Source organism: Caballeronia sp. RCC_10 (assembly GCF_041360715.1).
GTDB lineage: Bacteria > Pseudomonadota > Gammaproteobacteria > Burkholderiales > Burkholderiaceae > Caballeronia > Caballeronia grimmiae.
Window position 1 is genome coordinate 461,373 of sequence record NZ_JBFUPT010000002.1, and the last position, 54,930, is coordinate 516,302.

A 54,930-nucleotide genomic window follows, 5' to 3' on the forward strand; every position below is an offset into this window, starting at 1 on the left:
GTTGTCGGCGCTGGATCTGTCGATCGAACAAGGCAGCTTCGTCACGATCGTCGGACGCAGCGGATGCGGGAAGTCGACGCTGCTGCGGCTCATCGCCGGCCTCGAAACGCCGAGCGGCGGCGCCCTGACGATGCGCGCGAGCAACGGCGAGGCGCTCGACACGCGCATCATGTTTCAGGACGCGCGACTGTTGCCGTGGAAGACCGTGCTGCAAAACGTGATGCTGGGCCTCAAGCGCGGCGCACGCGATCAGGCTCGCGCGGTGCTTGCTGAAGTCGGGCTGCTTGAACGCGAGAACGACTGGCCGTCGCAACTGTCGGGCGGACAGAGACAGCGCGTGGCGCTGGCGCGTGCGCTGGTGCATCGGCCGCAACTGCTGCTGCTCGATGAGCCGCTCGGCGCGCTGGATGCGCTCACGCGCATCGAAATGCATGCGTTGATCGAACGGCTGTGGCGCGAACATCGCTTTACGGCGCTGCTCGTGACGCATGACGTGCATGAGGCGGTCGTGCTCGGCGACCGCATTCTGTTGATCGAGGAAGGGCGTATCGCGCTGGATCAGCCGGTGCCACTGGCCCGGCCACGCAAGCAGGCATCGGCGGAAGCATCGGCACTCGAGGAGCGCGTGTTGCGCCGGATTCTGAGGCAGGGTTAAGGAAAAAAGCGGGCCTTCGTTGAAGGCCCGCAACGCATTCACGCCGCGATGGCTTTGGCCTGCTTCGCGGCGAAATCCCATACGAGCGACTCTTTCGTGTCGATAGGCGCGGGCAGCAAGCCGTTGCGATGGAACGTGTCCGCGATGGTCTGCTGCTCACCGAAGTTCTGCGCCGTCACCGCGCGCACGATATAGCTGCGGCGTGCATTCGCGCGTTCGATGGTCGAGGCATCGAGGCCCCACACCGGCGCGAGCGTATTCGCGGCATCCTGCTGATGCGCGAGCAGCCACTCGCCGGCCGTCTTCAATTGGTCGAACACGGTCTGCACGATTTGCGGATGCGCAGCGGCATACGAACGCGATGCGAGGTAGTAACGCTGATACGAAGCGAGCCCTGCGCCATCGACGAGCACGCGCGCATCGCTCGTCTTCTCCACCGAAGCAACATACGGGTCCCACGTGATCCACGCATCGACGCTGTCGCGCTCGAATGCGGCGCGTCCGTCGGCTGGCGTGAGATAGGCGGTCTTGATGTCGGCGGGTTCGAGCTTTGCGCGTGCGAGTGCAGCGAACAAAAGATAATGGCTGCCGGCGGCCTTGGTCACGGCAATGCGCTTGCCCTTCAGATCCGTGAGCGAATGGACAGCCCCGTCCTTCTTGACGATGATGGCCTGCGCGTGAGGCGACGGCGCTTCCTGCGCGACATAGACGAAGCTCGCATGCGCGGCTTGCGCGAAGATCGGCACGGTGTCGGCGACATCGGCGCTGAAATCGACGGCGTTCACGTTGAGCGCCTCGGTCAGCGGCAGGCCGCTTGCGAATTCGTTCCACGATACACGCACGTTCAGCGGCGCGAGCGCCTTTTCGAGGGAGCCGCGCGTCTTGAGCAGCGTGATGAGCGTCGATGACTTCTGATAGCCGATGCGCAGCACTTGCGGCGATGCCTGCGCGAACGCGAAGGAATGCGCGGCGCCGAGCGTGGAAGCGAGCGCGAGGCGGGTGAAGGTGCGTCGGGTCATCGGCGCCATTGCGGGTCCTTGTGTCATGAGCGAGGTCGCGGGATCGTCATCGTAGCAATGCGACGTTCCCGCGCTAACTGACGGATTCAGCTATCGATCCCGCGCACGGCGATAAGCGTGCAGACAACCCGTGGCATACGTTTAGTGCTGCGGTGCGCCGTCCCACGCGGGCAGTGTTGCACCGTGATAGACGGTCAGGATCGCCGACGCCACGTTCGCTTGCTGATAGCTCTGCACCAGCGTCTTGACCCAGGGCGCTTGCGCATCCTTCGCATTCACCGCGATGAAGTTGCGATACGGATTGCCGTTCACGCTCTCCTGCGCGATGCGTTCCTGCGGGATCTTGATGCCCGCCTTGATCGCCCAGTCGGTGTTGACGACGGCGGCGTCGAGATCGCCGATCGCACGTCCGACGATGCCCGCGTCCAGTTCCTTGATCTGAACATGTTTCGGATTGCTTGCGATGTCACGCGCCGTCGGCAGCTGGCCGACGCCTTCACGCAGCTTGATGATGCCATTCGCTTGCAGCAGCAACAGCGCGCGGCCTTCGTTGCTCGGATCGTTCGGCACGCCGATAGCGGCATTTTGCGGCAAGTCCGCTACCGATTTCACCTTGCGCGAATAGAGACCGATTGGCTGCACATAGGTGAAGCCGACCGGCACGATGTCGTAATGGCGCGCGTTGATCTGCGCATCGAGATAGGGCTTGTGCTGAAAAGAGTTGGCATCGAGGTCATGTTGGGCGAGGGCCTCGTTGGGCTGGGTGTAGTCGGAGAACGTCGTCACCTTCACCTTGATGCCCTGCTTCGCGGCATTTGCAGCGACTGCGCGCCACACGTCTTCGTCTTCGCCCGACATGATGCCTACGCGGATTGTCTTGTCCGCGGCGAGCGCCGGTTGTGCGCTTGCGATGCCCAATGCAATCAATGCGGAAAACAGGGCGGTTTTGATGGGCGCTTTTAGCTTCATGGTTTGCGGTTTCCGCGACTTGGTATGGAAGTCGTGATGCTAATTAGCGCGGGCGCAAGGGGCAAATAATATCGGGCGATATGGTTATACGTGCGGCTGTTGGTTTCGCGCCGGTCGATTGGCGCGGCCTCGGTGACTTCAAACCACGAAGAATCCACACGTTCCATCATGCTCCAGTTGCGCGACCAGCCCGTACTCCCATTCGAGATACGCCTGCATCGCTTCCCGCGCGTTATCCACGCCCTCATACGGACGCCGATACCTGTCGATACGCGGCGACACCATCCCGCTCTCGCCGCCTTCAGTCGGCAATCCCGCGCGCACCCACGCCGAAGTTCCGCCCTCCAGCACATGCACTGGCTTGCCGGTCAACGCAGCAACATCGGCGGCGGCATAAGGTGCGAGCGCATTCGTGCCGCATGTCACCACGTAACGCTTCGCATCGGGCAAATCATCGTATTCCGGGGTAAGACGCGATCGCAAAACCCAACGCGCACCGATGATATGCGCCTTCACAAAACTCGCGCCCGGCGCGACATCGAGCAACACGGCGCCACTGTCCGCATCAGCAAGCAGCGCCGACAGTTCGGCGGGCGCAAGCGAAGGAACGCTCGGCGGCTGAGGCCGATCATGCCGCCACGGTCCCGCCTCGTTTAGTGATCCTGACGATACGTCGTCGACCACATACGTTTCGATGTTCATCTGCGCAAGCCACGACGCCGTCATGTTCGCACGCACGCCGTCGTCGTCCAGAAGCACGACGCGTGCGCCACGCACCGGCGCGAACATCTCCGTTTCCTGCACGAGCTGGCCGCCCGGCGCGTTCTGGAATCCCGGCGCATGCCCCGCCTCATACTCTTCCGGCGTACGCACATCGAACCGAAAGACCGTACGCGCCGTATCCTCGGCCCATCGTGAAGCCTCTTCGAGCGACGTGCGCCGCACGCCCGCACGATCGGCAAGCGCGTGCGCCGCCTTCCGCGATGCGTCGAGCGACGACGCATCGCGCCCCGCATCGGCATGGAAACGCCGTTCGCTGCCGTGTTCCAGCGCCTGCCCCGCAAGCGTCCAGCCGATCGTGCCGTTGCGCAGCGCGGCCACGGGGTTCGGCAAGCCCGCATTGACGAGCGATTGCGCACCGATGATGCTGCGCGTGCGCCCCGCGCAATTGGCCACGATGCGCGTCGCCGCATCCGGCGCGAGTGCCCGCGCACGCAGCACCAGTTCCGCACCCGGCACGCTGATGCTGCCCGGAATGTTCATCGTGCGATATTCGTCGAAGCGGCGCGCATCGAGCACCACGACGTCATCGCCATTTTTCTGCAACTCGTGCAGCGTCGGAGCGGACAGCATCGGTGTATGACGCCGCGCTTCGACGAATTCCCCGAACGCCTTGCTCGGCACATTCACGTCGCGAAACACCTCGCCGCCTGCACGAATCCAGCCGGCGAGGCCGTCTTCCAGCAGCGCGACGTGCGTATAGCCCAGCTCCGCGAACTTCTGCGCGGCGCGCAATGCTAGCCCTTCGCCGTCATCGAGCAATACGATAGGGACAGTGCGGCGAGGCAGGCGCGTGTATGCATCGAGTTCGATGCGCGCCAGCGGAAAATTTGCCGCGAACAGCGGATGAGATTGCGCGTGCGGGTCTTCCTCGCGCACGTCGAGCAGCGCGATCTCGCGCTTCTCATGGAGCGCGTCGCGCACGTCCTGATACGTCCACACCGCGAATTGAGCTTGGCTCATGCGTGTCAACTCTGCGCGACAGCCACGCGATGCTCGACCGCGTGATATGCATCCGACGATGCATGCGCGCCGAACGCCAGCGCGAACGTCGACGCTTGCCGCCCGACGGTGCGAAGCTGCTCGACCACTTTCGGGTCCGAGCACGTATCGGCGGTTTCGAAGCGCGTTTCGAGCGTATTGACGGCGGCGCCGAACGGCGTCGGCCAGCCGCGCAGCGCGTGCACGATCGAGCGCAGCGACGTGAGCACCGTGCCCGCGGCCTGCCATCCGTAAGCCGTCACGATGCTGCCGACCGCGCGGCCATCGAGATACGGGCGATCATCGAGCCGCAGTTCTTCGAGGGTATCGAGCGCGTTCTTGACCAGGCCCGAGATGCCGCCGTGATAGCCGGGCGTCGCGATGATCAACGCATCGGCGGCGCGCACCGCTTCGATCAGTTCGTGTTGTTCATCGGTCAGTTCGCGTGTTTCGGGCGCGTAGTGCGGCAGGCTGTGCAGGAACGCGCCGCCGAACAATTGCACGCGCGCGCCGGTTTCCTGCGCGCCTTTCAATGCGAAAGCCAGCGCGCGTTCAGTCGATGACGCCGGGCGCGTGGTGCCGCCAATGCCGACGACGAGCGGCCTGCGCGGTGATTGAATCTGGGTCAAGATCAGGCTCCCTTGGGATGATATCGGCAATGTTGCAAGCCCCGAGCCAGCCATCATAACGAGCGCGCAGGCGCACCGGAACGCATGAATTCCGCTAAGGATATACATGGGTGTGGCAGCGTACGCTCGGGCGCGCGGCGATAGCGCCAATCGTGAATTGCATATCGCAAACCATTCGTTCGATGCCTGTTCTGCGGACGTATTTGCGCGCGGTATGCTCGAACCCGCCATTTACATCCATCACGAGAGGCTTATGACACACCGTCCCGCACCGACCGATATTGCCATTCATCCGCTGATCGCCGGACGATGGAGCCCGCGCGCCTACGCCGATCGTCCCGTCGCGCACGCGCAGGTCGTCGCGTTGCTGGAGGCGGCGCGCTGGGCCCCGTCCGCGTATAACGTGCAGCCGTGGCGCTTTCTCGTGTTCGAGAAATCGCAGGATCGAGAGGCGTTCGATCGCGCGTATGCTCTGCTCGTGCCGTTCAATCAGAAGTGGAACGAGCACGCGCAAGTGTTGATCGCCGTCCTCGCCGATACCCTCACCGCCAAAGGCACGGTCAATCCGGGCGCGAGCTACGACGCCGGCGCCGCAGCGATGGCGCTGCTGCTTCAGGCCCACGCGCAAGACCTCGCCGCGCACGCGATGGGCGGTTTCGACGCCAACGGCCTCACCGAGACTTTCGCGATTCCCGAGCGTTACGCCGCATTGAGCATGATTTCGGTGGCGCATCACGGCGACGCGCAGGCATTGCCCGCCGAACTGGCCGAACGCGAACTTGCGCCTCGTGCGCGATTGCCGCTCGGCGAGATTGCACGGTTCGGCGCGTGGGGCGATCCCGCATAACGAGGCGATTCAAGATTTCCGGCGTCAGACCGTTATCCCGTTGTCGGCAGGCCGCAAAGGACGGAAGCGCATAAGCACGTTGAGGACGCGGCAGCCACGATCTCCCATCAGACAACGAAGACGCCTCATGAAACTGCTTTTCAGATCGATGCTGCTCGCGCTGCCCGCCGTGCTCGCCGCTTGCGGCGGCGGCGGTGACGACAAAACCTGTGTCTCCGATCTCAGCAACCTGCAAAAGACCTGCGTCTCGCACACAGTTCCCGAGGGCATCTGGTACGGCGCGGCAAACAACGATCTGTCCGTGGCGGCGCAGACCATCGTGCTCGAAACGGGGCAGTACTTCACCGTGTTCACGCGGCAAGGCTCGTTCTCCTGGATGATCGAAGGCACGATGACAGCGTCGAACGGCGCCTTCTCCGATCAGGCGACGGTCGGCGCGATATCGAACGTGATACGCGCCGGCTCGCTGTCGGGCAACTTCTCGACTAAGAGCACGCTCGCAGCGTCCACGAGCCTTTACGTGTTGCCCGATACGTCCGCTACCGCCTTCAACGGCAACTACAGCACGGCCTACGATACGCCGCTCGCGATCAGCGACGTGGCCCGCACGTGGACCAGCGCATCGGGCGTATCGCCGGTAGCGACGATCACCGTCGCCGCCGACGGCACCGCCAATGGCACAGCCGCCGACGCGCGCGGCACATGCGCGTTCGCTGGCAGCTTCAAGCCGCGCGCAACGGGCAAGCATCTGCTCGACGGCACGCTCAAGTTCTCGGGCCCGGCGTGTTATCTCGACAACGTATCGGTCGCCGTGGAAGCGACGGTCGTCAATGGCTTGCTCACTGTCGTCGGCGTCACGCCGCAACGCGATGCCGCGTTCTATCTTTCCGCGCAGTAAGCAACGCCCGCTTTTCGCGTGACTGCATATCCGTAGCATCCTTTCTTCGTTGGGAAGCAAGGATGCCGCTTGTACAGTGAATCCTCTTGGCGCATATCGCCTGGACGGGCACTGTATGACGTTATCTCGCTGGCTCAAGCGTTTCCTTTCGCTGACTGCGCTCGTTGCGGCATTCGTTTGGCCCATGAGCCATGCGCAGGCCGAAGGCGCCGTGAAGATCGTCGATCAATACGGCATCGGTTCTTTGCTGCTGAAAGTGGCGAAGGATCAGAAGTTGATCGAGAAGCAGGGCGCACGCGCGGGCCTTGCCATCGACGTGCAATGGACCACGCTCTCGGGCGGCGCTGCCGTGAACGAAGCGCTGCTGTCCGGCGCGGCGGATATCGCGACGCTCGGCATCGGTCCGCTCATGACCATCTGGGATCGCACGCGCGGGCATCAGGACTTTCGCGCACTATCGGCGCAAAGCGCGGTGCCGGTGTATCTCGTATCGAACGATCCGCGCATCCGCAGCATCAAGGATATCGGTGAGAAAGACCGCATTGCCGTGGTGTCGGTCGCGGTATCGCAGCAAGGCCGCCTCTTGCAGATGGCGGCGGCGCAGGCGTTCGGCGATGTCCACTACGCGCGGCTCGATCGCTTCGAAGTGAACATGCCGCATGCGGACGCTACCACCGCGATGCTCTCGGGAAACTCCGTCATCGACCTGCATTTCTCGAACGCGCCGTATCAGTATCAGGAACTCGACGATCCGAAGATCCACAAGGTGCTGAGTTCCACCGACATACTCGGCGGACTCGCGACGAGCAGTGTCGCCGTCACATCGGACAAGTGGCGTCGCGACAATCCCAAAACCTATGCCGCCGTGCGCGAGGCGCTCGCCGACGCAGCGAAGCTCATCGAAGCCGACAAGACGCAAGCGGCGGCCATCTACATTCGTCAGGACGGCTCGAAGCTCTCGCCCGCATTCGTCGAACGCATTCTCAACGACAAGGAAGTCAGCTTCGCCACGACGCCGAATAATACGCTGCCGCTGGGCGCATTTCTCTACAAGGTCGGCGTGATCCGGCACGAACCGAAGTCGTGGCGGGATTACTTCTTCGCCGACGATCCCGCCGCGCAGGGCAGTTGATGCCGGGCGCCTTTCCATCATTCGAAAGGAGACACATTCGTGAATGCAGCCGTTATCGTCAATGAGCATGAAGCCGGTGTGAAAGTCAGTCCCCTTTCCGCGCACATCGGTGCGGAAATCAGCGGGGTCGATCTCAGGAAGGCCTTGTCGCGCGCGCAGGTCGAGGCGATACGCGCCGCGCTATTGAAGTGGCGTGTCGTATTCTTTCGCGAGCAGTTCCTGAGCCACGAACAGCATGTCGCGTTCTCTGTACAGTTCGGAGAGCTGACCATCGGGCATCCGGTGTTCGGTCATGTCGAAGGACATCCGGAGATTTACTCCATCTCCAAGTTTCGCAAGGCGACGCGATTCGAAGGGCAGGCGTTGCTGCGTCCCTGGACCGGATGGCATACGGATGTGACGGCGGCCGTCAATCCGCCGTTTGCGTCGATACTGCGCGGCGTGACCATTCCGCCCTATGGCGGCGATACGCAGTGGACCAATCTCGTCGTTGCCTATGAAAGGCTGTCGGCCCCGTTGCGCGCATTCGTCGATGGCTTGCGTGGCCTGCATCGCTTTGCGCCGCCGCAAGGCGCGAGCGGCACCGAAGCGTTCTCGAAGGCCGTCGACGATCGCACGCTGGTGAGCGAGCATCCGCTCGTGCGCGTGCATCCCGAGACGGGCGAGCGGGCGCTGTATGTGAGTCCGAGTTTCCTGAAGCAGATCGTCGGGCTCTCGCCGCGTGAAAGCCAGGTCTTGCTCGAACTCTTGTGGGAGCACGTGACGCGACCGGAGTTCACGGTGCGCTTCAAGTGGGATGCGGGCAGCATCGCGTTCTGGGACAACCGCGCGACCGCGCATCTCGCGCCGTCCGATATCTTCGATCTCGACTTCGATCGCCAGCTTTATCGCACGACGCTCGTCGGTGATGTGCCGGTCGGGCCGGATGGCAAGGCGTCCGTCGCGATAGAAGGATCGCCGGTCGGCGCCGCCGCTGCGGTGGCGACGAACTAGACGCGTTGCTCTTGCGCCTGTGTTCATCGCCTGACATCAGGCCAGCGCGATGACCGCGATCTCGACGAGCAACTCAGGCGCCGCGAGTTTGGCCTGCACGGTCGCGCGGGTCGGCGCGTGGCCTTGCGGCACCCATGCTTCCCACACTTCGTTCATGCCGGCGAAGTCGCGGTCGATATCCGCGAGCCACACTTGCGCGGAAACGAGGCGCGTCTTGTCGATGCCGGCTTTCTCCAGAAACGCGTCGATCTTGTCCAGCACTTTTGCGGTTTGAAGTTTCACATCGGGCGTGTGATCGGCGGAAGTCTGGCCGCCGATGAACACGAGGCCCGCCGCCTTGACGACACGGCTCATGCGCTGGTTCGTTTCGATACGTTGGATGTCGGTCATGCATGCTCTCCGTTAAAGAGTAGTTGAGTTAGTGAGTCGCCAGATGACGCGCACTTGCCGCCGATGCGGTTTCGTGCCGATCGAAGCGATCGACCGCGAAGGCATCGAGCGAAATGGATGGCGTGCCGTCGAGCATCAGTTCGGAAACGAGTTGTCCGCAGCCCGGTCCCAATTGGAAGCCGCTGCCGCAGTAGCCAAACGAGTAATAGAGATTCGATGCCTTGCGGCTCGCGGATATCACCGGAAGTTCGTCTTCCGTGAACGCCTCGACGCCGGCCCATGCGCGGTTCACGCCGAGATGACGCAGATGCGGGAACAAGTCCGTGACCGTCTGCGCGCTGCGCACGAGGCGCATGAAATCCACTTCGCCATGCCGGTTCGCCAGTTCCGCAATCCCGATCAGCTTGCCGCCGATCACCACCGTCCCGTTGTCGAACTGCTTGAACGATAGCGGCCTGCCCGTTGCGCCGAGCGTCGCGCGGCAGAACGGCGCCACGCGATGCGTGACCATCAGCATCAGCCCTTCCGGATGCACCGGCACCGGTTCGCCGACTTGCTTCGCCAGCTCGCCCGACCACGCGCCCGCCGTGACGAGCAGCTTCTCCGCGCTGAAGGCGTCCTGCGGCGTGTGAGCGAACCAGCGCGTGCCCCGTTGTTCGATGCGGCGCACCGGCGTGCCTTCGAGAAAGCGCACGCCGAGCCGTTGCGCCGCGAGCCGGAACGCCGTCGTCGTGCGAAAGGGCAGCGCATAGCCGTCGCGCTCGACCCATATGCCGCCCGTCACGTGCCGCGCAAGCGCCGGTTCGAGTTCCAGCACGTTCTCGCGGTCGATCACCTTTTCATGCGTGAAACCGTGCGATTCCAGTAGCGCGACACGCTTGCGGCAGTCTTCGAGTTCATCGTCGGTTTCGGCGATCTTCAGTTGTCCGGATGGAACGAATCCACCGTCCTCGCCGATGCGTTCCGTCATGTCATGCCATATCTCACGCGACATCAGCGCAAGCGGTATTTCCGGCAGCGGACGCCCGAGCGTGCGTACGCCGCCTGCATTCACGCCTGACGAATGCCGCGCGACGTAGTCCGCTTCGAGCACGATGACCTTCGCGCCGCGCCGCGCCATATGGAACGCGCTGCTCGTGCCGTGCAGCCCGCCGCCGATCACGAGCACATCCGCTTCCTGTACCGCGCGTGCGTCATTCACCGGCGAGTTCTCCGAGCGTGAGCGGCTTGATCGGCGGACGAATGCGGTAATAGCCGACATCGGCGGGAGAGACGCGCCGCGCATCCGCGATGACTTCCGTCACCGTGAGACCGCACATGCGGCCCTGGCACGGCCCCATCCCGCAGCGCCCGAACGATTTCGCCTGATTGGGCCCGACGCACCCCAGTTCGACGAACTTGCGCAACTCGCCAGCGGTGACTTCCTCGCAGCGGCACACGATGGTTTCGTTGCGCGGAATGCGGTTGATGTCGCGCGGACGATACAGGCTGTCGAGAAACGGCCGGATGCGCAGCACGCCCGCCAGCGCACGCCGGATCGCGATGGCTTCCGCATCGCGCTTCGCGTGGCCGACCGCGCCGAGTTGCGCGGCCACGGCCAGGCCCGCAAGCGTGCCTTGCAAGGCGGCCGCGTGCGCGCCGCCGATACCCGCGCCATCGCCCGCGACGAAGATGCCGGGCACGTCCAGCTCGCCCCATTCATCGACCTTGGGCGTGAAGCACAACTGGGCATCGTCCCATCGGTGCGATGCGCGCAATGCCTGCGTGAACTGCGTATTCGGCACGACGCCCTGATGCAGCAGGATCACATCGGCTTCGATGCGATGCGCGGCACCCTGCGTCGTGAAGCTCAGTGCGGCGGCGCGCTCCACGTTGTCCGTGCCGATGCGCGCTTCCACGCGCAAATCGTCGGCGGCCTCGAAGATCGGCACGCCGGCTTCGCGCAAGGTGCGGATCAGTTGCAGCCCTTTCGACAGGAACGGCCACGCACGCAGCGCCGACAGCATGTGACGCTTCGCGCGCCAGCGATCCTCATGGCGCGTCGTATCGACGAGTGCGCGGATCGGCACGCCGGCACGCACGTATTGCCAGCCGAGCAGATAGAGCAGCGGCCCGCAGCCCGCGAGCACGGGCGGCGCGGCGGGCACTTCGCCCGCGCTTTTCAGGAGGATTTGCGCCGCGCCCGCCGTCAGCACGCCGGGCAGCGTCCAGCCGGGAATCGGGAACGGACGTTCCAGCGCGCCGCTCGCGAGAATCACGCGCTGCGCGTCGAAGCTGCCGATCTTGCCGTCCTTCAGATAGTTGACGCCGCGATCGCGCGTGACTTGCCACACGGTCGCGTTGGTCACGTGGCGCGCGCCGGAAGCCGCGAAGGCCTGCGCGATGGATGCGCCCGCCGCGTAGTCGGGGCCGAGTATCTGCTTGCGCTGCGCGTCGGCCTTCACGATGCCGCGATAAATCTGCCCGCCGACGGCGTCCTGTTCATCGAGCAACACGGTTCTCAGACCTGCGCGCGCCGCGACGGTCGCCGCGCTCATGCCAGCGGGGCCCGCGCCGATCACGACGACATCGACGGCTTCGGATGCGAAATCAGCGGCCATGCGCGTTCTCCAGTGGGGCATCGGTCAGATCCATCGGCGGGAGATCGCGTGCGCCTTCCTGCGAGCGAATCCGCATGCCGGCCTTCACTTCCACCATGCAGCTCTGGCGGCTCGGCACGCCGTCGATCTCGACGAGGCATTCGAAGCACGCGCCCATCATGCAGTACGGCGCACGCGGTGCGCCCGAGACCGGCGTCGCACGAAACCGCGACACGCCCCCCGCCAGCAACGCGGCCGCCACCGAGCGCCCGCCCGGCACGGACAAACGCTGATCGTTGAACCAGATGTCGATAGGCGCGCCTTCGGCGTTCAGCGGCTTGAACAACGTCATATGTGAAGTCATGTCGGGATCAGTGTGCAAGTGTCAGCTGCTCCGCGCTTTCGAAACGGCGCGCGGAGAACGTGGGCAGTTCGTCGGGCATCGGCGCGCCCATGACCCACGGCGCGATGCGCATCGCGTGCGCGGCGGCGAGCGTCACGCCGCTATGGCACGTGACGACGAACGCGCCGGGATGCGCTTCGGATTCGTTGTAGATCGGGAAGCCATCGGGGCTGTAGACGCGCAGCGCGGCCCACATGCGGACCAGCCGCACGTTCTGCAGCATCGGAAAGGCGCGCACGCCGCGACGCGCGATGTCCGCGAGCACGTGCGTCGTCGTGAAATCGTCGAAGCCGACTTCCTCCATCGAATCGCCGAACTGCAAGCTGCCTTCGTCGGTCTGCCGCACGTTGAGCGTCGGGTAATGGAGGAACGGCGCGACGCGTTCGCTGACCAGCACTTGCCCGCGATTCGGCGCGACCGGCGCATTCATTCCGACGAACGGCGCGAGCGTGCGATTGCCGAGGCCCGCCGCGAGCACCACGCGCGCCGCGCGATACGTGCCGCGCTTGCCGTGCACGACGAAGCCGTTCGCCTGCGGCTCGATGCGCTCCGCCCGTTCGCCCGACACGAGCTTCACGCCGCGCGCCTGCATCGCGGCATGCAGCGCACGCAGGAGCTTGAGCGGGTTCACGTGGCCGTCCATCGGCGTATAGCTTGCGCCGAGCACAGCGGGGCCGACTTGCGGAATGCGCGCGCGCACATCGGCGGCATCGAGCATGTCGTAGGGATAGTCGCCAAGTTCGGCCTTCAGCGTCGAGAGGCGCTTCTCGCGTTCGGCGAGTTCGTCGTCGCTGAAGCAGAAATGGAAGCCGCCCGGCTGCTTCAACGCCACGTCGATGCCACTCTCCTGCAACAGCGCCTCGGCGAGCGCCGGCCAGCGCGTGGCCGAACTGCGCGACCAGCGCGCGTAAGGCGAAAGCCCGTAGCCCTTGCCCTGAATCCAGACGAGGCCGAAGTTGCCGCGCGAGGCGCGAAAGCCGCCGTCGTCCTCGTCGAGCACGGTCACGCGTGCGCCTTCGCGGGCAAGCCCGTAGGCGACGGCCGAACCGACGAGGCCGCCGCCGAGAACCAGTACGTCGGCGCTGGCGGTGCTTGTGTGTGTCATCGCGCTTCTCCGATCAGAATGCGGTCGAGTCCGACCATGCGGTCGAGCAGAACCATCAGGAGCACCGTGCCGACGATCAGCACCGCCGATACCGAGGCGACCAGCGGATCGATGGTCTGCGCGATCTGGTTGTACATGGCGACGGGCAGCGTGGTGGTGCCAGGCGTCGCAACGAAGATGGTCATCGTCAGTTCATCGAAACTCTGGATGAAGGACAGCACCCAGCCGCCCGCCACGCCGGTGCGGATCATCGGCAGGACCACGCGGCGAAACGCGGTGAAGCGGCTCGCGCCACAGGACAGCGCGGCGCGTTCGGCATCGCGATCCAGCCCGACCGCCGACGACAACGCGAGCCGCAGCGCATACGGCAGTACGATGATCACGTGCGCGCAGACCAGCGACCAGAACGATCCCGACAGGTGCAGCAGCGACAGAAACCGCAGAAACGCGATGCCGAGCACGACGGCGGGAATCATCATCGGCGAGAGAAAGAAGCTCGTCAGCGCGGCGCGGCCCGGAAAGCGATAGCGTGCGATGGCGAGCGCGGCGGGCACCGCGAGCAGCACGCCGATGGTCGCCGCCGCGAACGCGAGACGCACCGAGAGCCAGAACGCCGCGACGATGTCGCCGTTCTCGATGATCGCGCGGAACCAGCGCAGCGACGCGCCTTCGAAGGGCATCGAAATAAAGCCCTTGTCGGTGAACGCGACGAGCATCACGACCGCGAGCGGCGCAATGATGAATGAGAGGAAGAAAGCGTTATAGACGAGGCCGAGTATGCCGTTCTGTTTCATGGGAGTCCTCTCGCGCTCAGTCGAAGATGTGCTTGAAGCGGCGTTCCGCGAGACGGCTGCAGCCCATCACGATCGCCACGTTAGCGATCAGCAGCAGCACCGCGATGCTCGCGCCGAGCGGCCAGTTGAGCGTGCCGAGGAACTCGTCGTACGCGGCGGTGGCGACCACTTTCAGGCGTCGTCCGCCGATCAGAGCAGGCGTCGCGAAAGCCGATGCCGACAGCGCGAACACGATGATCGATCCCGACAGCACGCCCGGCATGATTTGCGGCAGCACCACGCGGCGAAACACCGCGAAAGACGAGCCGCCGAGCGAGCGGCCGGCCCATTCGACCTGACTGTCGAGCTTCTGCATGTTCGCCCACACGGACATCACCATGAACGGCACCAGCACATGTGTCAGCGCGATGATCATGCCGGTCATCGTGAAGACGAGGCGGATCGGTTCGTCCGTGATGTGCAGCGCCTGTAGCACGTTGTTGAGCACGCCGTTGTTGCCGAGCAGAATCTGCCAGCCGAGCGTGCGCACGACGACGGAGATCAACAGCGGGCCGAGCACGATGAGCAGGCACAGCGACTGCCACGGCCGCTTCATGCGCGCAAGCACGATGGTCTCCGGCACGCCGAGCACGATCGACAGCAACGTGACGGCGAATGCTAGGCCGGCGGTGCGCAGGAAGATCGTCCCGTAGTACGGGTCGCTAACGACTTCCCAATAATTCGACAGCGTGAAGGCGTTCTGGACGCCGGCGGTATCGCTGAAGACGCGAAACGAGAGCATCAGCGTGAGCAGCAGGGGCACCAGCAACAGGCCGATGAAGAGCAGCAGCGCGGGACCGGACAACAGCCAGGGCGCGGCGCCCGGACGGGCGTCGTCAAGCGTGGCCATGAGCGCCTCCGGCCGTGTCCTGCGTGAGCACGCGCAGGTCGTCGTCGGTCCAGTCGAGACCGACTTCATCGCCTTCCTCGGGCGGCGGCGCGCCGTGATTCGGCTGCGCGACTCGCAGCTTGCCGAGGTGCGTCTCCACTTCGAGCAGCCATTGATTGCCGACGAACACTCGCGTCGCGATGCGTCCGCGCACTCGGGCATCGCCATTGGCGAGATGCAGTTTTTCGGGGCGGATGTAGACGTTCACCGCGCCATCCACATGACGGCCTTCGTGCGGAACGTGCAGCGTCGCGCCCGCGACCGATACTTCCGCGCAACGCGGATTGCGCCGCAGCACTTCGCCGGCGAACGCATTGGTGCGGCCGAGAAACGTCGATGCGAACGGCGTCGCGGGGCGTTCGTAGGCGTCGTAGGGCGTGCTCAGTTGCGCGATGGTGCCGCGATGCATCACCGCGATGCGATCGCTCATGGTCATCGCTTCGACCTGATCGTGCGTGACGAGGATCGTCGTGATGCCGAGGCGCTTCTGAATACCGCGCAACTCGATGTGCATTTCTTCGCGCAGCTTCGCGTCGAGGTTCGACATCGGTTCGTCGAGCAGCAGCAGTTCCGGTTCCATCGCAATCGCGCGGGCAATGGCCACGCGCTGCCGCTGCCCGCCCGACAGTTCCTTCGGATAGCGATGCCCGAGGCCATTGAGGCGCACGAGCGCGAGCGCCTCGGCCACGCGGGCTTCACGCTCCTTGCGCTTGACCTTGCGCATTTCGAGTCCGAAGCCGACGTTGCCCGCCACCGTCATGTGCGGAAAGAGCGCATAGCTTTGAAACACGACGCCGATGCCGCGCTTCTCCGGACGCTCGTGCGTGATGTCGCGGCCATCGAGCAAAATGCGGCCCGTGGTCGGCGTTACGAACCCCGCCACCATTTGCAACGTCGTCGTCTTGCCGCAGCCCGAAGGGCCGAGCAGCGACAACAGTTCGCCGCGTTCGACAGAAAGATCGAGCTGCTCGATCGCGGTGAAATCGCCGTAGCGTTTCGAAATGCCCTGCAAAGTCAGGAAGGCCATGCGCCTTGCTCCTTCATCGAGTCACGTGCACGAGGCGGGCGGGGAATCAGCGTTCGACCGAACGATTCCAGCGCTCCGTCCATTCCGTGCGATGCTGGTTGATGCTCGTCCAGTCCATCGCCGTCAGCTTGGCGATCTGCTCGGGGCCGTAAGGCACGCGCGCCGCGATCTCCGGCGTGAGCTTGACCGTCTTGTTGACCGGACCGAGGCCGATGGCTTGAGCCTGCATCGTCTGCACTTCCGGGGTCAGCAGGTATTGCACGAATTGCTGCGACAGTTGCGGCTGCGCGTTCTCGGCGAGCGTGCATGCGGCCACCTGCAACGCGACCGCGCCTTCCTTCGGGTAGATGAACTTGAGCGGAAAGCCCGTGTTTTGCAGGGCGACCGCGCGGCCGCTGCCATACGGCGCGACGATCACGTCGCCGGACTGCATGTGGCCGTCCATTTCGCCGGGCGTCGGCGCCCACGAAAGCACGTTCGGCGCGACTTGCTTCGTCATCGCGCTGAAGCCGGGATCGATGTTCTTTTCGCCGCCGCCGTTCATGCGCGCGAGCATCACGAGGGTATGCAGGCCATACGTATTCGTGATCGGCGGCACGCCCAGCTTGCCCTTGATGCGTGCGTCCGACAGCACCTTCCACGAATCGGGCGGCGGCAGGCCCGCCTTCTTGAACGCTTCCTCGTTGTAGCCGATGCCCGTCGCCACCATGCCGACGCCGACCGCCGTCGGACCGAGCTTCGCAAGCGGATAGAGGTCGTTCATCACGGGCGCGTCTTCGACCTTCGCGCACAGGCCGAGCTGCATCGCCTGATACATGGGGCCGTCGTCCATCACCGCGACGTTGATCTGCTGATGCCCTTTCTGCGCCTGGAGCTTCGCGAGCGTATCGCTCGAATTGCCCGCGACGTAGACGATCTTCACGTTATGCGCCTTCTCGAACGGCGGTATCACCTTCTGCCGATACAGCTGCTCGTTCGAGCCGCCGACGTTCGCCACGTAGAGCGTGGTTTCGGCGTGTGCGAGAAGCGGGGCAGCCAGCGAAAGCGCCGCGATGGCGGTGCGGGCAGGGGCGCAAAGACGGCGATGCAGCGCTCTTTTCATGACGACGATCTCCAGAACCGGTATGTGTGGGGGACTTTGCAGCCTGTCGTTGAGATGCAGTGTCGCGCCGGCGTGTCATATCGTCCAATACGAATAAAATACTTATCCATGCAGGAATGATATGGACCATGGTTGTTCCGATGAGGGGAAACGCGCATGAATCTGAAGCACATCGAGGCCTTCCGCGCGGTGATGGTCTCGGGATCGATGACCGCCGCAGCCAAGGCGCTCTTCACGTCGCAGCCGAACGTGAGCCGGCTGATTTCGCAGCTGGAACGCGACACGGGCCTGCAGCTTTTTCAGCGCAGCGGCGTGCGTCTGATACCGACGAGCGAAGGCACGGCTTTCTTTCGCGAAGTCGAGCGCGCGTTCGTGGGCCTGCAAGGGCTCGCCAATGCCGCCGCGCAAATACGCAATCTGGGCAGCGGGCGTCTGCGCATTGCGGCGATGCCATCGGCGGGCATGACGCTCGTGCCGCACGCGATCAAACGATTCGTCGCGCAGTTTCCGGAAGTCACGGTGTCGCTGCACGTGAATACGTCGGGCACCGTCAATCACTGGACTGCTTCGCAGTTCTGCGATCTTGGCGTCGCGGTCTATGTCAGCGAGGCGTCCGATTGCGAGGTCGAGCAGTTATCGAGTGTCGCAGCCGTCTGTGTGATGCCGGCGTCGCATCGGCTCGCGGCGAAGCGCAGCATCAAGCCGGAAGATCTCGAAGGGGAATCGTTCATCTCGCTGTGTCATGGCGACGGCACGCGCGCATTGATGGACGAGGTATTCCAGCGCGCCGGCGTCGAACGCGTGCTCGCGATCGAAGCGCAATACACCGCCATCAGCTGCGAAATGGTCAGGCACGGCATGGGCGTGACCCTCGCGCATCCGATCGTCGCGCGGGACTTTGCGGGACCAGAGATTGTCATTCGTCCGTTTCTTCCAGCCACGCTTTTCCCGACATATCTGTTGTTTCCGCCGCATCGGCCGCGCGAGCGGCTTACTTCGGCGTTCGTCGAAATCCTGCGCCAGTTGCATTACGAGTTGCTCGCAGAAGTGGCGCCGCCTCGGCGCGGCGCGCGGGCATCGCGTTGAACCTGGCGCGTGATGTTTCGTGGGCGAATGTGATGCCCGCCATCGGCAACATCGAATACGCAGAGTCATCGATTCTGCGCAGATAGCGCGTCCGGGCATTGATCTGGATCAACGCTCGTGAGCGTCATCGCGGGGACACTGGAAGCGTAAGTTACGGCGCATGCCGTTCGCTTGTCATGGTCCTGCGAGGGCTCGCCATCATGGACATCACGTTCTCCACCGCCGCGCCCGTCTATCACGGCGACGAGCCCGCGCTCGTGTTCGGCGCCATCGCGGGCGGCGAGCGGGTTCAATGCACGATATCGGCGGAAGCCCTGAGGGACCATTTCGGGGCGGCGTCGTCGCGGGAAGACGACTTGCGGCGAGCGTTCGATAACCACCGCGCCGCGATCGAAGGGGCCGCCGAACAACTGCTGACGAGCGTCGGACGCAAGCCGGTGATGCTTCGCAGCGGCTATTTCCGGTTCAGCGAGAATCTTCCGGCGAGCGTTCATACACATCGACAGATGGATTCATCGGATCACGACGCGTCGTCGCCACGCGAAACCGCGTTGCCGGAACAGACGCCTTCCGCGGACCAGCCGCGCGCCGAACGCGATACGCACGGAGCCGGATGATGCATGCGATGCGCTTCGACGGCAGTTCGCCGACGCTTTGCGCCGTCGAGCTGGATGACCCCGTCGCCGGTCCGGGGCAACTGCTGATCGACGTCGCGGCGTGCGGCGTCTGCAGGACCGATCTCCATGTCGTCGATGGCGAACTCGCGCATTCGAAGCGGCCCGTGATACCGGGACACGAAGTCGTCGGGCGCGTGGCCGCCATCGGCGCGGGCGTGGAAGGCTTCGCAACAGGCGAACGCGTCGGCGTGCCGTGGCTCGGCCACACATGCGGACGATGCCGCTATTGCACGAGCGATCGCGAGAACCTGTGCGATGCGCCCGGCTTCACCGGCTATACGCTCGATGGCGGCTATGCCACGCGCATGACCGCCGATAGCCGGTTTTGCCTGCATCTTCCGTCGCGCTACCCCGACTTCGACGCCGCGCCGCTGCTGTGTGCCGGACTCATCGGCTACAGGACGCTGAAGATGGCGGGAGACGCTAAGCGCATCGGCATTTATGGGTTTGGCGCGGCGGCGCACATCGTCGCGCAGGTCGCGCGGCACGAGGGGCGCACGGTCTATGCGTTCACGCGTCCCGGCGACGAGGCGGCGCAGGCGCTGGCCTTGGAGCTGGGCGCGAGTTGGGCCGGCAGCAGCGGCGAACCAGCGCCCGACGAACTCGATGCGGCGCTGATCTTCGCGCCCGCCGGTGCGCTCGTGCCGGTCGCGCTCGGAGCGGTCGCGAAGGGCGGTGTCGTCGTGTGCGGCGGCATTCATATGAGCGACATTCCCGCGTTCCCGTATGCGCTGTTATGGGGCGAGCGGCGGATCGTGTCCGTGGCGAATCTCACGCGCGCGGACGGCGCAGAGTTCATGGCGCGTGCAGAAGGCATCGCGCTTCGTCTGCGGACACGCGTCTACGCGCTCGACGATGCGAACGATGCGCTCTCCGATCTGCGCGCGGGCCGCGTCTCCGGTGCGGCGGTGTTGCGCATGGACGGTTGATGCTTCGCATCTCATCCGCGATTGACGCCTGTCAAGGCCGGACATTGCGCGAGGCGTATCGTGATTAGCGAAGCCGGCATCGTTTCGATCAACTGATGATTTCTCACTACCGGAGCCCATCATGCAAGCACGCGATGTAATGACCTCGACCGTCCTTTCCGTCACGCCCGGCACGACGGTTCTTGAGTTGGCGCAATTGCTGGTCAAGCACCGCATCAGCGGCGCGCCGGTCGTCGATGAAGATCGGCATGTGATCGGCATGGTCAGTGAAGGCGACCTGCTTCATCGCAGCGAGACGGACACCGAGAAGCGGCAAGGCAGGCGTTCGTGGTGGCTGGATCTGATCGGCTCAGGTGGCGCGGCGGACTATGTGAAGTCACATGCGCGCACGGTCGGCGAAATCATGAGCCGCGATGTGGCGTGCGTGCAGGAGGATACGTCGCTTGCCGAGATTGCCTCGGTGCTGGAAACGCGGCATATCAAGCGGGTGCCGGTGCTGCGGGATCACAGGCTCGTCGGCATCGTGAGCCGCTCGAATCTCGTGCAGGCGCTGGCGTCGGCGCCGGTGGCGAAGGCCGCGCCGGGTACTTCAGCAACCGACAAGGACATTCGCGCGATGCTGATGGGCGAGGTCGCGGGGCGTGGATGGGCGTTTCCCGGGCGCAATATCGTCGTGCACGATGGCGTCGTGCACGTGTGGGGCGCGGTGTGGTCGACGGATCAGATCGACGCGATGCGGATCGCGGCCGAGAATATCCCCGGCGTGAAGCGCGTGGAAGATCATACGGTTGCCTATCCGATGATGCCGGGGGTTTAAGCGGATTCGGGCACTCGTTTGCATCGCGCCGCCATCAACGTCGCGTTCCGCAGCCGCAATCGGGGCAGTCCGGTTCGACAGGCGTTCGCCGCGTCCCTACTTCGCCGAACTCCCGATATTCCGTCTAACCACCGCGAAGCTCAGCGCGATAGAGCCAGTCGAAGGCCGGTCCTGCGCCGGCGCTTCTTCAACTTGAATACGCCTGACGCGTGCCGAGGGCGTGGACGGAGCGCGCGCATCGGGCGCACTGACGCTCGGCGGAAACTTTTCAGATGACATATGACGCTACCTCGATCGAAAGTTCAGGTAGCCATTGAACGTTGCGGCGTCCGATTTGTAAAATGAATGATTTGCGGCGTTCAATCACCGAAACGAATGGAAATCAGACTGCTCAGGACCTTTCTCGCGGTCGCGGAACTGCGCCATTTCAGCCGCGCCGCCGACGCGTTGCATATGAGCCAGCCGGCGCTCAGCAAGCAGATCGGCGCGCTGGAGGCGAGCATCGGCGGCAAGCTATTCGAGCGAGGAAGGCATGGCGCGGAACTCACCTTGTTTGGCGAGCGCTTCCTGCCCGACGCACAGACGCTGGTCCGCGACGCGGATGACGTTCTCGCGCGTGCGCGCGACGCGAGCAGCGGCCGAACCGGGCATCTGCGCATCGGCATCTGCCTGTCGGTGCTGACGCTCGTGCCGCAAATCATCGCGGATTTCCGGCGCGCGAATCCGGGCGTGGCCATCACCCTCAGCGATCTGTCGTCGGCCGAGCAGGAGCGGCGGCTGCTCGCGGGCAAGCTGGACGCCGGCTTTCTGCGCTTGCCGGCGGGCGCGGGACTGGCGTCGTTCAAGGTCGTCGATGAAGCCCTCGCACTGGCGATGCCGCCGCACAGCCAGTACAAGCGCCTTCCTTCAGACCTTGCGGTGCTCAACGACATCGGGTTTATTGCGCTGTCGCGCGCACGCGGGCCGGGTCTCGCCGCTCAGATCGACCGGTGGTGCAGCGCGCGGCGCTTCGTGCCGAACATCACGCAGCATGCGGAAGACGTGCAGTCCGTGCTCACGTCGGTCGCGGCATGCGTCGGCGTCGCGTTCATTCCGTCGCGTGCGCAATATCTGTTGCGCGATGCGACCGTTCTGCCGTTGCCCGGAAAGGACGCGAGATGGCGCGTCGGGCTGGCGTGGGCATCGGCGCGGGAGGATCCGGTGACTGCGCGATTCGTATCGCATGTGCGCGCGGCGCTGTCGCGTGGATGAGGCAAGGCACGTTCTTTGCGCCCTGTCATCGTCGACCAAGCACCCGCAAGGAGAACCGCACAATGAACGAGAAAGACACCGAACGCGACGACGCGCAGAGCAACGCGCCCAGCGACAACCCGAAGGCGACGCCTACTTCGAATGCGGAGAAGGATCCGGACGACTGGGTTACGGGCGACGAGCCGATGACCGGCGCGCAGGCGTCGTATCTGAAGACGTTGTCGGAAGAGGCGAAGGAGCCGTTCGATCCGTCGCTCACGAAGGCGGACGCTTCGCGCAGGATCGAAGAACTGCAGGAAAAGACAGGCCGCGGACAAAAGTCCTGAGCCGGCGATGAACCGCCGCCCGTGACGGCGGCGGCATCGCGAAGACGCTCAGAACTTGTAGCCGACCGAGAGGAACGTCACGATCGGATCGAGCTTGATCTTCGATTCGCTCTTGACCGTGCCCACCGCCGATTGCGTCTCCATCGTCGCACGGGTCTTCAGCCACATGTACGACACCGAGAACGCGGCCGACCAGTGCTCGTTGAAGTTGTACGAGAGACCGGCGTTGACGACAGGCGCGAACGAACTGCTCAGCTTGACGGTCGTCGGTCCGGTCAGCGCGTTGCCGAACTGGCTCGAATAGAGGAAGGCGCCGCTCGACATCGCGCCATTCAACTTCTCGCCTGAGAACCACACGTACGATGCGCCCGCGCCCAGGTAAGGGCGGAAGCGGCTTTGCGCGCCGCCGAAGTAATACTTCAGGAGCAGCGTCGGGCTCCATTCGCGCGCCGAGCCGAGCTTGCCGAACGGACTCAGCGTGCCGGTGCCGTACAGATCGAACTTCGGCGGCACGCCCATTACGCCTTCAGCGGCGATGTGATCGGTGATGAAGTACGTCGCCGTGAGACCGAACGTGTCGGCATCGCTCACGGATGCGCCCGCGCCGGGCGCCGTCGTCGTCTGCCCCAACGCGGTGATCTTGAACGGGCCGCTCGATTCCTGCGGTGCGAAATGCATCCACCCGGCGTTCACGACGACACTTCCCGCCGCCTGTGCGTGAGCGCCCGTGACACACAGGGCCGCTGCGGCAGCACACGCAAATTGCTTCTTTTTCATCTCTTGTCCAGATTGGTTCCAGTTTGCCGGGCAGAGCGTATCCACTCCGCACGCGACATCTCGTGTACGGATGCGGATAACGCTCTTGATACAGCGGGAAGCCGTCTGCTACAGGCAGCAGTCGAGGCTCATCTTGAAGTACTCATAGCTCATCTCGATGCTGCGCTTCACCGTATGCACCTCGTCGACACCCGGCGCATTGCCGAGCAACGTGGCCACGATTTCCAGCGCTTCCCACGGATGCGCGTCGTCGTAATGCGCATGCAGGCTGAGCCAGCGCATCGCCTTGCGGCGGATCGATACCGGGAAGCTGTTCGCATAGGTGTCGCTGCTGCAAACGAGCGTCGCCCATTCGCCGGTTACGCCTTCGATCGCGAAGTTCGTCGCCGCGATGCTGGCCGCGAGCGCGTCCGTGCTACTGCTCTTCCAGCACCAGTGACTAAGCGCATACGCGAGCGTCGGGCCATTGGCCTTCATCAGCGCGCGCTTGCTGACGTCGTGTGCGGCGGCCCAGTCGACCCAGTAGTCCGCGTGGTTTTGCTCGACGCGGATATTGCGCGTCAGATAACGCCGCGCGAGGTCTTCGCCGCGCGAGTGGCCGTAGCGCACCTTTTGCAGGTTCATCGCCATGTATTGCGGGAATTGCTCGACGACCGGCCATCCGTTGACGAGGAACGCCTCTGCCTGACGCGCTTCCAGCTTCGCCTCGCGCATTGCCGCGAAAATCGGATGCCTGACGACGCCTTGTTTCGCTTCGTTCGTCTCGGCCAAAACGTCGCCAAGCCATGCCGGGTAGCTGGCGATGTCCTTCAGGTCGCCAACCCGCTGAAAAGTCGGATCCAAAACGTACTCTCCTGTTAGATGTTGATAGGTTCGACGTGCTGCGCCCAGGGTTCGGGACGCCCGACATGGAAGCCTTGTACGAAATCGACGCCCATCTCCCGAAGCGCGCGAAGAATCGCCTCGCTTTCCACGTATTCCGCGATGGTCAGACGGCCCATCGAATGACCGATGTCGTTAATTGCCGCCACCATGTCTCGGTTAACGGCATCTTTAAGCATGTCCTTGATGAATCCGCCGTCGATCTTGATGTAGTCGACCGGCAAGTGCTTCAGATAGCCGAACGACGACATGCCCGCGCCGAAGTCGTCGAGCGCGAACTTGCAGCCGCGCTTCTTCAGTTCGCGGATGAAGCGCGCGGCGGCGGCGAGATTGGCGACAGCGGTGGTTTCGGTGACTTCGAAGCAGATCGACGATGGCGCGACACCGCTCACCGCGAACTGCTCGTTCAGGAACTGGAGGAAGCGTTCGTCGCCGATGGATGCGCCCGAAAGGTTGATCGCGTATTCCATCCGTTCTCTTTGCGGCGTCTGCGATAGCGTGGAAAACACCGCGCGCACGACCCACCGGTCGATGGCCGACATCAGCCCATAACGCTCCGCTGCCGGCATGAAAAGCCCCGGCGGAACGATATCGCCGCGTTCGCCCACCATGCGCAGAAGAATTTCCGCATGACGCGGGTATGCGATGCCGCTGGGATGGCCCGCCTCCAGTTCGGTCGCGCGAATCTCCTGCATGTAGAGGCAGAAGCGGTCGTTGGCGAGCGCGTCCTTGATGCGTCCGCACCACGACATTTCGCTCGCATGGCGCGTGAGTTCCTTGTCGCCGGGCACCGCGAGATGCACGCGATCGCGGCCGCGCTCCTTCGCGAGGTAGCACGCGATATCGCCATAACGCATGGCGGTCTCGACATCGAGTCCGCTTTGCCGAAGATCGACCACGCCGATGCTCACGCTCGTCGACAGGCGATGCGTCTCCCACGACCATTCGAACGCCGCGACATCCTTTCGGAGGCGCTCGGCGATCTGCATCGCGGTCTGCTTGTCGCAATTGCAGAGCAGCGCGCCGAACTCGTCGCCGCCGAGACGGCCGAGCACGTCGTCTTCGCGCAGGCATTCTTCGATGAACAGCGCGACTTCGCGCAGCATGGCGTCGCCGGCGGCGTGACCGTAGGTATCGTTGACCACCTTGAACTGGTCGAGGTCCAGCATCATCAGCATTTGCGCGCGATGCGACGGATCGATGTCCGATTCGCGATCGAGCGCGTTGCTGAGCCGCCGCTCGAATTCGGTGCGATTGAGCAAGCCCGTCAGGCCATCGTGCGTCGCCTGCCAGGCGAGGTTCGACACGTACTCGCGCTCGCGCGTCATGTTTCGCAGGAGGAGCACGACGCCCGTCAGCACATCCGACTGATCGCGCACGACGGAAGTGATGGCCTGCACGACGATATCCACGCCCATCGCGTTCGTCAGGATCAGGTCGCCGCTGACGTCTTCCGGCTCCGCTTCCTTCAGCGCCTCGTCGATCACGTCGACGGGCCGGCGGTCCCATTCGCGCGCCACCGTCACGAGCGCGCCGAGCGGCCGGTTCACGCAGGCCGCCGCTTCCCGGCAGAAGAGCTTTTCCGCTGCCGGATTGATGAACTCGACGAGACCCGACGGACCGACCGAAATCACCGCCTCGCCGATCGAGCCGAGCGTCGCCTTGGCGCGCGCTTCGCTTCGGCGCAGCGCGTTCTCAGTCGCGAGCCGCGCGGTGATGAAGCGCCGCGCGTACCAGCCGGACAAGCAGACGAGCAGCACGGCGATCACGACGTTGACCGTGAACAGCAGCATCGCGGTTTGGCGGAACGCGGAGCCGAGCACGTCGGCAAAGGCGCGCGAGATCGGAGCGATCGCGCCGTTGATGTTCCAGACTTCGTCGGTGAGATGGTCGACGTCGGCGCGCCCGGCGTCCCCGCGTTTCATGGCGGCGCGCAACTGGCGGCCCGCATCGGCGAGCTTGTCGACGAGCAGGTCGCCGGCCGTCCAGTACGCCACGGCTTCCTGAAAATAGCTTGCGCGGCGGAACGTGCGATAGACCCAGATGACCGCGCCGACATCGGCCGGATACACGCCGCTCGCCAGCAGGGCGGCGCGCGCTTCGGGCACATCGGGATCGGGGCGGTCGAGCGCGAGACGGGCGCGTTTGAGATTCTGCGGATAGGCGATCGCGCTCTGGTATTCCGAGAACGCTTGTTCATCGCCGGTCTGTGCGTAGCGGACGAGATAGAACACTGCGTCCTTTTGCCCCTTCGACCAGGTGCTTTCCCCGCCGATATAAGCACGCACCGACGACATGATCGCCAGGCTCGTAGCCGCCATCGCCAATAGGGAGATGACGACTGCCAGGAATGGCCAGATTGTGTTGAACAACTGCCGATTCGTCGTTTTAGAGGCAACGCGCATGTTTTCCTTTCTTATTCGCTCTTAAACGACGGAACGATGCGACTACAAAGCCAGGGTCGGGGAGAAGGTAATCGACGGCTAAAGCCGGATAAGCCTCCTTCCACCGATAACGGCAGTTGCAGCGGCGACTGAAGGCGTTGCCTGCGCGGGCAAACGTTTGGCGCGTTGAATCTTAATTATCGGAATGGGAGGCCGATAATGTTCTGCGAGGGAAAAAATGCAAGGCGGGAAAGGGTGAGTGTCGACGTTACCGAGCGGCGCGTCGAGGCAAGCGCGGGCGATTTAGCCTCGCGCGTCGATCCAGTCCTCCGCCCATCGCTGCGAATAAGCAATGGCGTCGGCTTCTTTCGAGAAGTAGTCGAGCGAATAAAACTGGTAGGCGGGGTCGCCGCAATCCGTGTCGGCGCGCTCGAGCAGCAAGTTAGCGGAGAAGCCGTTATCGCCGAGACGATGTGCGAAGGGATGCACCGCATAACCGCGGTAATGTTGATTCGATGTCATTTTAATTTTGTAGATGAATGCCTTCCGTCAAAGTACGGAAAGTCTTGAAATGCGGCGCCTGAGAGACGCTTGGGGGAATGGGCCTGGAAACGTCTTGGCCGGGAGGAACGCGGAGGGGAGTAAAGCGGACCAGCAAGAAACCGGGAGCCGATTATTCAGCTCCCGATGTGCAGCAAACTTACACCGGCTTGATGTTCGAAGCTTGCATGCCCTTCGGGCCGCGCTTCGTTTCGAAGCTCACCTTCTGGCCTTCTGCGAGCGTCTTGAAGCCGTCCGCGCGAATTTCCGAGAAGTGGGCGAAAAGATCGTCGCCGCCGTTATCCGGCGTGATGAAGCCAAAACCCTTGGTGTCGTTGAACCATTTAACCGTACCGGTATCCATGAGAATCCTGAAATGAATAAGTGTGATCGCTCAGTGAGCAGGGCGAAGCAGCAAGGAGGGAGTGGACAACGAATACCGGGGGGAATCGGACTATTGATGAACAGCAATCGACTTCTTGAACTTCACAGTGGATTATGCCGAACTCTATCGAACCGGTCAACTATTTTTTGAATAAGCTCGCGTTGAGCGGCCCGCGCGTGACGAGCCGCTCAACGCTGCCGCGATTAGAGCGGCGTCTTCTTCACTGGAGGAACGTCGGCGGTGCCTTCAACGCCGGTGGTCCGCTCCACTTCCACTTCGGTGCCGCGCACGGTGTCCGTAATGGTTTCCGTGCGGTTCGACGCTTCCTTGCCGACGACCACTTCTTCGACGACGCGTGCCGTCTTCGCCACGACCGGTTGCTCCGCTGTTTCGCGGATCTCGACGAAGCCTTCCTTCAGATCGGCGGCCGTCGCGGGACGGTCGACAGCACGGCGCTCGATGCTCGCGTGTTCTTCACGAAGATTGACCGACTCGCTGACGGGCGTTTCGGTCACACGCGAATAGACACGCACGCCGCCGGTCTGCACTTCACGCTTGCCGACTTCGAGCGACTCCTGAACGACCGGGAACGCCTTGCGTTCGGCGGCAATTTCGTCGGCGGAGTAGGCGGGGGCGCTGCTGTCGTAGGCGGTGTAGCCGGTGTTGCGCCATTGGGCGACGCGCGCGTCGATATCGATTGCGCCCGCTGCATAGAGTGCATCGCGCACGCGCTCGCTATCCGACTCGTTCACGATATCGACGGTCAGCAACGCGCCGCCGCGAACCGCTTCCTGATAATGACCGATCTCTTCCGGCCGGTCGTTATCGCCGAACAGGTTCTTGAAGAAGTGCTCGGTACGCGACATCGCGCCTTCGTGATAGCCGGTGTCGGACGTGCCGGCGGTGACATTGCGCGTGGTCAGGTCGGCGTCGGTCGTGCTCGTCGCGTCCTGCGCGTGCACGCTCATGTCCGATCTGGAGAAGCCTTCCGCTTCGAGGCGGGCTTGAGCAACTTCCGCATCCTGGATGGTGTTGAATACACCGATGATAGTCTGAGTCATTGCATGATCTCCTTAACAATAAAGGCGTACGCAGGCCGAAGTTGAAGCGCGTGCACAGAAAGCGCAACGCGCGTTCCCGCTTGATTCATTCGCCGGTATGTTCCGGTTTCCATTCGCCGTCCGGGCCTTCGCGCCGCTCGACGATCAACTCTTCGGAGTTCAACAGAACCTGCTGCACGACGTCCTGCTGCGTATGTATCGTCCGGATATGCACCTCTTCTTTCAAACTGAGTTGCATGCGAACCACCGGCACGTATTCGTAGACAGGGACGATGAGCGTGTCGCCTTCGCGCCGTGGCTGCGCTCGTTCATCGACGGCCCGGTTCACGGGCACGCGCGTGACTTCTACTTGCTCGGTGGCAAGCCGCATCGAAACGGGCTGCATCTCTTCGTGCACGACTTTGCGCACGCGCACGGAGCCGGTCTCGGTCGTACGCACGCCGACGGCGAGTTCTTCCTGCACCGCCGCGAGTCGAACTTCGTCGGATGAATCCGTCGATGGGGTGACGTGACTGGGCGTTTCGTCCGGGTTCATCGGGTTCTCCGTTTCTTAAGTGTGGGTAACGTCGACGCTCACGCGCGTCCGCCGCTTTGCAAAGGACGGTTGCGCGCGGCAGCGGCGTCGCGCGTGGTGGCCGATCCGCCGCCTTCTTCGAACGGCGGCTGATGCCTGAATCCGGCGTTGCCCGAGACAATGGCGATGATCGCGCCGACGATCAGCGCCGCGAACGAGAACCAGCTTGCGCGAGCGACGTTGCGAGCGGCCGTGTCGGCGGCCTGACGCGCGTTCTGCTCGGCTTCGGGGCTCGATGCGGCGGACGCCGCCGACGCCAGCGCCGCCTGTACCTGCTGTTTGGCGGAATCGATCATCTGATTTGCGCCGCCTGACTGATTCGCGGCCGTCGCGCCGACCTGCGCGCTGGTCGCGGCGATGCTGCCAGCCGTGCTGACCGCGCCGGTAATGATCGACGTCATTCCATAGACGATGAGAAGCGTCATCACGGCCCACGCGAGCAGACCATGCAGCCATCCGAGCACGGGCGCGCAACGTCCCGCGTAGTAAGACCCGACGAAAACAGCGAGGACCGTAGTGACGATCACCCATATGCCGGAGCCGAAACCGAAGCCATGCAGCGTATCGGGCCTGGACATCGGAGAGAGCAACGATGCCCCGATCGCCGTGCCGAGCACGCTCATGATGAGATAGACGACCACCGACAGGATGACACCCGCGATGATGGAGCCCCACGAGAGCCGTGGCAGGCCATCGCGCGTAGTGAGAAGTTTCATGATGTCCCCCTGACTGGTCACACCTTCCGCATGGCCGCACTTGCCGCTTACACGTCCGGTGATCACTTTCCGCAAGGGTTGTGCCGCAAACGCGAGATGCGATGCACGGTCCCGTTAACGCTCGAAGGGGGGCGAGCGCGATGGCGAAGTTACAAACAGCTCTAAATTAATAGGGATCCCGTAATAAATCGGTGATTAAACCGGAATCATTCCCGCGTAAAGCCAAGCGGCCGATTCCGCAGTGAGCAATGAATTAACGAGGAATGACCGGCTGAGACGCGCTCGACCCGCGCAGTCTCAGCCATGCGCCATGGCACGATGCCGGGCGACTACGCTCCGCTGTTGTCGCGCAGCGCGCTTTCGAGCTGTTCGAGCGTATAGGGCTTGCGCAACGCCTGCCACGAGAAGTCCCGCACGTCTTCCTGCATGACGTTTTCCCCCGACGCGAATATCACGCGCACGTCCGGGAAGCGTTTGATCCAGCGTCGCGCCAGTTCGATGCCCGTCATGTCGGGCAGGTTGATATCGGTGAGAAGGACATCGAACGGGCCTTGCGCCATGGCGTCGAGCGCCGCTTGCGCGTTGGCCGCGCCGACCACCTGATGACCCAGCATGCCGATGAGTTCGCCGACCGCTTCGCGCGTCGCGCCGTCGTCTTCGACGACGAGCACGCGGTTCGCACCCGCCGGGGCGGATTCTGCCGATGGTTCGGCGGCAGGTGCGGCGACCAGTTCACCCGGTGAGCCCAGCATTTGCCGCAATTTGAATGCGAGGTCTTCGCGGCTGTATGGCTTGCTCAACAGTTCGACGCCGGGGTCGAGACGCCCGCCATGCACAATCGCGTTCTGCGTATAACCCGATGTGAACAGCACGCGCACATGCGGCTGCATCGTGACCGCACGACGCGCCATCTCCGGGCTCTTCAACGTGCCGGGCATCACCACGTCGGTGAAGATGAGATCGACGTGCACGCCGCTGCTCAACACGACGAGCGCCTGATCGGCGTTGTCCGCTTTCAGCACGTGATAGCCGAGCTCGGAGAGCATTTCGATGACCGTCGCCTGCACCTTCTGATCGTCCTCGACGACGAGCACGGTTTCCGTGCCGCCCGTGACCGGTGCGTTGCGCCATCTGACCGGCTCCGCCGCCTGGACGGACGATCGCGGCAGATACACGCGCACCGTGGTTCCGTGCCCGACTTCGCTATAGATGCGGATATGCCCGCCGCTTTGCTTGACGAAGCCATACGCCATGCTCAGTCCGAGCCCGGTGCCTTCGCCTTCGGGCTTCGTCGTGAAGAACGGATCGAACGCGCGCTCCATCACTTCCGGCGGCATGCCGATGCCCGTATCGGTCACGCCGAGCATCACGTACTGGCCGGGCGGCACGTCGGACAGGCTGCGCACGTAGCGGTCATCGAGCATGGCGTTGGCCAGTTCGAGCGTGAGCTTGCCGCCCTCGGGCATCGCGTCGCGCGCGTTGATGGCGAGATTCAGCAGCACGTTCTCCAACTGATGCAGATCGACGAACGCATTCCACAGCCCGCCCGATACAACCGTCTCGACCTCGATGGTTTCGCCGAGCGCGCGGCGCAGCAGATCGTCCATGCCGCGCACCATCGCCGCGAGATTCACCGATACCGGCCGCAACGCCTGGCGGCGGCCGAACGCGAGCAACTGCGAGGCGAGCTTGGCCCCGCGCTCGACGGCGTCGATTGCGCTGCTCACGCGGTCCATGCTCCAGCTGTCGTGAAGACAGCGCGTGCGCAGCAGTTCGAGATTGCCGCGCAGCACTTGCAGGACGTTATTGAAGTCATGCGCGACGCCGCCCGTCAGCTTGCCGATGGCCTCCATCTTTTGCGCCTGCAACAGCGCAGCGCGCGTTTCCTCGAGTAGCTGGTCCGCCTCGCGCCGCTCGGTGACGTCGCGCGTGATCTTCGCGAAGCCGATCAGCGTGCCTTTCTCGTCGCGGATCGCGTCGACGATCACGTGCGCCCAGAAGCGCGCGCCATTGCGGCGCAAACGCCAGCCTTCGGACTCGAAGCGTCCCTCGCGGGCGGCGGTGTCGAGCGCGCGTTGCGGCAGCCCGGCGGCGGCGTCTTCCGGCGTATAGAAGCGGGAGAAGTGCGCGCCGATGATCTCGTCGGCGGTATAGCCCTTGATGCGCCGCGCCCCGCTGTTCCAGTTGGTCACGAGGCCCTCGGGCGAGAGCATGAAGATCGAATAGTCGGTCACGCCCTCCACGAGCAGCCTGAAGCGCCGCTCGCTTTCGATGACCGCATCGTGCGCCTTGCGCTTGTCGCTCTCGTCGCGAACGACCTTCACGAAGCCGAGCAGGGAGCCGTCGTGATCGACGAGCGACGTCGTCAGTACGCTTGCCCAGAAGACGGAGCCGTCCTTGCGCTTGCGCCAGCCCTCGGTTTCGAAGCTCCGGTGCTCGCGCGCCTCGCGCAGTTCTATTTCGACGATGCCGTGCTCGCGGGCCTCGTCGGGAAAGAAGATGGAGTAGTGGCGTCCGACGATTTCGTCGGGCGCATAGCCATAAATGGCGCTACCGCCGGGGTTCCATGTGGAAACTAAACCTTCCGGCGACAGGCAGAAGGCTGCAAGGTTCGTCGTGGATTCGACCCAGATTCGCGCCCAGTCTTGAAGGGCGTGATCGTCGTTCGGATTCTCGCTCTTGCGCATGGCAATTGTCATCGGTTCTTGTACTCGTTGACCCTTCACGCGGCAATTCGCAAAGCATGGACGGGGAGTTGTCGTAACCGGACATTTTAGCGGCTTGTGCCCTTCTTCGTGCGAGCGTGCCGCCGGGTCATCGCGCGGCGATGTGCGCGAGCGCGCGTTGGCGGCGAGAAGAATCCGCGCCAGGAGAGGTGCAAATGCAGCAATTTGGCGCTGGGCCGGACCGCGATCACAGTTCCGGCATGCGCAGATCGGCCTCGACGATTTCCTTGCCGCGCGCCTGAGCGGCGTTCTTAGCGTCGTCCTTGAGCGTGAACGGGCCGATCTCTTCGGCGCCGTCGAAGGGATAAAGGAGGCGTCCGTCGGTCAGGCGGACGACCTTCAGCGTGCCGACGAATGCGCCGCTGACATGCGGCCGATAAGACGCGTAGATCGCGTAGTCATCGTCGGTGAGGCCGGGTTTGGCCGACACGTTCTTCTTCCAGGGAAACAGGACAAGTTTCGCGCGACGCGAGACCGGTTCTTTCATGGCGATCACATCCCTCAGGGGAAACGGCGCGAAGTTTCAGCACGTAGCGTGCCGAACCTCTCCACCGCCGATCGCACGATAGAACCGGTCATGGCGATTCCTGTGTTAGTTCTTGAGATCGTCGGGAACCTTGCCGCCGTTCTCCGCGAGCTTCTTCATGACTTCCTTGTGCAGCCAGATGTTCATCGAAGCCGAGTCTTCCGTGTTGCCGGTGTAGTGCAATTCAACGGCGAGCTCCTTGCGCGCCTGAAGACTGCTGTCAAGGTCGAGCAGCTTCATCAGATCGACGATCGACGTGCGCCAGTTCAGGTTCGCGCCGTTCTGCTGCTGTTTCTGCACGAGGATCGCTTCGACGTCGACTTCGGGCATCGGCGTGACGGGAGGACGCGCCGGTTCCGTGCCGGACGTCGCCGGCGCAGCCGATGGGTTGGCCTGTGTCGCCGCCGCCGCGCCGCCTGCCGCGCTGGATGCCGCCGGCGGCGTAGCCGCACCGGAGGTCGTCGCGGCCGGATGGTCATGCGGGAAAATCTTGTTCAGGATGGTCGAGAAAATGCTCATTGTGTTCCCTCTGTGATTGAAGCAGCGCGAAGTCCGCGCATTGTGGGTGATGGAAAGACCGTCACTCTTCCTGGCCAACCGCTTTCGACACGGCCGCAGGGCTGTCGTATTCCTGCTCCGGCAGCGCATCGAGCGCGTTGGTCACTTCCTCGCTCGCGCCGTTGCTTCGCGCGGTGTCGAGGAGTGTCTGTTTGTCCGCGGGATAGTCGATACCCTTGAGCGCCTTCTGCATCTCGATGAACATGTTGTTCGAGCCGCTGGACTCGTCTTTGGCCATCGCGTTTCTCCTTCAGATGATGATTCGAACAGCGCCTGCGCGATGCGGCTCTGCTTACTGGCTCGCGCCGGCGGGTGCGTCGCTGGCGGCGGTCGCAGGGAAGCTCGTTGCCGCGGGCGCCGATGCCATGGGCGCCGATGCCATGGGCGCGGATGCCGCGGACGTGTCGCTTGCCGCGCCGCCTGCGCCCGCGCTATCCGAGCCGCGCTTGCAGCCGGCAGTGAGCGACATCGCCGCGACGACTGCACCGAGTACTGCGATGCGGGTGATGGAATTCATGCGCATTTGTCCTTCCTCCGTTCTGGCTTTGGACTGCGTTTGGATGCTCACGACGCGTCGCTCCCGTCCCGGAACGGGACGTCCATGAGCGTCGTCTGCACTGAGGTGCCGCTTTCCCACGCGTTCGCACCGGGCACGATGTCTGGCACGGGAATGTCGTAACGCTTGCGCCTGCGGTCCTCCCACGAGACGCCGAGACGCGCATCGCGCGCAGCGAGCATCGATTCGTCGAGCTGCCCGTCCTGCGTGAAGCCCATCATCAGTTGCGGCGGGCCATACGGAAAGTCGTCGCGATCGATCTGCCACGTGTGGAAGGTCTTTCCGTACGTGGAAACGAGATCGTTGAAATACGCGCGCTCCGCCATCTCCGGTATGCCCGGCGCAACGAGAGTGCCCGACTTCACCTCGTAATGATGGCTATGCCACAGGCGCTTCTCCTCCTCGGGCAACTGCCGGAAGCGCTCTTCCGAAATGATGTATTCGATGCCGATGAGCCGCGCATCCGGCCGGTTCGAATCGAAGATCACGCATTGATGCAGGTCATGTTTCAGATGAATGCAGAAGTGGTGCGCTTCGACCTGACGGCCCATGTCGTCTGCATACATATGGAAGCCGTTGAGCCATGTGCTCATCGCCGCAAGCGGATACTTCGGCTGCATCACGCCCGATGCCAGATCGAGCAGACGATGCTTCGCCGAATGACCTTCGCCCGTTCGAGCGAGCGCGCTCACGCGGCGGCCGATCAGCAGTCCCGCAGCGGCCGCAAGCCCTGCCACCATGCCGGCGGCGAGCGGCATCAATGAGTCGGATTCGTTCGACAGCACACGCCGGTTGGTCATCCGTGCCTCCCTTTCGTCAAGCATTCGCTTCGTCAGTCGGCCAGCAATAAGCGTTCCGCCGGCCGCTGGCGGGCTCACGATTGCGCGGCACCGCGATTGCTTTGAAGCTCATCGTGCGGTTCTCGAGACCTCTTGGCGCCGCATCCCGTCCTTCCACGTACGTCATCAGGAGCGAATCATGAGCACGTCACCCCAGAACGGCAAACCGGACGCATCGCAGAGCGCGGACGACGAAGCGCAAACCGGCAGCGACGAAACCTTCACGACCGATGTCTCCGAGACCGATGACGAAGGCACGACCGTGCGCGAGGCCGAGGTGAGGGCGGACGATCTGTCGGAAGTGAAGCCCGCCGACGGCGACAAGTCCTGAAGGCGCGCGAGCGGCATTCATGCGCGTTCATCACCTCAACTGCATATCGAGTTGTCCGCTCGGCGGCAAGCTGTTCGACGGCCGCACGCCGAGCCTGTTGCGCCGCGGCGAACTCACGTGCCACTGTCTTCTCCTCGAAACGAACGATGGCCTCGTGCTCGTCGATACAGGCTTCGGCCTCCGGGACGTCGCGAATCCGCAGAGCCGTCTCAGCACGTTCTTTCTGTTCATGCTGAAGCCGGACTTTCGCGAGGAAATGACGGCGGTGCGGCAGATCGAGCGCCTGGGTTTCAAGGCGAGCGATGTGCGGCACATCCTGATGAGTCACCTCGACTTCGATCACGCAGGCGGCCTCGACGACTTTCCGCACGCGACCGTTCACATGCTGGAGATCGAGCGCGACTATGCGCTCGCGCAGAAGACGTGGCTCGACCGGCAGCGCTTTCGCCCGCAGCAATGGTCGACGCGCGGCAACTGGACGGTGCATCGCGGAGGCGGCGAGAAGTGGCGCGGCTTCGACTCGGTGCACCCGCTGACCGGTTTCGCCGACGACATCGCGCTCGTGCCGCTGCCTGGACATACGTTCGGACACGCGGGCATCGCGGTGCGCAAGGACGGAGCCGGATGGCTGCTGCTCGCTGCCGACGCCTACTTCTTCCATACCGAGATGGATTGGGACCGCCCGCGTTGCACGCCGGGCCTCGCGTTCTATCAATGGATGATGGAGAAGGATCGCGCGGCGCGTTTGCAGAATCAGGCGCGATTGCGCGAGCTATGCCGAACCGCGGGCTCCGAGTTGTCCGTCTTCTGCAGTCACGATCCCTTCGAATTCGAAAAGCTCGCGGGACGCTCGCCGGGCATTCCTGCCGAGCAGTTGCTGGTCTGCTGAACGCACGGCCTTCTTCATAACGATATGAATCCTCGTTGGTTAGCGGACGAACGTCCCTGACCAGAACGATGCGCCTGCGCGCTAAGGTGCGGTCGATCGATAATCGGTCTGCGCGCGCAATCAATTCGGATCCCATATGATACAAGGACCACCCGGCTTCCGTGTCCGGGCGGCGCGAGGCCATGCGCAAGCTTTCGGCTGGCGCGGCCGGCATGCTCGCCTAACGCGCCGCATCGCTGTCGGCGGACGAAATCCATGCGGTGAGCGCGAATGCTCTGTCTGAACAAGATCGTTCCCGAGACGCGCCGCTCGATGCACGGTCGTTGCCGCGCATGAAAATGCCGAACCGCGATGGCTTCCTCGCGAATACGAGACCGCGTGCTTTGTAGCGGGCGCTTACAGAGAATCCTTGATTGTTCGCGATTCCCCGCCAGTCAATTCGTTTTGAGCCGCTTTATCGCAACGATCGACCTGTCTACATTTGCGCTTAGCAGATCGGTTCAACCGATGAACCGCCGCAAACAATCTTTGAAAGGAAACGATCATGAGCAAGCTCGCAGGGAAGGTCGCCGTCGTGACGGGTGCATCGAAGGGCATTGGCGCTGCAATCGCCAGAAAGCTCGCAGCGGAAGGCGCTTCGGTGGTGGTGAATTATTCGAGCAGCAGGGCCGGCGCCGATGCGGTGGTGGCCGATATCACAGCAGCGAACGGACGCGCGATCGCCGTCGGCGGCGACGTGTCGAAAGCGGCGGATGCCCAAGGCATCGTGAATGCCGCCGTGGAGACGTATGGCCGGCTCGATATCGTCGTGAACAACTCGGGCATCTACGAGTTCTCGACGATCGAAGAAATCACCGAAGAGCACTTCCACAAGCAGTTCAACGTAAACGTGCTCGGCGTGTTGCTCGTGACGCAAGCCGCCGCGAAGCATCTCGGCGAAGGCGCGAGCATCATCAATGTGAGTTCGGTTGTGAGCCGTATCACGCCGCCCGCCAGCGCCGTGTATAGCGGCACTAAAGGCGCGGTCGACGCGATCACCGGCGCGCTGGCCCGCGAACTCGGTCCGAAGAAGATTCGCGTGAACTCGATCAATCCCGGCATGGTCGTGACCGAAGGCACGAACACGGCGGGCATCATCGGTTCGGAGATGGATACGGCGATCGTCGGCCAGACGCCGCTAGGCCGCCTGGGTCAGCCTGACGACATCGCATCCGTCGCGGCGTTCCTCGCATCGGACGATGCACGCTGGCTGACTGGCGAAAGCATCATCGCGAGCGGCGGGCTGCGCTGATTTAAAGACATGCCCGGCCGTCGAAACGCCGGGCATACGTTCACGAACGCCAGGCCTCGCCATCCGGATACACATGCCGGTCGAGCGAGGCCGCTTTCATTTCGATGCTATAGCCCGGCTGTTGCGGCGGCATGTACCGGCCGTTGCGGATCACGACGGGATCGATGAAATGCTCGTGCAGATGATCGACGTATTCGAGCACGCGATTGTCGAGCGATCCGGACACGCAGATGTAATCGAACAGCGAGATGTGCTGCACGTACTCGCATAGCCCGACACCGCCCGCGTGCGGACACACCGGCACGCCGAACTTGGCGGCCATCAGCAGCACGATGAGCACTTCGTTCAGGCCGCCGAGACGGCAACTGTCGATCTGACAGAAGTCGATGGCTTCCGCCTGCAACAACTGCTTGAACATCACGCGGTTCTGGCAATGCTCGCCCGTGGCGACGCCGATCGAACCGAGCCTTCGACGGATAGCGGCATGGCCGAGGACATCGTCGGGGCTCGTCGGTTCTTCGATCCACCAGGGATCGAACTCCGCGAGACGCCGCATGTTGGCGACGGCTTCATCGACGTCCCATACCTGGTTCGCGTCCATCATCAGCTTCGCATCCGGGCCGATCTCTTCGCGAAGAATGCGCGCACGCCGCACGTCTTCTTCCAGATTGCCGCCGACCTTCTGCTTGAAATGCGTCCAGCCCTGCGCGACGCCTTCGCGTGCGAGCCGGCGAATCTTGTCGTCGTCGTAGCCGAGCCATCCCGCCGATGTCGTGTAAGCCGGATAGCCGCGATCCAGCATTTCCTTCTCGCGCTCGCCGCGTGTCTTCACATGGCGATTCAATATCGCGATGGCCTCATACGGCGTGATCGCGTCGGTCACGTAGCGGAAGTCGAGGCACCGCACGAGTTCTTCCGGCGTCATGTCGGCGAGCAGCTTCCACACTGGCTTGCCTTCCGCCTTCGCCCATAAGTCCCACACCGCGTTGACGACTGCCGCCGTCGCAAGATGAATCGCGCCCTTGTCCGGGCCGATCCAGCGCAACTGGCTGTCCGATGTGAACGCGCGCCAGAACGCGCCCATGTTCGCGGTGATGTCTTCGAGCGTCTTGCCGACGATGAGCGGCGTCAGCGCATGGACGGCTGCGACGCATATCTCGTTGCCGCGTCCGATGGTGAACGTAAGGCCGTGTCCCGTCAGCCCGGATGATGAATCCGTTTCGAGCGTGACGTAGGTGGCGGAATAGTCCGGCGCGGCGTTCATGGCGTCCGAGCCATCGAGCGAGCGCGAAGTGGGAAAGCGAATGTCCCGAACGGACAGTTTGGTGATCGTGGTCATCAGGGCGCCCTCCGGGGCGATGGCGATCGACTTCGGTCTGCGGGAAAACACCAATGAGTTTCGATGACGTCATAAGCGTTTAACGACGACTAGGCATTTGCACGCGTTGACAACATCGAATCTGCTTTCTAGCATGCTAGCATCTTCATCGGAAATCAAGCGCCCAGTGAGTACTTCGTCCGGTACGAACACTATGAGTACTCCGTATGACGCACTGCACAAGATCGACGGCGGCGCGCAGCGGGGCAGCCTGACCGATGCGGTCGAGGAAGCCTTGCGCGAAGCCATCGTCACGCTGGCGCTGGAACCGGGAATGATGATCGACAAGATCGCGGTCTGCGAGCGGATGGGCGTCTCGCGTTTTCCAGTTTCCGCCGCGCTCGCGCGGCTCGAACACGCGGGTCTCGTCGAAGTCTTGCCGCAGCGCGGCACGCGGGTGAAGCCCATCGCGCTGCGCGATATTCATCAGCATTTGTTTATCCGTAGTGCGCTCGAAGTCGAAACGGTGCGCGGCGTGGCGCTTCATCTCGCGCCCGCCACGCTCGATTCACTGATCAGCAATCTGGAGCAGCAACGCGCGGCGGTCGCGAACGATCAGCGCCTCGCGTTTCACGCGCTGGACCTCGCATTTCACGAGATTCTTCTCGATGCTATCGCGTTACCGCGTGTGAAGGAAATCGTGGCGGTTTCGCGTAACGCGCTGGATCGTGCGCGGCAGATTCTCGCCAGTCCGGAGCGGCTCGTTCATACGCTCGCGGAACACGAACGCATCTTCGAAGCGATACGAAACGGCGAAGCCGATGCCGCCGCCAAAGCGATGCACGACCACCTCGATCAGGTGGTGGCGGAACTGCATCGCTCGGCAGCAAAGAGGCCGGATCTCTTCGAGCAATAGCAGCAGTGGCAGTGGCAGGTGGATGTTCAGCGGTATCGACGCACAGTATCGAACCTCTTGAAACGGGACTCCATGACTCCGCTCATTTCCGTCAGCAAGCTCAGCAAAAGTTTTCCAGGCGTGCGCGCACTGCATGAAGTTCAGTTCGAGCTCATGCCGGGCGAAGTCCATGCGCTCATGGGCGAGAACGGCGCGGGCAAGTCCACGCTGATGAAGATTCTCGCCGGCGTGTACAGCCGCGATTCAGGCGAAATGTTCGTCGACGGCAAGCCTGTCGAATTCACCAGTCCGCGTGAAGCGCAGGCGCTCGGCATCGGCATCATTCATCAGGAACTGCATCTGATGAATCATCTGACCGTCGCGCAGAACATCTTCATTGGACGCGAGCCGCGCAAGCTGATGGGCCTCCTGCTCGACGAGGACAAGCTCAATCGGGCGGCGCACGACATCCTCGCGCGCATGCACGTCAATCTCGATCCGCGCACGGTGGTCGACACGCTCACGGTCGCGAGCCAGCAGATGGTGGAAATCGCGAAGGCGTTGTCGTTCGATTCGCGCGTGCTCATCATGGACGAGCCGACTTCCGCGCTCAACGACGCCGAGATTGCCGAACTCTTTCGCATCATCCGGCAACTGAAGGAGCGCGGCGTCGGCATCGTCTATATCTCGCACAAGATGGACGAGCTCGAACAGATATCGGATCGCGTAACCGTGCTGCGCGACGGCGAATATGTCGCCACCGTCGGCACGCGCGAGACGAGCGTGGAGACGATCATCGGCATGATGGTCGGCCGCACGCTGACCGATCTGACGTCCTTCCTCGGCGGTTCCGAACAGGGCGATGTCGCGCTCGACGTCAGGCATCTCAACGCGGGACCGCTCGTGCGCGATGTGAGCTTCACGCTTCGCAAAGGCGAGATCCTGGGCTTCGCCGGTCTCATGGGCGCGGGCCGCACCGAGGTGGCGCGCGCGGTGTTCGGGGCCGATCCGATCGAGTCCGGCGAAATCTACGTGAAGGGCGCGAAGGCCAGCATCAGGAGGCCGAGCGATGCGGTGACGCGCGGCATCGGCTATCTGTCGGAGGATCGCAAGCGCTTCGGCCTCGCGACGGGCATGGATGTCGAATCGAACATCGTCATGTCGGACCTCGGCAAATTTCTTTGGGCGGGCATGTTCCTGCGGCGCGGGCGTATCCGCAAGTCGGCGTCGCACTTCATCAAGCTGCTGGCGATCAGAACGCCGTCGCCCACGCAGCCGGTGCGGCTGCTCTCTGGCGGCAACCAGCAGAAGATCGTCATCGCCAAATGGCTCGAGCGCGATTGCGACGTGCTGTTCTTCGACGAACCCACTCGCGGCATCGATGTCGGCGCGAAGAGCGAAATCTATCGGCTGCTGCGCTCGCTCGCGGGACAGGGCAAGGCGATCGTGATGATCTCCTCCGAACTGCCGGAGATTCTGCGCATGAGTGACCGTATCGTCGTGATGTGCGAAGGGCGCATCACCGGCGAACTTTCCGCTAGCGAAGCGACGCAAGAGCGCATCATGCAGCTCGCGACGCGTCGTCCCACCCTGCAAGCGGCATGAGCCGCGAGGACCGACCATGAACCAGCCATCGCAGCCTTCCCAGCCATCCGAAAGCGCCGCGCTTGCAGGCGGGCGACGCGCGGGCGGCCTGCGCGGCCGCCTCTTCACGCCGACCGCGCTGCAAAAGCTGCTCGCCTTCGCAAGCCTGATTCTGCTGCTCGTGTTCTTCAGCTTCGCTTCGCCCGCGTTCATGCAGACGGACAACATCCTCGGCATCCTGCAGGCGACGGCGGTCAACGGCGTGCTCGCCATTGCGTCGACCTTCGTGATCATCACGGGGGGCATCGACTTGTCGGTCGGTACGCTGATGACCTTCACCGCGGTCATATGCGGCGTGTTTCTCACGTACTGGCATCTGCCGATGTGGCTCGGCATCGTCGCGGCCATCGCAACGGGCGCGCTGTGCGGCACCATCTCCGGCACGTTGACCGCGAAGATGAAGATACCGCCCTTCATCGCGACGCTCGGCATGATGATGTTGCTGAAGGGACTGTCGCTCGTCGTGTCGACGAACAAGCCGATCTACTTCACCGACACCGAGAACTTCTACATGATCTCGCAGGACTCGCTGATCGGCTATTTCTTCCCGAGCGTGCCGATTCCGAATGCGGTGCTGATTCTCTTCGTCATCGCGATTGCGAGTTCCATCACGCTGAATCGCACGGCGCTCGGCCGCTATACGTTCGCGCTCGGCAGCAACGAGGAAGCGGTGCGGCTCTCGGGCGTGAACGTGGACCGCTGGAAGATTGCGATCTATGGCCTCGGCGGCGCGATCTGCGGCGTCGCGGGCCTTCTGATCGCGTCGCGGCTCAACTCGGCGCAGCCGGCGCTCGGTCAAGGCTACGAGCTGGACGCGATCGCGGCGGTCGTGATCGGCGGCACGTCGCTGAGCGGCGGCGCGGGGACGATTCTCGGCACCATCATCGGCGCGTTCATCATGAGCGTGCTGACCAATGGATTGCGCATCATGTCGGTGGCGCAGGAATGGCAGATCGTCGTGACCGGCCTCATCATCATTCTCGCGGTCTATGCGGACATCCTGCGGCGCAGGAAGCGCTGAGAACTGCGCGAAGATCATCTGGTAAAAAGCGATACAAACCCTAGGGAGGAGACGCAACATGTTCAAAAGAAGAATCATCGGTGTCCTGATTGGTGTATCCGCACTCGCGACCGCAACGGGCGCCGCGCATGCGGACGAGCCGTATGTGCCGCTCATTTCCAAAGGCTTCCAGCATCAGTTCTGGCAGGCGGTGAAGTCCGGCGCCGAACAGGCGGCGAAGGAACAGAAGATCCGGATCAGCTTCGAAGGCCCTGAAACCGAAGCAATGGTCGACAAGCAGATCGACATGCTGTCCGCCGCGCTCGCGAAGAAGCCGCAAGCGATCGGCATCGCCGCGCTCGACAGCAAAGCCGCGATTCCGCTGCTCAAGCGCGCGCAGAACAACAAGATTCCGATCATCGCGTTCGACTCGGGCGTCGATGGCGACGTTCCGCTCACAACCTGCGCCACCGACAATCTCGCCGCCGCCGCGCTCGCCGCCGACAAGATGGCCGACGCCATCGGCAATGCGGGCGAAGTCGGCGTGATCGTTCACGACCAGACGAGCCGCACGGGCATCGATCGTCGCGATGGCTTCCTGAATCAGATGAAGTCGAAGCATCCGAACATCAAGATCGTATCGGTGCAGTACGGCGCCGGCGACCATCTGAAGTCGGCCGAGATCGCCAAGGCGATGATCCAGGGCAATCCCAACATCAAGGGCATCTTCGGTGCGAACGAAGGGTCGGCTGCGGGCGCGGCGATCGGCGTGAAGGAGTCGGGCAAGAAGCTCGTGCTCATCGGCTACGACTCGGGCAAGGAACAAAAGGCGGACATCACCAACGGCCTGATGTTGGGCGCGATCACGCAGAACCCGATCGGCATCGGTAAATGCGTCGTGGATTCGGCGGCCAAGGCGCTGAAGGGAGAGAAGCTGCCGAAGAAGGTCGATACCGGCTTCTACTGGTACGACAAGAGCAACATGAACGACCCGAAGATTGCAGCCGTGCTGTACGACTGATCGGGCGTGGCCGGGTGAAGTAAACACCCCAATTGACTTTCTCCATGCGCCCCGACGACGATGTGTCACGCCGATGCCGCAGCAGGCTGCGAGCGGGGCGTCGGGTGACAACCGTCGACATAGCGAAGCAAACTACATGGAGGAAGGGGACATGCCAGAAGCACTCGGCCGCTCTTTAGCACATCGTGGTGTCATCGTCGCCGCACCGCTCGCCGCGCTCGCGCTCGCCGCGTGTCACGGCGGGGACGACGACGGTTCGCCATCGCCCTCGCCGACGCCTTTGACCTGCGCGCAGCTTGCAGGCATGGCGGTGCCGGCGAGCGCCATCGGTCTGCAGACGACGGGCGCGACCGTCACGGCGGCGACGACCGTCGCGGCATCGGGAACGGGCGTCACGGCGACGCCCGAATACTGTCAGGTGGACGGCACCATCGCGCCGGTCGATCAGACTGCGCCGAAGATCACTTTCCGCGTCGCCATGCCGACGCAGTGGAACAGCAAGGTCGTGATGTTCGGCGGCGGCGGCTACGACGGCACCGTGCCATCCGTGACCGGCAACGTTCCTGCCGGCCCGACCACGCAGCCTGCGCCGCTTGCGCGCGGCTACGCGGTGTTCAGCAGCGACTCGGGTCATCAGGCCGGCGCGCTCGGCAGTCGCGATGGCTCGTTCGGCACCAACGACGAAGCCGTCGCCAACTTCTCCGGCGATGCGCTGAAGAAGACGCGCGATACCGCCGTCTATCTCCTGTCGAAACGCTATGCGGTGGACAAGCCGAAGCGCGCGTACTTCGCGGGCGGATCGTCGGGCGGACGCGAGGCGCTCGCGGTCGTGCAGCGTTGGCCGCAAGACTGGGACGGCATCATCGCGCTCTATCCGGCGTGGAATGCGGCCACGCTCGATCTACAGTTTGGCCGCATCACGCGAGCGCTCGCGCAGCCGGGCGCGTATCCGAGCCAGTTGAAGCGCAAGGCGCTGCTCGATTCGGCCACGGCCACCTGCGATGCACTCGACGGCGTCGCCGACGGGCTCATCAGCAACATTCCCGCGTGCAATGCGACCTTCGATCCATCGACGGCCATGCTCAACGGCGCACCGCTGCGCTGTCCGGGCGGTGCCGATACCGGTTTGTCCTGTCTCTCGGATGCGCAGATCAACGCGCTCAAGGTGTACGCAACGCCGATCACGTTCGCGTATCCGCTCGCGAGCGGCGAGACGCAGTATCCCGGCTTCAACGTGTGGGGCGCGGACCTGGGTGTCGTGAATGCGGCGCCGGCGCAGGCGACCGTCACCGCGCTGGCGCTGAACCTGCTGCAGCCGACGAACCCGATGCCGACGACCGCGCCTTACTTCAGCGTCTTCTGGGACCAGTGGATTCGCTACTTCGTGGCGCGCGATCCGAACGTCAATTCGCTCAACGTCGATCCGCAGAACCCGGGCGCCTATCAGGCGCGCATCAGTGCGCTGACCGCCGAGCAGGACGTGAACAAGACGGACCTGTCCGCGTTCAACAAGAAGGGCGGCAAGATCCTGATGGCCCACGGCATGTCGGATGCCCTCGTCAGCACGCAATCGACCGAGCAGTATTACGTGCGGCTGCAGCAGACGATGGGTGCATCGACGGTTGCGAACTTCGTGCGCTATTACGAGATTCCCGGCTACGGGCATTCGATCAGCACGATCTTCAACGCATCGTGGGACTCGTTGACGACGCTGGAAAACTGGGTCGAACGCGGCGCGACGCCGCCTGCGCAGACCGTTGCGGATACGGCGGGCGTGCCGGGCCGCACGCGGCCGCTGTGCGAGTATCCGACGTTCCCGCGCTATAACGGTTCGGGCAATGTGAACGTGGCGTCCAGCTTCACGTGCGCTTCGCAGTGAGTCCGCAGTGAGTTCGCAGTGAACTGAGCAACGAAGCGATGCCACGGCTACGCGAGGAGCCGTGGCATCGCCGTTGTTATCGGCTGGCGGCCCAGAGCAGCGTCAATCCAGACGACAGCATCAGCGCATCGACGACGAGCCTGAACTCATTTGCCGACATCCTCGCGACGATGCCGCGCGCACAGAACGTCCCCGCCATGATGGATGCGCCGGTGATGAGCCCTTGCAAGACGACGCTCGACGGCAGCGCGCCCAAGCCACGGAACATGGCGACCTTCGCGCCGTACACGGCCAATGAGCCGGCCGCTTCGGTCGCCAGAAACGCACCTTTCACGAGACCATAGTTCATGAACACGGGTACCGTGATCGGCCCGGTCGATACGACGATGCCCGTCAGGAAGCCGACAAGCGCGCCAATGAGCGAGAGCTGAAAGAGCGAGAAGCGAATGGACCGGCGAGCGAGCCATCGCCGCGTGGGAATCATCGCCACGAAGAATAGGCCGAGCGCGAGATCGACCGTGCGCGACGGCAGCGCCAGCAGCGTGCGAACGCCCAGCGTCGCGCCGGGCACCGCCGTCACGCCATACGCGAAGCACGCCTTCCAGTCGATCTCGCGCCACCACGAAAGCACCTTGCCGAGATTGCCGAGTATCGACGCGATCGCCATGATCGGCACCGCCTGTTGCGGTCCATGGAGAATGACGAGCACGGGCATGAGCATCATCGACGAACCCGTGCCGATGATGCCGCTCAACACGCCGGCCATCAGCCCGACCGTCAGTACCGTCAGATAAGCCATGCGAGCCTCATAAGCCGAGACACACCGCGCCCGCCGCGACGACCAGACATGCGAGCCAGCGCTTCGCGTTGACGGTCTCGCGCAGGAACACCCTGCCGATGAGCGCGGCGAACACGACGCTCGTTTCCCGCAACGCCGATACCGCGCCCATCGCGCCCGCTTGCATTGCCCATATGACGATGCCGTACGCGGCGATCGACACGAGCCCGCCCGCCAGCGACGAGCCGATGGCCAGGGGCGCGGTGCGGATCGGCGTCCACAGTGCGGGAAGCCCGCGCATCGTCACGAAGAGCAGCGGCATCAGCCAGTAGAAGAGGAACATCCACGCGGTGTAAGCAAGCGCCTGTCCGTTCGATGCCCGCACGCCGATGCCGTCAATGACCGTATAGATCGCGATGGTCACGCCGGTGGTGAACGCGGCCAGCGCGCTCGATCGCGACACATGCCGCCCCTGCAACGCCAGCGCCATGATTCCGCCGGAGATAAGCGCGATGCCGAACGCATGCAGCGGCCCGATGGCCTCGTGCGCGAAGAGCGCCGCGCCGAGCGTGACGAGCAGCGGCGACGAGCCACGCGCGATCGGGTAAGCCTGCGCGAGATCGCCTCGCCGATACGAGCGCACGAGGCTCACGTTATAGACGATATGCACGAGCCCCGAGGCAACGATGCAGGGCCACGCGGCATCGGCGGGCAAGGGCAACGCGATGACCGCCACCGACGATACAGCCGCAATCGCGATGCTCATCCATGTCATCGAGAGAAAGCGGTCGCGATTGCCGTGCAGCATCGCGTTCCAGCTTGCGTGAAGCAGGGCGGCGAACAGCACGACACCGCCTGTGTAGCTGAACATGCAGGTTCCTGTGAACGTTCACGATATGCGCAAGAATATCTATCTTGTGAGCGCTGCACAAACCAGATAAATTGGCCCGATGCGTGAGATTTTCTATTGCGAATGAAAAGAGAGCTGCCTTCACTGAATGCGTTGCGTGCTTTCGAGGCGGCGGGCCGGCTCGGCAGCTTCAAGGATGCAGCGGCGGAACTGCACGTCACGCAGGGCGCGGTGAGTCAGCAAGTGCGTTTGCTTGAAGCGTGGCTCGGCGCATCGTTGTTCGAGCGGAAGAACCGGCGCGTCGTGCTGACGGGCGCGGCCGAAGCGTATCTCGCGGAAATCGGGCCGTTGTTCGAGCAACTCGCACAGGCGACGGCGAGATACGGCATTCCCAAAGCCGTGCCCCGGACGCTATCCGTGAATGCGCCTGCTACTTTCGCATTGCGCTGGCTCGTGCCGAGACTCGTCGCGTTTCACACGGCGCATCCGGACATCGACGTGAAGGTCGATACGTCGAACGAGCCGCTAGAGGCCCTGAAAGAAGGCTATGACGTCGTCATTCGCGGCGGACCGGATACGTTCTACGGCTATTCGATGCGCCCGTTCCTCGCGGAAGAACGGCTGCCCGTATGCAGTCCCGCGCTTATGGAACGCGTGCCGCTGCGCACGCCCGATGACTTGCATCGTCACACGCTGCTCCATACGTCGAGCCTGCCGCGGCTGTGGCCCGACTGGCTGACGAAGGCGAAGATTCCCGCGTTGCGGCCAGCGGCGGTCGTGACCTTCGATCACTTCTATCTGACCCTGCAAGGCGCGATCGACGGGATAGGCGTCGCGATGGGGCCGACCGCGCTCGTCGCGGACGATCTCGCGGCTGGCCGGCTCGTGATGCCGTTCGCAGGACCGCGCCTGCCATCGCGGACCTATTGCACGTACATAGCGGAGAGCCGGCCTGCCGACGAGGTGGTGAAGCTGTTCTGCGCGTGGCTCGAAAGCGAAGGACAACGCGCCTGACGCACGCTCAGACTTCCTCTTTGCGCTCGAGCGTGATCACGTGCGATGTCTTCGAGCCATTTAGCTGCTGCTCGTATTCCGTCTCGCCGATGACGACGCGATAACCCTCCTTCGGCAAGATCGAAGGCGCATTCCCGGTTGGCCGGCTGTCGATGCCGCCCAGCCCCGCCGCAGGCGCGGGCACGTTGTTGTCGAGCGTCGCGTTTGACGAAATGACGTTGTCATGCCATTCCGACACGTCGCGGCGCGCTTCGATGGATTTGGCATCCGCGTCGACGGTGTCGTCGGTGGATTCCATGCCGTCCGAATCGACCGAACGGATACGGCCTTTCGCGCGCAGAACCGGATCGCCCGAATCGCGTGCGGCGGACTGATCGCCGGACTCGCTGAATGAAGGAAGCGGCGAGTTGTCGTCCGACGCTCCGGCGGGTTCCGCCGAGCCGGCATGCTTCGTCTTGCCGAACTCCTCGGCCTGCTTGGCGGCGTCAGGGCCGGAGGTGCCGGTGGCGGGCGTTTTGACCGGGCTCTTAGCCGCCATTTCGTTCTGTTGTGCCTGTGACGGATTACCTTCTGCGTTCTGCATTGCGTCCTCGCTTTTGTTCATGGATTCGTCGATTGAGCACGTCGATGCATGCAGCGTGCCCGACAGTAAAGCCAGCGGCACGGCTTATGCTGCGTTGTCGCGCATCTTTTATATTCCGCGCGGAGGCACGTCATGGAAATCAAGTACCGGTCATGCACGATCCATACATCGGCGAGCATCGACGATGGAAGCATCGTCGGCAATGCGCGCATCTATCTGCCGACCGCTAACGACGGCGACGCGATGGAATCGCACGACATGGAGTTTCGCCTGTCCTTCGTCGACGAGAACGAAGCGATGGCCTTCGCGAAAGAAAGCGCGATCGCGTGGATCGACGAGCACGAGGCGCTGGCGCTTTGAGCAGGAAGCCGACGAAAGCGAACGTCATCAAACTGGCGATATCCGGCGCGCTGCTGGCGCTCGCGGGCAGCGTTCACGCGGCGGGCGGCGGCCTCGGCTGTGGCGGCGGGGGCTGTCCGGGCGGCGGGTCCGGCGGACAGGGCGCGGGGCTGCCCTCGGGTGCGAGCGGGCAAGCTGCGGCAGGATCGTCCGCAGACGGACCGCGCATTCACGGCGCGCCGAACGGACAACCGGACGGGACCGTATCGACGGGCGGCGCGGGCAGCGGCACGAGCCGCGATACGGGCGGCACCGGCGTGCCAGCCGCGCAAAGCGGCAAGCCGTCGCCCGCCACGAAGCACGACGCGGGCGGCTCGCAGGGCTGGTAAGCGTTGCAATAGCGCGTGTCGTAAGCGCGCGTTGTTCATATCGACAGGTTTTTCAGGACGTCCTTGCACCACTGTCCGAACGAGCCTTCGAACGGCTTCACGACCAGACCGCCATCGTGTCCCAGGTGCGCAAACGCGCGGCGTGCGCGAACCAGTTGCGTGCGCTCGTCGGCGAGATCGACGTAATGCAGCACGCGTTGCCGGCCATCGGCGGGCGCTTCCGCGAACTGCCGAAGCAGAAGCCGCAGCAGCGCATCTTCTTCGGGAAACCCGTAGCCCACCAGCACCACGACGCGCGATTCCTGCAGCAAGCGCACCGCCTTCGGAAAAAGTGCCTGAAAATAGGGCTGATCGTAGTCTTGCGCGCGTGACGGCAGCATGATTTGCGGCGGATGACGGCGCACGGCTTCGTCATCGCGCTCGCGATAATCGATTTGCAAGCCTTCGTGCGTCATGACCAGATCGAAGCCGCCATTGACCTTCAACAGATTGCCCGATGGTCGCAAATGCCCCGCGATCAACGCATCTTCTCCACACCACGAAACAGGCGTAATGCCGCGGTAAAGCCTGCGCGAAGCATGCCGCTCCTGCGGATTGGCGCTATCGACGAGTGCTTCGGTCACGAAGTCATAGTTGGTCGTGACGAAGCTCACTTGCAGCGCACGCTCTGGCCCATGCGCCGCGTTCGCGCAAGACGGATGCATCAGCACCGAGAAAAGCGAGAGGATCGCGTCTTTTTCCGGCGAGCCGGTGGTATCGAGCCGGAAGCGGCCATCCAGCATCTTCGGCGGCGGCGCAGTATCGTTGAACTTGCGATACACGATGTAGCGCAGCTCGCGTTCGATCGCATCGAGACAGGAGTCGTCGACGAAGCGGTTGCGTATCGGCGGATACTTTCTCAGCATGCCCACCTGATACACGATGTCGAGAAACAGCTCGCGGTCCAGCGTCGTCCGTTCCGCAGGAAAGCCGATCATCGTGAGGAACTCGGCAAGAATGGGCGACCACGCCGTCCAGTCGTCATGGGCGAGATTGAAAAGCGCCGCGCCGGTCGGATAGCGCGGGTCCCATGAGTTCGAGAAGCCCGCGCCCAGTACGAACGTGATGGTGGTCGCGGCAGACCGCTGCTTTCTACACAGCTCCGAGAACGCCTTGCCGAACCATGCGGGCGAGTCCAGCTCCATGCTCGATTCCTCCTTGCCGGACAATCGAGCAATGGACATACCGAATCACGGCGGCGCGTGTTTCATGCTTGCGGCGGTTGGCCGTTGGATGCGCTCAGGCCCCCGTCGACAGGCAGATTCACGCCCGTCACGAAGCGCGCGTCGTCGCTGGCGAGAAAGGCAATGACCGCGGCGATGTCGTCCGGCTGGGCGGCGCGGCCGAGTGGAATGCGCTCGCGAAACTTCGCCATGAGCGGCTCATCGTCGAGCATGTCTTTCGTGAGGTCGCTCGCGGTCAGGCTCGGACAGACGGCGTTCACGCGCACGCCGTCGCGGCCGTGATCCATCGCGAGCGCGCGCGTGAAGTTGGTCACCGCGCCCTTCGCCGCGTTGTAGAAACTCATGCCCCAGTCGCCGCCCAGCCCTGACACCGACGACACATTGACGATCGATCCCTTCGCCGCGATCAGATGACGGATGGCCGCGCGGCTGCAATAAAAGACGCCGTCGAGATCGGTCGACATGATGGCGCGCCAGTCTTCGAGCGTCGCTTCATCGATGCGTCCCGTCGGCGCGACGCCCGCGTTGTTCACGAGCACGTCGATGCGCCCGAAGCACGCGACGCTCGCTTCGATCAATTGCTCCGCGTCTTCATAGCGGGAGACATCGCAAGCGTGAACCAGCGTGCGCGCGGCATCGAGGTCGCGTGCGACGCGTTCGAGTTTCTCTCGCGTGCGCCCGGCCAGCACGACGTTCGCGCCTTCCGCAGCGAACCGGCGCGCCGCGCCCTCGCCGATCCCCGAGCCAGCGCCCGTCACGATGACCACTTTGGATGTGAAACGTAAGGTGTCCATGTGCTTGTCCAGTGTTTGTCAGAACATGTGTGTTTGCATGTTTCGTTCCACCGAAAAGCGGCATACGTACCGGTCTGTTACCGGTCACAATCGAATTGCATCGCGCAAGGGCAATCGCTATACTGCCTCGGCGGTACGTTGGCCTGACCACTCTCATTGGCCTGACCGCAATGCAACTGAAGGCAGTCCCGAAGGCAACTGTTTGAAAGCAAGGCATCGGCGTCCTCGCTGATGCGCTCCAAAGAGGCATGCTCATGACGATGTCGTTTCAGGCTTTCCGCTCCGGCGTTCGCATCGAGCGCGCACATACCGCTTCGCCCATTTCGTTAGTCTTTCAGCGCACTTCGTATCGCTCGCACTGACACGGCACGCGCCTAGCCACGCGCGCTGCACGCATTGAACCGACAAAAACACGCAGCACGATAATAAGGAGACTCGGATGGTCCGCTCAGCAAAACAGGCGGCGATGGCCCTTGCCGCAGCGTCGTGCATGATCGCCGGTGTGGCGCATGCTCAGGTCGCCACCGGCGATACGTCGCAGAAGAAGATTGCGCTGTCGAACAGCTTCGCGGGCAACGCGTGGCGTCAGTCGATGCTGAAGAGCTGGAACGGCGTGTCGCAACAGGCCGTTGCCGACAAGAAGATCGCGGCCGCGCCCGCCTTCACCACCGCGGAAAACCAGGTCACCGAGCAGGCGCAACAGGTGCAGAACCTGATTTTGCAGGGCTATAACGCCATCGTTATCGACGCGGTGTCGCCCACCGCACTCAACGGCACGATCAAGAAGGCGTGCGCGGCGGGCGTCGTGGTCGTGTCCTTCGATGGCATCGTCGATGAGCCTTGCGCGTATCGCGTGAATTTCGACTTCAAGGGCTGGGCGGCGCAGGGCGTCGACTATCTTGCGCAACGTCTGAACGGCAAGGGTAATATCCTCGAAGTGCGGGGCGTCGCGGGCATTTCCGTCGATAACCTCATGCATGAAGGCGTGCTCGAAGCGATGAAGAAGTACCCCGGCATGAAGCTCGTCGGATCGGTGAATGGCGACTGGACGCAATCGGTCGCGCAGAAAGCCGTGGCGGGCATCCTGCCGACGCTGCCGCAAGTCGATGGCGTCGCGACCGAAGGCGAGATGTCGTTCGGCATTGCGCAGGCGTTCAAGGCGGCGAATCGCCCGGCACCGCCGATGATCATCGGCAGCACGTATCCCGAACTCAACTGGTGGAACGAGCAGACGAAGAACGGCTATCAGTCGCGCTCGCTGTCCAATCCGCCGGGCGCGGTGACGTTCGCGTTCTGGGTCGCGCAGCAAGTGCTCGCGGGCAAGAAGGTCCCGAAGGACGTGACCATCAACGTGCCGTTGCTGGAGATAACGCAGCAGGAGTTGCCGGCCAAGCTCGCGGCGACGCCGCCGGGCGGCATCAGCGACGTCACCTATACGCTGCCGCAGACGGTCGCGCTGCTCGACAAGAAAAAATAGTAAGAATAACTGAGCATTTCAATCTAACGCCACGCATGGAGCATGTGAATGGGCGGAGCAGGAGACACGATTGCCGGCGATGACGCGCTCATTCGCTTCGAAGGCATCGGCAAGACGTTCGGGCGCGTGCGCGCGCTCGACGGTATCGACTTCGCGTTCATGCGAGGCGAATGCGTCGGCATCGCGGGGCACAACGGCGCGGGCAAATCGACGCTGATGGCCGTGCTGGCCGGCGTGCATGCGCCGACGCAGGGACGCATCGAAGTCGATGGCCGGGACGCGCCGCATTACGACGCCAACGCCGCACGCGAAGCCGGCGTGCGCTGCGTGTTTCAGGAGTTGTCGCTGTGCGCGAACCTGACGGTCGCGGAGAACATGTGCATCGTCCATCCGCAATTGCATGGCCGTGGATGGCGGCGCACGGCTACGCGGCTCATGCGCGAGAAGCTCGAAGAAATCTTTCCGGGCAACGGCTTGAAGGGCAACGAACTCGTCTCGGATCTCACGCTCACGCAGCAGCAGATGGTGGAGATCGCGCGAGGCTTCACCGTCACCGATACCCCCGTGCGTCTCGTGATTCTGGACGAGCCGACCTCATCGCTCGATGCCCACACCGCCGAGCAATTGCTCGCGTTCGTGAGCAAGGCGGCGCAGGGCGGCATCACGTGCCTGCTCATCACGCACATGCTGGGCGAGATCGAGCGCGTAGCCGACCGCGTGATGGTGATGCGCGATGGCGGCATCGTCAGCGTGTTGCCGCGTGCGCAGTCGAGCCGCGCATCGATCATTCAGGCGATGGGGCAGCATCTCGAAGCGGACAAGACGCCGGGCGCGACGCCATCGCAAGCCGCGCGCAGCACCGAGCGGCACTTCAAGTGGAACGTGGGCGTCAAGCGTCACACGCCGATCGAAGCGGCGCGCGGCGAAGTCGTCGGCTTCGCGGGACTCGCGGGCCAGGGTCAAACCGAAGCGTTGCTTGCCATCTATGAAGCCGCGTCGCGGCGTGGGCCGGGCCGCGCGAAAGTGGCTTTCGTAGCGGGCGATCGCGGCCGCGACGGCGTCTTTCCGATATGGTCCATCGCGCAGAATCTCGATGTGCGCTGGCTCGCGGGCGGGGCGACACGCAGGCGCGGTCTCGTCGATCTCGCGGCGGCGCGGGCCGTCGTCGAAGCGTGGCGCCTGAAGATCGGCATACGTGGCGCGGCGATGAGCGCGGGCATTCTGTCGCTATCGGGCGGCAATCAGCAGAAGGTTCTGTTCGCGCGGGCGCTCGCATCCGATGCCGACCTCATCCTGATGGACGATCCCACGCGCGGCGTCGACGTCGGCACGAAGCGGGACATCTATCAGCTCGTTCACGATGAATCCGCGAAGGGCCGCACCTTCATCTGGTACACCACCGAAAACGAAGAACTGTCGCATTGCGACCGCACTTACGTGTTCCGCTCGGCCGCCGTCACGCGCGTGCTCCATGCCGACGAATGCACGGAAGAAGCGTTGCTCGCGGCGAGTTTCGAGGAGCAGGCCGCATGACTCTCGCCTTTACGCAAGCGCGTTTGCGCGCGATGCTTCCCGCGATATCGCTCGTCGCGGTGCTGATACCGATCCTCGTCATGCAGCCCGCGGTGATGAGCTACTTTGGGTCGAGCCTGCTGTTGAATCTCGCCGTGCCGATCGTGCTCGCGACGCTCGCGCAACTTGCAATCATCACCGTCAACGATCTCGATCTTTCCATCGGGCCGTTCGTGAGTCTCGTCGCATGCATCGGCGCGACGCTGCTCGTGAAGACGCCGTGGCTCGGCGCGCTCGCGCTCGCCGGCTGCGTGCTGGCTTATGCGGCCGTGGGCGCGCTGATCGAATTGCGCCAGATACCTTCGATCGTTGTGACGCTCGGGCTCTCCTTCGTGTGGAGCGGGCTTGCCATTGTGCTGTTGCCATCGCCGGGCGGCACGAGCCCCACATGGCTCGGCGCGGCGATGAACTATCAGACACCGTTCATCGCGGCGCCCATCGTATGGTCGGTGTTGATTGCGATCATCGGTCATTTGCTGCTGATGCGCTCCTCGGCGGGCGTGCGCGTGCGCGGCGCGGGGGGCAATCCGCGCGCGATGCGCCGCTTCGGCTGGTCGCTCGTGCGCAGCAAGGCCACCTTGTATGGCGTCGCGGGCGTGTTCGGCGTGTTGTCGGGGCTGTCGCTGCTGGGCCTCACGACATCCGCCGATGCCAACCTCGCCTTGCGTTACACGTTGCTGTCCATCGCGGCCGTGATTCTCGGCGGCGGCGAATTCGTGGGCGGGCGCGTCTCCGTGATCGGCGCGGTGCTCGGCGCGATTACGCTGACGCTCGCGGCATCATTCCTCGCATTCCTAAATAT

58 protein-coding genes (2 of these 58 running past the window's edge) are annotated in these 54,930 nt (G+C 63.6%); 25 read left to right on the forward strand and 33 right to left on the reverse strand.

Annotated elements, in window-relative coordinates; all coding sequences use genetic code 11:
* A protein-coding gene (locus tag AB6804_RS06555; RefSeq protein WP_370885766.1) for an ATP-binding cassette domain-containing protein crosses the window boundary here: on the forward strand, window positions 1-655 show its 3' portion. 137 nt of this gene lie to the left of the window's left edge; the window shows 655 of its 792 coding nt (coding positions 138-792); the start codon falls outside the window, past its left edge; the stop codon is at window positions 653-655.
* A 38-nt stretch (window positions 656-693) separates the two neighbouring features.
* Here the strand turns inward: AB6804_RS06555 and AB6804_RS06560 are convergent, their stop codons facing one another.
* From AB6804_RS06560 to AB6804_RS06575, 4 genes are all read right to left on the reverse strand, one after another.
* A complete protein-coding gene (locus AB6804_RS06560; protein WP_370885767.1) occupies window positions 694-1,683 on the reverse strand; it encodes an aliphatic sulfonate ABC transporter substrate-binding protein in 990 nt (329 codons plus the stop codon).
* A gap of 132 nt (window positions 1,684-1,815) precedes the next feature.
* The gene (locus tag AB6804_RS06565; protein ID WP_244797239.1) at window positions 1,816-2,643 is read right to left on the reverse strand and encodes a MetQ/NlpA family lipoprotein; all 828 of its coding nucleotides are present in this window, start codon (window positions 2,641-2,643) and stop codon (window positions 1,816-1,818) included.
* A 138-nt stretch (window positions 2,644-2,781) separates the two neighbouring features.
* Window positions 2,782-4,386, reverse strand: a complete 1,605-nt coding sequence (locus AB6804_RS06570; protein WP_370885768.1) for a rhodanese-like domain-containing protein — start codon at window positions 4,384-4,386, stop codon at window positions 2,782-2,784.
* A gap of 5 nt (window positions 4,387-4,391) precedes the next feature.
* The gene (locus AB6804_RS06575; RefSeq protein ID WP_035962502.1) at window positions 4,392-5,033 is read right to left on the reverse strand and encodes an NADPH-dependent FMN reductase; all 642 of its coding nucleotides are present in this window, start codon (window positions 5,031-5,033) and stop codon (window positions 4,392-4,394) included.
* Between the two features lie 253 nt (window positions 5,034-5,286).
* Here AB6804_RS06575 and AB6804_RS06580 point away from each other — a divergent pair, with 253 nt between their 5' ends.
* The 4 genes from AB6804_RS06580 to AB6804_RS06595 all read left to right on the forward strand — a co-directional run bounded on the left by AB6804_RS06580 (window position 5,287) and on the right by AB6804_RS06595 (window position 8,903).
* Complete coding sequence (locus AB6804_RS06580; RefSeq protein ID WP_370885769.1) at window positions 5,287-5,880, forward strand: nitroreductase family protein; 594 nt, start codon at window positions 5,287-5,289, stop codon at window positions 5,878-5,880.
* A 127-nt stretch (window positions 5,881-6,007) separates the two neighbouring features.
* Complete coding sequence (locus AB6804_RS06585) at window positions 6,008-6,778, forward strand: hypothetical protein (protein ID WP_370885770.1); 771 nt, start codon at window positions 6,008-6,010, stop codon at window positions 6,776-6,778.
* 115 nt (window positions 6,779-6,893) lie between these two features.
* The gene (locus AB6804_RS06590) at window positions 6,894-7,910 is read left to right on the forward strand and encodes an ABC transporter substrate-binding protein (protein WP_370885771.1); all 1,017 of its coding nucleotides are present in this window, start codon (window positions 6,894-6,896) and stop codon (window positions 7,908-7,910) included.
* Window positions 7,911-7,949: 39 nt separating this feature from the next.
* Entirely contained in the window at window positions 7,950-8,903 is a 954-nt protein-coding gene (locus AB6804_RS06595) for a TauD/TfdA dioxygenase family protein (RefSeq protein WP_370885772.1), read from the forward strand.
* Window positions 8,904-8,939: 36 nt separating this feature from the next.
* On the opposite strand, the gene AB6804_RS06600 is transcribed toward AB6804_RS06595, so the two are convergent.
* The 9 genes from AB6804_RS06600 to AB6804_RS06640 are packed head-to-tail and all read right to left on the reverse strand — an operon-like array spanning window position 8,940 to window position 17,231.
* Window positions 8,940-9,293: a RidA family protein gene (locus AB6804_RS06600; RefSeq protein ID WP_035962505.1), complete on the reverse strand. Its 354-nt coding sequence runs from the start codon at window positions 9,291-9,293 to the stop codon at window positions 8,940-8,942.
* A 28-nt stretch (window positions 9,294-9,321) separates the two neighbouring features.
* Complete coding sequence (locus AB6804_RS06605) at window positions 9,322-10,494, reverse strand: NAD(P)/FAD-dependent oxidoreductase (RefSeq protein WP_370885773.1); 1,173 nt, start codon at window positions 10,492-10,494, stop codon at window positions 9,322-9,324.
* Window positions 10,487-11,893, reverse strand: coding sequence for an FAD-dependent oxidoreductase (locus tag AB6804_RS06610; RefSeq protein ID WP_370885774.1), 1,407 nt, complete (start codon window positions 11,891-11,893; stop codon window positions 10,487-10,489). The genes AB6804_RS06605 and AB6804_RS06610 overlap by 8 nt, the downstream gene beginning before the upstream one ends.
* On the reverse strand, window positions 11,883-12,236 hold the full coding sequence (locus AB6804_RS06615) for a (2Fe-2S)-binding protein (protein WP_370885775.1): 354 nt from the start codon (window positions 12,234-12,236) through the stop codon (window positions 11,883-11,885). The genes AB6804_RS06610 and AB6804_RS06615 overlap by 11 nt, the downstream gene beginning before the upstream one ends.
* Window positions 12,237-12,243: 7 nt before the next feature.
* Window positions 12,244-13,380 (reverse strand): NAD(P)/FAD-dependent oxidoreductase, encoded by a 1,137-nt coding sequence (locus AB6804_RS06620; RefSeq protein WP_370885776.1) that lies wholly within the window; start codon window positions 13,378-13,380, stop codon window positions 12,244-12,246.
* Window positions 13,377-14,174 carry an ABC transporter permease gene (locus AB6804_RS06625; RefSeq protein WP_035962510.1) on the reverse strand — a complete coding sequence of 266 codons (798 nt, stop codon included), beginning with the start codon at window positions 14,172-14,174 and terminating at the stop codon, window positions 13,377-13,379. The genes AB6804_RS06620 and AB6804_RS06625 overlap by 4 nt, the downstream gene beginning before the upstream one ends.
* A 16-nt stretch (window positions 14,175-14,190) precedes the next feature.
* Window positions 14,191-15,063, reverse strand: a complete 873-nt coding sequence (locus tag AB6804_RS06630; protein WP_370885777.1) for an ABC transporter permease — start codon at window positions 15,061-15,063, stop codon at window positions 14,191-14,193.
* Complete coding sequence (locus AB6804_RS06635) at window positions 15,050-16,129, reverse strand: ABC transporter ATP-binding protein (RefSeq protein WP_035962512.1); 1,080 nt, start codon at window positions 16,127-16,129, stop codon at window positions 15,050-15,052. The genes AB6804_RS06630 and AB6804_RS06635 overlap by 14 nt, the downstream gene beginning before the upstream one ends.
* Before the next feature lie 46 nt (window positions 16,130-16,175).
* The gene (locus tag AB6804_RS06640) at window positions 16,176-17,231 is read right to left on the reverse strand and encodes an ABC transporter substrate-binding protein (protein WP_370885778.1); all 1,056 of its coding nucleotides are present in this window, start codon (window positions 17,229-17,231) and stop codon (window positions 16,176-16,178) included.
* 156 nt (window positions 17,232-17,387) lie between these two features.
* Here AB6804_RS06640 and AB6804_RS06645 point away from each other — a divergent pair, with 156 nt between their 5' ends.
* The 6 genes from AB6804_RS06645 (at window position 17,388) to AB6804_RS06670 (ending at window position 22,317) form a co-directional block, all read left to right on the forward strand.
* Complete coding sequence (locus tag AB6804_RS06645; protein WP_370885779.1) at window positions 17,388-18,317, forward strand: LysR substrate-binding domain-containing protein; 930 nt, start codon at window positions 17,388-17,390, stop codon at window positions 18,315-18,317.
* Between the two features lie 200 nt (window positions 18,318-18,517).
* Window positions 18,518-18,934 (forward strand): DUF1488 domain-containing protein, encoded by a 417-nt coding sequence (locus AB6804_RS06650; RefSeq protein ID WP_370885780.1) that lies wholly within the window; start codon window positions 18,518-18,520, stop codon window positions 18,932-18,934.
* On the forward strand, window positions 18,934-19,923 hold the full coding sequence (locus AB6804_RS06655) for a zinc-dependent alcohol dehydrogenase family protein (protein ID WP_370885944.1): 990 nt from the start codon (window positions 18,934-18,936) through the stop codon (window positions 19,921-19,923). Before AB6804_RS06650 ends, AB6804_RS06655 begins: the two co-directional genes overlap by 1 nt.
* Window positions 19,924-20,044: 121 nt before the next feature.
* Window positions 20,045-20,740 (forward strand): CBS domain-containing protein, encoded by a 696-nt coding sequence (locus tag AB6804_RS06660; protein WP_370885781.1) that lies wholly within the window; start codon window positions 20,045-20,047, stop codon window positions 20,738-20,740.
* Window positions 20,741-21,115: 375 nt separating this feature from the next.
* Window positions 21,116-21,991 carry a LysR substrate-binding domain-containing protein gene (locus tag AB6804_RS06665; RefSeq protein WP_370885782.1) on the forward strand — a complete coding sequence of 292 codons (876 nt, stop codon included), beginning with the start codon at window positions 21,116-21,118 and terminating at the stop codon, window positions 21,989-21,991.
* A 62-nt stretch (window positions 21,992-22,053) separates the two neighbouring features.
* The gene (locus tag AB6804_RS06670; RefSeq protein ID WP_370885783.1) at window positions 22,054-22,317 is read left to right on the forward strand and encodes a DUF3072 domain-containing protein; all 264 of its coding nucleotides are present in this window, start codon (window positions 22,054-22,056) and stop codon (window positions 22,315-22,317) included.
* Between the two features lie 48 nt (window positions 22,318-22,365).
* Here AB6804_RS06670 and AB6804_RS06675 read toward each other — a convergent pair whose 3' ends face one another.
* The 14 genes from AB6804_RS06675 to AB6804_RS06740 form a co-directional block, all read right to left on the reverse strand.
* The gene (locus tag AB6804_RS06675; protein ID WP_370885784.1) at window positions 22,366-23,094 is read right to left on the reverse strand and encodes an OmpW family protein; all 729 of its coding nucleotides are present in this window, start codon (window positions 23,092-23,094) and stop codon (window positions 22,366-22,368) included.
* 108 nt (window positions 23,095-23,202) lie between these two features.
* Entirely contained in the window at window positions 23,203-23,937 is a 735-nt protein-coding gene (locus tag AB6804_RS06680; RefSeq protein WP_035962521.1) for a TenA family transcriptional regulator, read from the reverse strand.
* Between the two features lie 14 nt (window positions 23,938-23,951).
* Window positions 23,952-26,348, reverse strand: a complete 2,397-nt coding sequence (locus AB6804_RS06685) for an EAL domain-containing protein (RefSeq protein ID WP_370885785.1) — start codon at window positions 26,346-26,348, stop codon at window positions 23,952-23,954.
* A gap of 315 nt (window positions 26,349-26,663) precedes the next feature.
* Complete coding sequence (locus tag AB6804_RS06690; RefSeq protein ID WP_370885786.1) at window positions 26,664-26,882, reverse strand: hypothetical protein; 219 nt, start codon at window positions 26,880-26,882, stop codon at window positions 26,664-26,666.
* A gap of 178 nt (window positions 26,883-27,060) precedes the next feature.
* Window positions 27,061-27,264: a cold-shock protein gene (locus AB6804_RS06695; protein ID WP_035962526.1), complete on the reverse strand. Its 204-nt coding sequence runs from the start codon at window positions 27,262-27,264 to the stop codon at window positions 27,061-27,063.
* Between the two features lie 224 nt (window positions 27,265-27,488).
* Entirely contained in the window at window positions 27,489-28,346 is an 858-nt protein-coding gene (locus AB6804_RS06700) for a DUF2382 domain-containing protein (RefSeq protein WP_370885787.1), read from the reverse strand.
* An 85-nt stretch (window positions 28,347-28,431) separates the two neighbouring features.
* Window positions 28,432-28,881, reverse strand: a complete 450-nt coding sequence (locus AB6804_RS06705) for a DUF2382 domain-containing protein (RefSeq protein ID WP_370885788.1) — start codon at window positions 28,879-28,881, stop codon at window positions 28,432-28,434.
* Window positions 28,882-28,919: 38 nt separating this feature from the next.
* Entirely contained in the window at window positions 28,920-29,636 is a 717-nt protein-coding gene (locus tag AB6804_RS06710) for a YrzE family protein (RefSeq protein WP_370885789.1), read from the reverse strand.
* A gap of 329 nt (window positions 29,637-29,965) precedes the next feature.
* Window positions 29,966-32,323 carry a PAS domain S-box protein gene (locus AB6804_RS06715; protein WP_370885945.1) on the reverse strand — a complete coding sequence of 786 codons (2,358 nt, stop codon included), beginning with the start codon at window positions 32,321-32,323 and terminating at the stop codon, window positions 29,966-29,968.
* A 226-nt stretch (window positions 32,324-32,549) separates the two neighbouring features.
* Complete coding sequence (locus tag AB6804_RS06720; RefSeq protein WP_035962731.1) at window positions 32,550-32,849, reverse strand: DUF6723 family protein; 300 nt, start codon at window positions 32,847-32,849, stop codon at window positions 32,550-32,552.
* A 105-nt stretch (window positions 32,850-32,954) separates the two neighbouring features.
* The gene (locus AB6804_RS06725; RefSeq protein ID WP_370885790.1) at window positions 32,955-33,407 is read right to left on the reverse strand and encodes a DUF3597 domain-containing protein; all 453 of its coding nucleotides are present in this window, start codon (window positions 33,405-33,407) and stop codon (window positions 32,955-32,957) included.
* 61 nt (window positions 33,408-33,468) lie between these two features.
* The gene (locus AB6804_RS06730) at window positions 33,469-33,684 is read right to left on the reverse strand and encodes a DUF2795 domain-containing protein (protein ID WP_035962533.1); all 216 of its coding nucleotides are present in this window, start codon (window positions 33,682-33,684) and stop codon (window positions 33,469-33,471) included.
* A 54-nt stretch (window positions 33,685-33,738) separates the two neighbouring features.
* Window positions 33,739-33,963, reverse strand: coding sequence for a hypothetical protein (locus AB6804_RS06735; RefSeq protein ID WP_370885791.1), 225 nt, complete (start codon window positions 33,961-33,963; stop codon window positions 33,739-33,741).
* A 47-nt stretch (window positions 33,964-34,010) separates the two neighbouring features.
* Window positions 34,011-34,802 carry an OBAP family protein gene (locus AB6804_RS06740; protein WP_370885792.1) on the reverse strand — a complete coding sequence of 264 codons (792 nt, stop codon included), beginning with the start codon at window positions 34,800-34,802 and terminating at the stop codon, window positions 34,011-34,013.
* 178 nt (window positions 34,803-34,980) lie between these two features.
* Between AB6804_RS06740 and AB6804_RS06745 the strand changes: the two genes are divergently transcribed.
* The 3 genes from AB6804_RS06745 (at window position 34,981) to AB6804_RS06755 (ending at window position 37,352) form a co-directional block, all read left to right on the forward strand.
* Window positions 34,981-35,172: a hypothetical protein gene (locus tag AB6804_RS06745; RefSeq protein WP_370885793.1), complete on the forward strand. Its 192-nt coding sequence runs from the start codon at window positions 34,981-34,983 to the stop codon at window positions 35,170-35,172.
* 19 nt (window positions 35,173-35,191) lie between these two features.
* Window positions 35,192-36,061 carry an MBL fold metallo-hydrolase gene (locus tag AB6804_RS06750; RefSeq protein ID WP_370885794.1) on the forward strand — a complete coding sequence of 290 codons (870 nt, stop codon included), beginning with the start codon at window positions 35,192-35,194 and terminating at the stop codon, window positions 36,059-36,061.
* A 544-nt stretch (window positions 36,062-36,605) separates the two neighbouring features.
* On the forward strand, window positions 36,606-37,352 hold the full coding sequence (locus tag AB6804_RS06755; protein ID WP_370885795.1) for a glucose 1-dehydrogenase: 747 nt from the start codon (window positions 36,606-36,608) through the stop codon (window positions 37,350-37,352).
* Between the two features lie 40 nt (window positions 37,353-37,392).
* Here AB6804_RS06755 and AB6804_RS06760 read toward each other — a convergent pair whose 3' ends face one another.
* Window positions 37,393-38,691, reverse strand: a complete 1,299-nt coding sequence (locus tag AB6804_RS06760) for an L-fuconate dehydratase (RefSeq protein ID WP_370885796.1) — start codon at window positions 38,689-38,691, stop codon at window positions 37,393-37,395.
* 133 nt (window positions 38,692-38,824) lie between these two features.
* On the opposite strand from AB6804_RS06760, the gene AB6804_RS06765 reads away from it, so the two are divergent.
* From AB6804_RS06765 to AB6804_RS06785, 5 genes are all read left to right on the forward strand, one after another.
* A complete protein-coding gene (locus tag AB6804_RS06765) occupies window positions 38,825-39,586 on the forward strand; it encodes a GntR family transcriptional regulator (RefSeq protein WP_370885797.1) in 762 nt (253 codons plus the stop codon).
* A gap of 72 nt (window positions 39,587-39,658) precedes the next feature.
* Window positions 39,659-41,170, forward strand: a complete 1,512-nt coding sequence (locus AB6804_RS06770; protein ID WP_370885798.1) for a sugar ABC transporter ATP-binding protein — start codon at window positions 39,659-39,661, stop codon at window positions 41,168-41,170.
* A gap of 16 nt (window positions 41,171-41,186) precedes the next feature.
* Window positions 41,187-42,230, forward strand: a complete 1,044-nt coding sequence (locus tag AB6804_RS06775; protein WP_244797209.1) for an ABC transporter permease — start codon at window positions 41,187-41,189, stop codon at window positions 42,228-42,230.
* Window positions 42,231-42,288: 58 nt separating this feature from the next.
* A complete protein-coding gene (locus AB6804_RS06780) occupies window positions 42,289-43,230 on the forward strand; it encodes an ABC transporter substrate-binding protein (RefSeq protein ID WP_035962546.1) in 942 nt (313 codons plus the stop codon).
* Window positions 43,231-43,381: 151 nt separating this feature from the next.
* Window positions 43,382-45,109: a tannase/feruloyl esterase family alpha/beta hydrolase gene (locus tag AB6804_RS06785; protein WP_370885799.1), complete on the forward strand. Its 1,728-nt coding sequence runs from the start codon at window positions 43,382-43,384 to the stop codon at window positions 45,107-45,109.
* Window positions 45,110-45,185: 76 nt separating this feature from the next.
* Here AB6804_RS06785 and AB6804_RS06790 read toward each other — a convergent pair whose 3' ends face one another.
* Together AB6804_RS06790 and AB6804_RS06795 are read right to left on the reverse strand one after the other, a co-directional pair.
* The gene (locus AB6804_RS06790; protein ID WP_370885800.1) at window positions 45,186-45,908 is read right to left on the reverse strand and encodes a sulfite exporter TauE/SafE family protein; all 723 of its coding nucleotides are present in this window, start codon (window positions 45,906-45,908) and stop codon (window positions 45,186-45,188) included.
* A gap of 7 nt (window positions 45,909-45,915) precedes the next feature.
* Entirely contained in the window at window positions 45,916-46,758 is an 843-nt protein-coding gene (locus AB6804_RS06795) for an EamA family transporter (protein WP_370885801.1), read from the reverse strand.
* 102 nt (window positions 46,759-46,860) lie between these two features.
* On the opposite strand from AB6804_RS06795, the gene gcvA reads away from it, so the two are divergent.
* A complete protein-coding gene (gcvA, locus tag AB6804_RS06800) occupies window positions 46,861-47,751 on the forward strand; it encodes a transcriptional regulator GcvA (protein ID WP_370885802.1) in 891 nt (296 codons plus the stop codon).
* Between the two features lie 7 nt (window positions 47,752-47,758).
* On the opposite strand, the gene AB6804_RS06805 is transcribed toward gcvA, so the two are convergent.
* A complete protein-coding gene (locus AB6804_RS06805) occupies window positions 47,759-48,334 on the reverse strand; it encodes a DUF3005 domain-containing protein (RefSeq protein ID WP_370885946.1) in 576 nt (191 codons plus the stop codon).
* A gap of 132 nt (window positions 48,335-48,466) precedes the next feature.
* Here AB6804_RS06805 and AB6804_RS06810 point away from each other — a divergent pair, with 132 nt between their 5' ends.
* Together AB6804_RS06810 and AB6804_RS06815 are read left to right on the forward strand one after the other, a co-directional pair.
* Window positions 48,467-48,694, forward strand: coding sequence for a hypothetical protein (locus tag AB6804_RS06810; protein ID WP_052005685.1), 228 nt, complete (start codon window positions 48,467-48,469; stop codon window positions 48,692-48,694).
* Complete coding sequence (locus tag AB6804_RS06815) at window positions 48,691-49,062, forward strand: hypothetical protein (protein ID WP_370885803.1); 372 nt, start codon at window positions 48,691-48,693, stop codon at window positions 49,060-49,062. Before AB6804_RS06810 ends, AB6804_RS06815 begins: the two co-directional genes overlap by 4 nt.
* A 35-nt stretch (window positions 49,063-49,097) precedes the next feature.
* On the opposite strand, the gene AB6804_RS06820 is transcribed toward AB6804_RS06815, so the two are convergent.
* On the reverse strand, window positions 49,098-50,246 hold the full coding sequence (locus AB6804_RS06820; protein WP_370885804.1) for a hypothetical protein: 1,149 nt from the start codon (window positions 50,244-50,246) through the stop codon (window positions 49,098-49,100).
* A gap of 62 nt (window positions 50,247-50,308) precedes the next feature.
* Window positions 50,309-51,079 carry an SDR family NAD(P)-dependent oxidoreductase gene (locus tag AB6804_RS06825; RefSeq protein WP_370885805.1) on the reverse strand — a complete coding sequence of 257 codons (771 nt, stop codon included), beginning with the start codon at window positions 51,077-51,079 and terminating at the stop codon, window positions 50,309-50,311.
* Between the two features lie 439 nt (window positions 51,080-51,518).
* On the opposite strand from AB6804_RS06825, the gene AB6804_RS06830 reads away from it, so the two are divergent.
* The 3 genes in view from AB6804_RS06830 to AB6804_RS06840 are tightly spaced (at most 48 nt apart) and all read left to right on the forward strand, a layout consistent with a single transcriptional unit that may run on beyond the window.
* The gene (locus tag AB6804_RS06830; protein ID WP_370885806.1) at window positions 51,519-52,556 is read left to right on the forward strand and encodes an ABC transporter substrate-binding protein; all 1,038 of its coding nucleotides are present in this window, start codon (window positions 51,519-51,521) and stop codon (window positions 52,554-52,556) included.
* Between the two features lie 48 nt (window positions 52,557-52,604).
* Window positions 52,605-54,089, forward strand: coding sequence for a sugar ABC transporter ATP-binding protein (locus AB6804_RS06835; protein ID WP_370885807.1), 1,485 nt, complete (start codon window positions 52,605-52,607; stop codon window positions 54,087-54,089).
* Window positions 54,086-54,930 carry the 5' portion of an ABC transporter permease gene (locus AB6804_RS06840; protein WP_035962554.1) on the forward strand. The gene runs 91 nt beyond the window's last position, so 845 of the gene's 936 nt are visible here — the first part of the coding sequence; its start codon is at window positions 54,086-54,088; the stop codon falls past the right edge of the window. Before AB6804_RS06835 ends, AB6804_RS06840 begins: the two co-directional genes overlap by 4 nt.

Excerpts from the sequence above, each read along its gene's own strand:
- AB6804_RS06790 (WP_370885800.1), bottom strand. The coding sequence starts at position 45,908 with ATGGCTTATCTGACGGTACTGACGGTCGGGCTGATGGCCGGCGTGTTG.
- AB6804_RS06600 (WP_035962505.1), bottom strand. The coding sequence starts at position 9,293 with ATGACCGACATCCAACGTATCGAAACGAACCAGCGCATGAGCCGTGTC.
- AB6804_RS06580 (WP_370885769.1), top strand. The coding sequence starts at position 5,287 with ATGACACACCGTCCCGCACCGACCGATATTGCCATTCATCCGCTGATC.
- AB6804_RS06710 (WP_370885789.1), bottom strand. The coding sequence starts at position 29,636 with ATGAAACTTCTCACTACGCGCGATGGCCTGCCACGGCTCTCGTGGGGC.
- AB6804_RS06825 (WP_370885805.1), bottom strand. The coding sequence starts at position 51,079 with ATGGACACCTTACGTTTCACATCCAAAGTGGTCATCGTGACGGGCGCT.
- AB6804_RS06785 (WP_370885799.1), top strand. The coding sequence starts at position 43,382 with ATGCCAGAAGCACTCGGCCGCTCTTTAGCACATCGTGGTGTCATCGTC.
- AB6804_RS06660 (WP_370885781.1), top strand. The coding sequence starts at position 20,045 with ATGCAAGCACGCGATGTAATGACCTCGACCGTCCTTTCCGTCACGCCC.
- gcvA (WP_370885802.1), top strand. The coding sequence starts at position 46,861 with ATGAAAAGAGAGCTGCCTTCACTGAATGCGTTGCGTGCTTTCGAGGCG.
- AB6804_RS06735 (WP_370885791.1), bottom strand. The coding sequence starts at position 33,963 with ATGAATTCCATCACCCGCATCGCAGTACTCGGTGCAGTCGTCGCGGCG.
- AB6804_RS06610 (WP_370885774.1), bottom strand. The coding sequence starts at position 11,893 with ATGGCCGCTGATTTCGCATCCGAAGCCGTCGATGTCGTCGTGATCGGC.
- AB6804_RS06665 (WP_370885782.1), top strand. The coding sequence starts at position 21,116 with ATGGAAATCAGACTGCTCAGGACCTTTCTCGCGGTCGCGGAACTGCGC.
- AB6804_RS06640 (WP_370885778.1), bottom strand. The coding sequence starts at position 17,231 with ATGAAAAGAGCGCTGCATCGCCGTCTTTGCGCCCCTGCCCGCACCGCC.
- AB6804_RS06775 (WP_244797209.1), top strand. The coding sequence starts at position 41,187 with ATGAACCAGCCATCGCAGCCTTCCCAGCCATCCGAAAGCGCCGCGCTT.
- AB6804_RS06670 (WP_370885783.1), top strand. The coding sequence starts at position 22,054 with ATGAACGAGAAAGACACCGAACGCGACGACGCGCAGAGCAACGCGCCC.
- AB6804_RS06745 (WP_370885793.1), top strand. The coding sequence starts at position 34,981 with ATGAGCACGTCACCCCAGAACGGCAAACCGGACGCATCGCAGAGCGCG.
- AB6804_RS06755 (WP_370885795.1), top strand. The coding sequence starts at position 36,606 with ATGAGCAAGCTCGCAGGGAAGGTCGCCGTCGTGACGGGTGCATCGAAG.
- AB6804_RS06620 (WP_370885776.1), bottom strand. The coding sequence starts at position 13,380 with ATGACACACACAAGCACCGCCAGCGCCGACGTACTGGTTCTCGGCGGC.
- AB6804_RS06765 (WP_370885797.1), top strand. The coding sequence starts at position 38,825 with ATGCTAGCATCTTCATCGGAAATCAAGCGCCCAGTGAGTACTTCGTCC.
- AB6804_RS06820 (WP_370885804.1), bottom strand. The coding sequence starts at position 50,246 with ATGGAGCTGGACTCGCCCGCATGGTTCGGCAAGGCGTTCTCGGAGCTG.
- AB6804_RS06810 (WP_052005685.1), top strand. The coding sequence starts at position 48,467 with ATGGAAATCAAGTACCGGTCATGCACGATCCATACATCGGCGAGCATC.
- AB6804_RS06705 (WP_370885788.1), bottom strand. The coding sequence starts at position 28,881 with ATGAACCCGGACGAAACGCCCAGTCACGTCACCCCATCGACGGATTCA.
- AB6804_RS06625 (WP_035962510.1), bottom strand. The coding sequence starts at position 14,174 with ATGAAACAGAACGGCATACTCGGCCTCGTCTATAACGCTTTCTTCCTC.
- AB6804_RS06690 (WP_370885786.1), bottom strand. The coding sequence starts at position 26,882 with ATGACATCGAATCAACATTACCGCGGTTATGCGGTGCATCCCTTCGCA.
- AB6804_RS06630 (WP_370885777.1), bottom strand. The coding sequence starts at position 15,063 with ATGGCCACGCTTGACGACGCCCGTCCGGGCGCCGCGCCCTGGCTGTTG.
- AB6804_RS06655 (WP_370885944.1), top strand. The coding sequence starts at position 18,934 with ATGCATGCGATGCGCTTCGACGGCAGTTCGCCGACGCTTTGCGCCGTC.
- AB6804_RS06740 (WP_370885792.1), bottom strand. The coding sequence starts at position 34,802 with ATGACCAACCGGCGTGTGCTGTCGAACGAATCCGACTCATTGATGCCG.
- AB6804_RS06585 (WP_370885770.1), top strand. The coding sequence starts at position 6,008 with ATGAAACTGCTTTTCAGATCGATGCTGCTCGCGCTGCCCGCCGTGCTC.
- AB6804_RS06760 (WP_370885796.1), bottom strand. The coding sequence starts at position 38,691 with ATGACCACGATCACCAAACTGTCCGTTCGGGACATTCGCTTTCCCACT.
- AB6804_RS06730 (WP_035962533.1), bottom strand. The coding sequence starts at position 33,684 with ATGGCCAAAGACGAGTCCAGCGGCTCGAACAACATGTTCATCGAGATG.
- AB6804_RS06835 (WP_370885807.1), top strand. The coding sequence starts at position 52,605 with ATGGGCGGAGCAGGAGACACGATTGCCGGCGATGACGCGCTCATTCGC.
- AB6804_RS06650 (WP_370885780.1), top strand. The coding sequence starts at position 18,518 with ATGGACATCACGTTCTCCACCGCCGCGCCCGTCTATCACGGCGACGAG.
- AB6804_RS06725 (WP_370885790.1), bottom strand. The coding sequence starts at position 33,407 with ATGAGCATTTTCTCGACCATCCTGAACAAGATTTTCCCGCATGACCAT.
- AB6804_RS06695 (WP_035962526.1), bottom strand. The coding sequence starts at position 27,264 with ATGGATACCGGTACGGTTAAATGGTTCAACGACACCAAGGGTTTTGGC.
- AB6804_RS06590 (WP_370885771.1), top strand. The coding sequence starts at position 6,894 with ATGACGTTATCTCGCTGGCTCAAGCGTTTCCTTTCGCTGACTGCGCTC.
- AB6804_RS06715 (WP_370885945.1), bottom strand. The coding sequence starts at position 32,323 with ATGCGCAAGAGCGAGAATCCGAACGACGATCACGCCCTTCAAGACTGG.
- AB6804_RS06565 (WP_244797239.1), bottom strand. The coding sequence starts at position 2,643 with ATGAAGCTAAAAGCGCCCATCAAAACCGCCCTGTTTTCCGCATTGATT.
- AB6804_RS06645 (WP_370885779.1), top strand. The coding sequence starts at position 17,388 with ATGAATCTGAAGCACATCGAGGCCTTCCGCGCGGTGATGGTCTCGGGA.
- AB6804_RS06750 (WP_370885794.1), top strand. The coding sequence starts at position 35,192 with ATGCGCGTTCATCACCTCAACTGCATATCGAGTTGTCCGCTCGGCGGC.
- AB6804_RS06780 (WP_035962546.1), top strand. The coding sequence starts at position 42,289 with ATGTTCAAAAGAAGAATCATCGGTGTCCTGATTGGTGTATCCGCACTC.
- AB6804_RS06830 (WP_370885806.1), top strand. The coding sequence starts at position 51,519 with ATGGTCCGCTCAGCAAAACAGGCGGCGATGGCCCTTGCCGCAGCGTCG.
- AB6804_RS06570 (WP_370885768.1), bottom strand. The coding sequence starts at position 4,386 with ATGAGCCAAGCTCAATTCGCGGTGTGGACGTATCAGGACGTGCGCGAC.
- AB6804_RS06615 (WP_370885775.1), bottom strand. The coding sequence starts at position 12,236 with ATGACTTCACATATGACGTTGTTCAAGCCGCTGAACGCCGAAGGCGCG.
- AB6804_RS06635 (WP_035962512.1), bottom strand. The coding sequence starts at position 16,129 with ATGGCCTTCCTGACTTTGCAGGGCATTTCGAAACGCTACGGCGATTTC.
- AB6804_RS06770 (WP_370885798.1), top strand. The coding sequence starts at position 39,659 with ATGACTCCGCTCATTTCCGTCAGCAAGCTCAGCAAAAGTTTTCCAGGC.
- AB6804_RS06560 (WP_370885767.1), bottom strand. The coding sequence starts at position 1,683 with ATGGCGCCGATGACCCGACGCACCTTCACCCGCCTCGCGCTCGCTTCC.
- AB6804_RS06700 (WP_370885787.1), bottom strand. The coding sequence starts at position 28,346 with ATGACTCAGACTATCATCGGTGTATTCAACACCATCCAGGATGCGGAA.
- AB6804_RS06675 (WP_370885784.1), bottom strand. The coding sequence starts at position 23,094 with ATGAAAAAGAAGCAATTTGCGTGTGCTGCCGCAGCGGCCCTGTGTGTC.
- AB6804_RS06795 (WP_370885801.1), bottom strand. The coding sequence starts at position 46,758 with ATGTTCAGCTACACAGGCGGTGTCGTGCTGTTCGCCGCCCTGCTTCAC.
- AB6804_RS06805 (WP_370885946.1), bottom strand. The coding sequence starts at position 48,334 with ATGCAGAACGCAGAAGGTAATCCGTCACAGGCACAACAGAACGAAATG.
- AB6804_RS06720 (WP_035962731.1), bottom strand. The coding sequence starts at position 32,849 with ATGAAAGAACCGGTCTCGCGTCGCGCGAAACTTGTCCTGTTTCCCTGG.